This is a genomic window from Allobosea sp. NPDC003192 (genome assembly GCF_050275675.1).
Classification (GTDB): Bacteria; Pseudomonadota; Alphaproteobacteria; order Rhizobiales; family Beijerinckiaceae; genus Allobosea.
Genome location: NZ_JBNNPK010000027.1, coordinates 1 through 53014, shown reverse-complemented (window position 1 = coordinate 53014; position 53014 = coordinate 1). Strand labels below are relative to the sequence as shown.

General features: G+C 66.7%; 61 protein-coding genes and 1 tRNA gene (1 of these 62 cut by a window edge). 31 read left to right on the top strand and 31 right to left on the bottom strand.

Features of this window, described 5'->3' with window-relative positions:
• Positions 1 to 199, bottom strand: the start of a protein-coding gene (locus tag ACQKLX_RS26965; RefSeq protein WP_427364641.1) for a TetR/AcrR family transcriptional regulator. 377 nt of this gene lie to the left of the window's left edge; 199 of the gene's 576 nt are visible here — the first part of the coding sequence; its start codon is at positions 197 to 199; its stop codon lies beyond the left edge, outside the window.
• Positions 200 to 323: 124 nt separating this feature from the next.
• On the opposite strand from ACQKLX_RS26965, the gene ACQKLX_RS26960 reads away from it, so the two are divergent.
• From ACQKLX_RS26960 to ACQKLX_RS26920, 9 genes are all read left to right on the top strand, one after another.
• Positions 324 to 1136: an SDR family NAD(P)-dependent oxidoreductase gene (locus ACQKLX_RS26960; RefSeq protein WP_427364640.1), complete on the top strand. Its 813-nt coding sequence runs from the start codon at positions 324 to 326 to the stop codon at positions 1134 to 1136.
• A 107-nt stretch (positions 1137 to 1243) separates the two neighbouring features.
• The gene (locus ACQKLX_RS26955) at positions 1244 to 1717 is read left to right on the top strand and encodes a RidA family protein (RefSeq protein WP_427364639.1); all 474 of its coding nucleotides are present in this window, start codon (positions 1244 to 1246) and stop codon (positions 1715 to 1717) included.
• The gene (locus tag ACQKLX_RS26950; RefSeq protein ID WP_427364638.1) at positions 1717 to 2466 is read left to right on the top strand and encodes a glycerophosphodiester phosphodiesterase family protein; all 750 of its coding nucleotides are present in this window, start codon (positions 1717 to 1719) and stop codon (positions 2464 to 2466) included. The genes ACQKLX_RS26955 and ACQKLX_RS26950 overlap by 1 nt, the downstream gene beginning before the upstream one ends.
• Positions 2463 to 3698, top strand: coding sequence for a GNAT family N-acetyltransferase (locus ACQKLX_RS26945; protein WP_427364637.1), 1236 nt, complete (start codon positions 2463 to 2465; stop codon positions 3696 to 3698). The genes ACQKLX_RS26950 and ACQKLX_RS26945 overlap by 4 nt, the downstream gene beginning before the upstream one ends.
• A 25-nt stretch (positions 3699 to 3723) precedes the next feature.
• Positions 3724 to 4152, top strand: a complete 429-nt coding sequence (locus ACQKLX_RS26940; RefSeq protein WP_427364636.1) for an HIT family protein — start codon at positions 3724 to 3726, stop codon at positions 4150 to 4152.
• Between the two features lie 64 nt (positions 4153 to 4216).
• A complete protein-coding gene (locus ACQKLX_RS26935) occupies positions 4217 to 4684 on the top strand; it encodes a carboxymuconolactone decarboxylase family protein (RefSeq protein ID WP_427364635.1) in 468 nt (155 codons plus the stop codon).
• A gap of 73 nt (positions 4685 to 4757) precedes the next feature.
• Positions 4758 to 5228 (top strand): carboxymuconolactone decarboxylase family protein, encoded by a 471-nt coding sequence (locus ACQKLX_RS26930; RefSeq protein WP_427364634.1) that lies wholly within the window; start codon positions 4758 to 4760, stop codon positions 5226 to 5228.
• Between the two features lie 10 nt (positions 5229 to 5238).
• On the top strand, positions 5239 to 6126 hold the full coding sequence (locus tag ACQKLX_RS26925; protein WP_427364633.1) for a sigma-70 family RNA polymerase sigma factor: 888 nt from the start codon (positions 5239 to 5241) through the stop codon (positions 6124 to 6126).
• Positions 6127 to 6284: 158 nt separating this feature from the next.
• Entirely contained in the window at positions 6285 to 7070 is a 786-nt protein-coding gene (locus ACQKLX_RS26920) for a M48 family metallopeptidase (protein WP_427364632.1), read from the top strand.
• Between the two features lie 91 nt (positions 7071 to 7161).
• Here the strand turns inward: ACQKLX_RS26920 and ACQKLX_RS26915 are convergent, their stop codons facing one another.
• From ACQKLX_RS26915 to ACQKLX_RS26885, 7 genes are all read right to left on the bottom strand, one after another.
• Positions 7162 to 7518, bottom strand: coding sequence for an AzlD domain-containing protein (locus ACQKLX_RS26915; RefSeq protein ID WP_427364631.1), 357 nt, complete (start codon positions 7516 to 7518; stop codon positions 7162 to 7164).
• The gene (locus tag ACQKLX_RS26910; protein WP_427364630.1) at positions 7515 to 8249 is read right to left on the bottom strand and encodes an AzlC family ABC transporter permease; all 735 of its coding nucleotides are present in this window, start codon (positions 8247 to 8249) and stop codon (positions 7515 to 7517) included. Before ACQKLX_RS26910 ends, ACQKLX_RS26915 begins: the two co-directional genes overlap by 4 nt.
• Before the next feature lie 397 nt (positions 8250 to 8646).
• Entirely contained in the window at positions 8647 to 8922 is a 276-nt protein-coding gene (locus ACQKLX_RS26905; RefSeq protein WP_427364629.1) for a hypothetical protein, read from the bottom strand.
• Positions 8923 to 8926: 4 nt separating this feature from the next.
• The gene (clpA, locus tag ACQKLX_RS26900) at positions 8927 to 11449 is read right to left on the bottom strand and encodes an ATP-dependent Clp protease ATP-binding subunit ClpA (protein ID WP_427364628.1); all 2523 of its coding nucleotides are present in this window, start codon (positions 11447 to 11449) and stop codon (positions 8927 to 8929) included.
• Positions 11450 to 11492: 43 nt separating this feature from the next.
• Entirely contained in the window at positions 11493 to 11870 is a 378-nt protein-coding gene (gene clpS / locus ACQKLX_RS26895; protein ID WP_427364651.1) for an ATP-dependent Clp protease adapter ClpS, read from the bottom strand.
• Between the two features lie 234 nt (positions 11871 to 12104).
• Complete coding sequence (locus ACQKLX_RS26890; RefSeq protein ID WP_427364627.1) at positions 12105 to 13190, bottom strand: Rieske 2Fe-2S domain-containing protein; 1086 nt, start codon at positions 13188 to 13190, stop codon at positions 12105 to 12107.
• Positions 13191 to 13385: 195 nt separating this feature from the next.
• Complete coding sequence (locus ACQKLX_RS26885; RefSeq protein WP_038118787.1) at positions 13386 to 13730, bottom strand: phasin family protein; 345 nt, start codon at positions 13728 to 13730, stop codon at positions 13386 to 13388.
• A 397-nt stretch (positions 13731 to 14127) separates the two neighbouring features.
• Between ACQKLX_RS26885 and ACQKLX_RS26880 the strand changes: the two genes are divergently transcribed.
• Positions 14128 to 15741 (top strand): SPOR domain-containing protein, encoded by a 1614-nt coding sequence (locus ACQKLX_RS26880; RefSeq protein ID WP_427364626.1) that lies wholly within the window; start codon positions 14128 to 14130, stop codon positions 15739 to 15741.
• Positions 15742 to 15758: 17 nt separating this feature from the next.
• On the opposite strand, the gene ACQKLX_RS26875 is transcribed toward ACQKLX_RS26880, so the two are convergent.
• Positions 15759 to 16487 (bottom strand): DnaJ domain-containing protein, encoded by a 729-nt coding sequence (locus ACQKLX_RS26875; RefSeq protein WP_427364625.1) that lies wholly within the window; start codon positions 16485 to 16487, stop codon positions 15759 to 15761.
• Positions 16484 to 17233, bottom strand: coding sequence for a VWA domain-containing protein (locus tag ACQKLX_RS26870; RefSeq protein WP_427364624.1), 750 nt, complete (start codon positions 17231 to 17233; stop codon positions 16484 to 16486). The genes ACQKLX_RS26875 and ACQKLX_RS26870 overlap by 4 nt, the downstream gene beginning before the upstream one ends.
• An 87-nt stretch (positions 17234 to 17320) precedes the next feature.
• On the opposite strand from ACQKLX_RS26870, the gene panC reads away from it, so the two are divergent.
• Both panC and ACQKLX_RS26860 read left to right on the top strand, forming a co-directional pair.
• Positions 17321 to 18169 (top strand): pantoate--beta-alanine ligase, encoded by an 849-nt coding sequence (panC, locus tag ACQKLX_RS26865; RefSeq protein ID WP_427364623.1) that lies wholly within the window; start codon positions 17321 to 17323, stop codon positions 18167 to 18169.
• Between the two features lie 17 nt (positions 18170 to 18186).
• Complete coding sequence (locus ACQKLX_RS26860; RefSeq protein WP_427364622.1) at positions 18187 to 18714, top strand: YcxB family protein; 528 nt, start codon at positions 18187 to 18189, stop codon at positions 18712 to 18714.
• A 16-nt stretch (positions 18715 to 18730) separates the two neighbouring features.
• On the opposite strand, the gene ACQKLX_RS26855 is transcribed toward ACQKLX_RS26860, so the two are convergent.
• From ACQKLX_RS26855 to ACQKLX_RS26845, 3 genes are all read right to left on the bottom strand, one after another.
• Entirely contained in the window at positions 18731 to 19027 is a 297-nt protein-coding gene (locus ACQKLX_RS26855; RefSeq protein ID WP_427364621.1) for a type II toxin-antitoxin system RelE/ParE family toxin, read from the bottom strand.
• Positions 19020 to 19262: a type II toxin-antitoxin system ParD family antitoxin gene (locus tag ACQKLX_RS26850; protein ID WP_427364620.1), complete on the bottom strand. Its 243-nt coding sequence runs from the start codon at positions 19260 to 19262 to the stop codon at positions 19020 to 19022. The genes ACQKLX_RS26855 and ACQKLX_RS26850 overlap by 8 nt, the downstream gene beginning before the upstream one ends.
• 63 nt (positions 19263 to 19325) lie before the next feature.
• Positions 19326 to 19763, bottom strand: coding sequence for a DUF1489 family protein (locus ACQKLX_RS26845; RefSeq protein WP_137881131.1), 438 nt, complete (start codon positions 19761 to 19763; stop codon positions 19326 to 19328).
• Between the two features lie 151 nt (positions 19764 to 19914).
• On the opposite strand from ACQKLX_RS26845, the gene ACQKLX_RS26840 reads away from it, so the two are divergent.
• Positions 19915 to 20694: an SDR family NAD(P)-dependent oxidoreductase gene (locus ACQKLX_RS26840; RefSeq protein ID WP_427364619.1), complete on the top strand. Its 780-nt coding sequence runs from the start codon at positions 19915 to 19917 to the stop codon at positions 20692 to 20694.
• Positions 20695 to 20789: 95 nt separating this feature from the next.
• A complete protein-coding gene (locus ACQKLX_RS26835) occupies positions 20790 to 21635 on the top strand; it encodes an aminoglycoside phosphotransferase family protein (RefSeq protein ID WP_427364618.1) in 846 nt (281 codons plus the stop codon).
• A gap of 111 nt (positions 21636 to 21746) precedes the next feature.
• Here the strand turns inward: ACQKLX_RS26835 and ACQKLX_RS26830 are convergent, their stop codons facing one another.
• From ACQKLX_RS26830 to ACQKLX_RS26815, 4 genes are all read right to left on the bottom strand, one after another.
• Positions 21747 to 23732 (bottom strand): acetyl/propionyl/methylcrotonyl-CoA carboxylase subunit alpha, encoded by a 1986-nt coding sequence (locus ACQKLX_RS26830; protein ID WP_427364617.1) that lies wholly within the window; start codon positions 23730 to 23732, stop codon positions 21747 to 21749.
• Positions 23733 to 23954: 222 nt separating this feature from the next.
• Entirely contained in the window at positions 23955 to 25205 is a 1251-nt protein-coding gene (locus ACQKLX_RS26825; RefSeq protein WP_427364616.1) for a YeeE/YedE family protein, read from the bottom strand.
• Positions 25206 to 25214: 9 nt separating this feature from the next.
• Positions 25215 to 26150 (bottom strand): sulfurtransferase, encoded by a 936-nt coding sequence (locus ACQKLX_RS26820; protein WP_427364615.1) that lies wholly within the window; start codon positions 26148 to 26150, stop codon positions 25215 to 25217.
• A 156-nt stretch (positions 26151 to 26306) separates the two neighbouring features.
• Positions 26307 to 26975, bottom strand: coding sequence for a cation efflux transmembrane domain-containing protein (locus ACQKLX_RS26815; protein ID WP_427364614.1), 669 nt, complete (start codon positions 26973 to 26975; stop codon positions 26307 to 26309).
• A gap of 220 nt (positions 26976 to 27195) precedes the next feature.
• Between ACQKLX_RS26815 and ACQKLX_RS26810 the strand changes: the two genes are divergently transcribed.
• Complete coding sequence (locus ACQKLX_RS26810; RefSeq protein WP_427364613.1) at positions 27196 to 28599, top strand: alanine/glycine:cation symporter family protein; 1404 nt, start codon at positions 27196 to 27198, stop codon at positions 28597 to 28599.
• 51 nt (positions 28600 to 28650) lie between these two features.
• Here ACQKLX_RS26810 and ACQKLX_RS26805 read toward each other — a convergent pair whose 3' ends face one another.
• Positions 28651 to 29412 (bottom strand): SDR family oxidoreductase, encoded by a 762-nt coding sequence (locus ACQKLX_RS26805; RefSeq protein WP_427364612.1) that lies wholly within the window; start codon positions 29410 to 29412, stop codon positions 28651 to 28653.
• Positions 29413 to 29566: 154 nt separating this feature from the next.
• Between ACQKLX_RS26805 and ACQKLX_RS26800 the strand changes: the two genes are divergently transcribed.
• The 4 genes from ACQKLX_RS26800 to ACQKLX_RS26785 all read left to right on the top strand — a co-directional run bounded on the left by ACQKLX_RS26800 (position 29567) and on the right by ACQKLX_RS26785 (position 32486).
• Entirely contained in the window at positions 29567 to 30127 is a 561-nt protein-coding gene (locus ACQKLX_RS26800) for a hypothetical protein (RefSeq protein WP_427364611.1), read from the top strand.
• A gap of 58 nt (positions 30128 to 30185) precedes the next feature.
• On the top strand, positions 30186 to 31271 hold the full coding sequence (locus ACQKLX_RS26795) for a Kelch repeat-containing protein (RefSeq protein ID WP_427364610.1): 1086 nt from the start codon (positions 30186 to 30188) through the stop codon (positions 31269 to 31271).
• Between the two features lie 139 nt (positions 31272 to 31410).
• The gene (locus ACQKLX_RS26790; protein ID WP_427364609.1) at positions 31411 to 32190 is read left to right on the top strand and encodes a Crp/Fnr family transcriptional regulator; all 780 of its coding nucleotides are present in this window, start codon (positions 31411 to 31413) and stop codon (positions 32188 to 32190) included.
• A gap of 53 nt (positions 32191 to 32243) precedes the next feature.
• Positions 32244 to 32486, top strand: a complete 243-nt coding sequence (locus ACQKLX_RS26785) for a DUF6894 family protein (protein ID WP_427364608.1) — start codon at positions 32244 to 32246, stop codon at positions 32484 to 32486.
• A gap of 67 nt (positions 32487 to 32553) precedes the next feature.
• Here the strand turns inward: ACQKLX_RS26785 and ACQKLX_RS26780 are convergent, their stop codons facing one another.
• Complete coding sequence (locus ACQKLX_RS26780) at positions 32554 to 33513, bottom strand: nucleoside recognition domain-containing protein (RefSeq protein ID WP_427364607.1); 960 nt, start codon at positions 33511 to 33513, stop codon at positions 32554 to 32556.
• 115 nt (positions 33514 to 33628) lie between these two features.
• On the opposite strand from ACQKLX_RS26780, the gene ACQKLX_RS26775 reads away from it, so the two are divergent.
• Both ACQKLX_RS26775 and ACQKLX_RS26770 read left to right on the top strand, forming a co-directional pair.
• Positions 33629 to 34081 carry an Lrp/AsnC family transcriptional regulator gene (locus ACQKLX_RS26775; protein WP_427364606.1) on the top strand — a complete coding sequence of 151 codons (453 nt, stop codon included), beginning with the start codon at positions 33629 to 33631 and terminating at the stop codon, positions 34079 to 34081.
• Positions 34082 to 34278: 197 nt separating this feature from the next.
• Entirely contained in the window at positions 34279 to 35244 is a 966-nt protein-coding gene (locus ACQKLX_RS26770; RefSeq protein WP_427364605.1) for a Bug family tripartite tricarboxylate transporter substrate binding protein, read from the top strand.
• Positions 35245 to 35302: 58 nt separating this feature from the next.
• On the opposite strand, the gene ACQKLX_RS26765 is transcribed toward ACQKLX_RS26770, so the two are convergent.
• From ACQKLX_RS26765 to ACQKLX_RS26750, 4 genes are all read right to left on the bottom strand, one after another.
• Positions 35303 to 35866, bottom strand: coding sequence for a methylated-DNA--[protein]-cysteine S-methyltransferase (locus tag ACQKLX_RS26765; RefSeq protein ID WP_427364604.1), 564 nt, complete (start codon positions 35864 to 35866; stop codon positions 35303 to 35305).
• A gap of 72 nt (positions 35867 to 35938) precedes the next feature.
• Positions 35939 to 36895 carry a protein-methionine-sulfoxide reductase catalytic subunit MsrP gene (gene msrP, locus ACQKLX_RS26760; RefSeq protein ID WP_427364603.1) on the bottom strand — a complete coding sequence of 319 codons (957 nt, stop codon included), beginning with the start codon at positions 36893 to 36895 and terminating at the stop codon, positions 35939 to 35941.
• Positions 36896 to 37010: 115 nt separating this feature from the next.
• On the bottom strand, positions 37011 to 37553 hold the full coding sequence (locus ACQKLX_RS26755; RefSeq protein ID WP_427364602.1) for an SRPBCC family protein: 543 nt from the start codon (positions 37551 to 37553) through the stop codon (positions 37011 to 37013).
• An 11-nt stretch (positions 37554 to 37564) separates the two neighbouring features.
• Complete coding sequence (locus tag ACQKLX_RS26750; protein ID WP_427364601.1) at positions 37565 to 37873, bottom strand: ArsR/SmtB family transcription factor; 309 nt, start codon at positions 37871 to 37873, stop codon at positions 37565 to 37567.
• 146 nt (positions 37874 to 38019) lie between these two features.
• On the opposite strand from ACQKLX_RS26750, the gene ACQKLX_RS26745 reads away from it, so the two are divergent.
• From ACQKLX_RS26745 to ACQKLX_RS26730, 4 genes are read left to right on the top strand one after another with little or no spacing between them, the layout of a single operon-like run.
• The gene (locus ACQKLX_RS26745; protein WP_427364600.1) at positions 38020 to 38928 is read left to right on the top strand and encodes a DMT family transporter; all 909 of its coding nucleotides are present in this window, start codon (positions 38020 to 38022) and stop codon (positions 38926 to 38928) included.
• A gap of 12 nt (positions 38929 to 38940) precedes the next feature.
• Positions 38941 to 39495, top strand: a complete 555-nt coding sequence (locus tag ACQKLX_RS26740) for a hypothetical protein (protein WP_427364599.1) — start codon at positions 38941 to 38943, stop codon at positions 39493 to 39495.
• The gene (locus ACQKLX_RS26735; protein WP_427364598.1) at positions 39485 to 39994 is read left to right on the top strand and encodes a hypothetical protein; all 510 of its coding nucleotides are present in this window, start codon (positions 39485 to 39487) and stop codon (positions 39992 to 39994) included. The genes ACQKLX_RS26740 and ACQKLX_RS26735 overlap by 11 nt, the downstream gene beginning before the upstream one ends.
• A 17-nt stretch (positions 39995 to 40011) precedes the next feature.
• Complete coding sequence (locus ACQKLX_RS26730; RefSeq protein WP_427364597.1) at positions 40012 to 41145, top strand: iron-containing alcohol dehydrogenase; 1134 nt, start codon at positions 40012 to 40014, stop codon at positions 41143 to 41145.
• A 223-nt stretch (positions 41146 to 41368) separates the two neighbouring features.
• On the opposite strand, the gene ACQKLX_RS26725 is transcribed toward ACQKLX_RS26730, so the two are convergent.
• The 3 genes from ACQKLX_RS26725 to lipB form a co-directional block, all read right to left on the bottom strand.
• Complete coding sequence (locus tag ACQKLX_RS26725; RefSeq protein ID WP_427364650.1) at positions 41369 to 42967, bottom strand: carboxyl transferase domain-containing protein; 1599 nt, start codon at positions 42965 to 42967, stop codon at positions 41369 to 41371.
• A gap of 115 nt (positions 42968 to 43082) precedes the next feature.
• On the bottom strand, positions 43083 to 43283 hold the full coding sequence (locus ACQKLX_RS26720; RefSeq protein WP_181430334.1) for a hypothetical protein: 201 nt from the start codon (positions 43281 to 43283) through the stop codon (positions 43083 to 43085).
• A gap of 64 nt (positions 43284 to 43347) precedes the next feature.
• On the bottom strand, positions 43348 to 44052 hold the full coding sequence (gene lipB / locus ACQKLX_RS26715) for a lipoyl(octanoyl) transferase LipB (RefSeq protein WP_427364596.1): 705 nt from the start codon (positions 44050 to 44052) through the stop codon (positions 43348 to 43350).
• A 135-nt stretch (positions 44053 to 44187) separates the two neighbouring features.
• Here lipB and ACQKLX_RS26710 point away from each other — a divergent pair, with 135 nt between their 5' ends.
• The 4 genes from ACQKLX_RS26710 to ACQKLX_RS26695 all read left to right on the top strand — a co-directional run bounded on the left by ACQKLX_RS26710 (position 44188) and on the right by ACQKLX_RS26695 (position 47381).
• Positions 44188 to 44457 (top strand): FliM/FliN family flagellar motor switch protein, encoded by a 270-nt coding sequence (locus ACQKLX_RS26710; RefSeq protein ID WP_126110608.1) that lies wholly within the window; start codon positions 44188 to 44190, stop codon positions 44455 to 44457.
• 124 nt (positions 44458 to 44581) lie between these two features.
• A tRNA-Leu gene (locus tag ACQKLX_RS26705) sits at positions 44582 to 44666 on the top strand.
• Between the two features lie 181 nt (positions 44667 to 44847).
• Entirely contained in the window at positions 44848 to 46254 is a 1407-nt protein-coding gene (gene mgtE / locus ACQKLX_RS26700) for a magnesium transporter (RefSeq protein WP_427364595.1), read from the top strand.
• Between the two features lie 191 nt (positions 46255 to 46445).
• Positions 46446 to 47381 carry a glycoside hydrolase family 25 protein gene (locus ACQKLX_RS26695; protein WP_427364594.1) on the top strand — a complete coding sequence of 312 codons (936 nt, stop codon included), beginning with the start codon at positions 46446 to 46448 and terminating at the stop codon, positions 47379 to 47381.
• A gap of 5 nt (positions 47382 to 47386) precedes the next feature.
• Here ACQKLX_RS26695 and ACQKLX_RS26690 read toward each other — a convergent pair whose 3' ends face one another.
• Positions 47387 to 48106, bottom strand: a complete 720-nt coding sequence (locus ACQKLX_RS26690) for a CDP-alcohol phosphatidyltransferase family protein (RefSeq protein ID WP_427364593.1) — start codon at positions 48104 to 48106, stop codon at positions 47387 to 47389.
• A gap of 105 nt (positions 48107 to 48211) precedes the next feature.
• Between ACQKLX_RS26690 and ACQKLX_RS26685 the strand changes: the two genes are divergently transcribed.
• Positions 48212 to 49204, top strand: a complete 993-nt coding sequence (locus ACQKLX_RS26685) for a glycoside hydrolase family 25 protein (RefSeq protein WP_427364592.1) — start codon at positions 48212 to 48214, stop codon at positions 49202 to 49204.
• Positions 49205 to 49211: 7 nt separating this feature from the next.
• Here the strand turns inward: ACQKLX_RS26685 and ACQKLX_RS26680 are convergent, their stop codons facing one another.
• The gene (locus ACQKLX_RS26680; RefSeq protein WP_427364591.1) at positions 49212 to 49463 is read right to left on the bottom strand and encodes a hypothetical protein; all 252 of its coding nucleotides are present in this window, start codon (positions 49461 to 49463) and stop codon (positions 49212 to 49214) included.
• Positions 49464 to 49721: 258 nt separating this feature from the next.
• On the opposite strand from ACQKLX_RS26680, the gene ACQKLX_RS26675 reads away from it, so the two are divergent.
• Positions 49722 to 50714 (top strand): CorA family divalent cation transporter, encoded by a 993-nt coding sequence (locus tag ACQKLX_RS26675; protein ID WP_427364590.1) that lies wholly within the window; start codon positions 49722 to 49724, stop codon positions 50712 to 50714.
• Between the two features lie 16 nt (positions 50715 to 50730).
• Here ACQKLX_RS26675 and ACQKLX_RS26670 read toward each other — a convergent pair whose 3' ends face one another.
• From ACQKLX_RS26670 to ACQKLX_RS26660, 3 genes are all read right to left on the bottom strand, one after another.
• Positions 50731 to 51384, bottom strand: a complete 654-nt coding sequence (locus ACQKLX_RS26670; protein WP_427364589.1) for an alpha/beta fold hydrolase — start codon at positions 51382 to 51384, stop codon at positions 50731 to 50733.
• A 91-nt stretch (positions 51385 to 51475) separates the two neighbouring features.
• Positions 51476 to 51967 (bottom strand): ABZJ_00895 family protein, encoded by a 492-nt coding sequence (locus ACQKLX_RS26665; RefSeq protein WP_427364588.1) that lies wholly within the window; start codon positions 51965 to 51967, stop codon positions 51476 to 51478.
• 187 nt (positions 51968 to 52154) lie between these two features.
• Positions 52155 to 53014: autotransporter outer membrane beta-barrel domain-containing protein (locus ACQKLX_RS26660; protein ID WP_427364587.1), on the bottom strand; the 860-nt coding region annotated here is incomplete at its 5' end.

Here is a 53014-nt window from a genome sequence, read left to right as displayed (position 1 = left end):
CGAAGGCACGCCCGAGTGCCTGGGCGGCGAGGTCGTCTTTCGAGGCGAAATGCCCGTAGAAGCCGCCATGGGTCAGGCCGACTGCCTTCATCACATCGGCGACGCCGACCCCGTCGAAGCCGCGCTCGCGGAACAACGTCGCCGCCGTTTCGAGAATGCGCTCGCGATTTTCGGCCATCTGTTCGCGGCTGACCCGCATCGATCCGCTCCTTCGAAAATCGGCAATCCAGCCTCTTGACTCTTTATATGATACTTATCATCTAAATTCAATCATGATAATCATCATGAAAAAAAACGACACCCAAATCGAACAGGAGTTGGACATGGCTACGCAGCAGCTCGGCACTGCCCTCATCACCGGCGCATCCACCGGAATCGGCGCCGTCTACGCCGACAGGCTGGCCCGTCGTGGCTATGACCTCGTCCTCGTCGCCCGCGACGCGGCACGGCTCGAAGCGCTTGCCGAGCGCCTCCGCCGCGAGACTGGCCGCAAGGTGGAATGGCTCAAGGCCGACCTGACCGCGAAGGCTGACCTCGCTGCGGTCGAGCTGCGCCTGCGCGAAGACAAGAGCCTGACCGTGCTGGTCAACAATGCCGGCATGTCGGTCGCGGGCACCCTGCTCGACGGCGAGATCGACCACTTCCAGACCATGATCGAGCTCAACGTCGTCGCCCCGACCCGTCTCGCCGCCGCCGCGGCTCGCAACTTCGTGACCCGCAAGCAGGGCGCGATCATCAACATCGCCTCGGTGCTGGCCCTGGCACCGGAGCTCTACAATGGCAGCTACAGCGGCACGAAGGCCTACCTCCTGAACCTCAGCATCTCCTTGCAGAAGGATCTCGCGCCGGCCGGCGTCTATGTCCAGGCGGTGCTGCCTGGCGCGACCCGCACCGAGATCTGGCAGCGCGCCGGCGTCGATGTCGACGGTTTCCCGCCTGAAATGATCATGGAGGTCGACGCCATGGTCGATGCGGCGCTGGCCGGCTTCGACCAGGGCGAACTCGTCACCATTCCCTCGCTGCCGGATACGGCGGACTTCGAGCGCTATACGGCGGCGCGGCTGACGCTCGGCCCCAATCTCTCGCGAAACGCGCCGGCAGAGCGCTATCTGGCGACGCGCTCCGACGCCGCCTGACTTGCCCTGCCCCGCAGGCGCATCGGCCACGCCGCGCTGCGCTTGCGGGCTTGCCTGCCATCGGCGATGAAAGGCTCCTGTCCAGCGCAGGCCGGGAGCCTCTCATCATGAACGCCATCGACACCAAGCTCGCCGCCCTCGGCATCACCCTGCCCGCTCCGGCCGCGCCGGTCGCGAACTACGTGCCCTATGTCATCACCGGCAATCTGCTGATCATTTCCGGCCAGCTCTGTTTCGGCCTCGACGGCAAGCTTTCCGATGCGCACAAGGGCAAGCTCGGCGGCGAGATCTTCAACGAGGCCGGGCTCGAAGCGGCAAGGCTCTGCGCCATCAACGTGCTCGCGCAGGCCAAGGCTGCGCTCGGCGGCGATCTCGGCCGGATCAAGCGCTGCGTGCGGCTTGGCGGCTTCATCAACGCAACCCCGCATTTCGCCGCTCTGCCGGCGATCATGAACGGCGCTTCCGACTTCATGGTCGAGGTGCTCGGCGATGCCGGCCGCCATGCCCGCTCGACCATCGGCGTCGCCAACCTCCCGGCCGATGCCGCCGTCGAGGTCGAAGCCATGTTCGAGATCGCCTGATGGCCGCTGAAGCCTGGCTCACCGCCCGCCCGATCGCGCATCGCGGCCTGCACGATGCCGCCGGCGGCGTGATCGAGAACTCGCTCTCGGCGGCAGCCGGAGCGATCGCCGGCAACTTCGCCATCGAATGCGACGTCCAGCTCAGCGCCGACGAGGACGCCGTCGTCTTTCACGACTTCGTCCTCGATCGCCTCACTGCGCAGAGCGGCCGCGTCGACGCCCGCATGGCTGCCGAACTGGCACAGATCGGGCTGAAGGGCGCCAGCGACCGCATCCCGACGCTGACCGGATTCCTCGAGGCCATTGGCGGCAGGACGCCGCTGGTGATCGAGATCAAGAGCCGCTTCGACGGCGATCTGCGGCTAGCCAAGCGTACCGCGCAGATCCTCGCCGGCCACAAGGACCAGCCGATCGTGCTGAAATCCTTCGATCCGGTGATTGTCGCGGCCCTGCGCGAGCTCGCGCCCGGCTTCGCCCGCGGCATCGTCGCCATGAACGAATATAACTATGGCGACTACGACCGGCTTTCTCCCGGCGAGAAGCACGCCCTCGCCAACCTCCTGCATTTCGAGACGAGTCGGCCGGACTTCGTCTCCTGGAAGGTCGCCGACCTGCCGAGCGCCGCGCCCTTCCTCTGCCGCAAGGCGCTGGGACTGCCGCTGATGAGTTGGACGGTGCGCACGCCGGAAGACCGCGCCCGTGCGACCGAGCATGCCGACCAGATGGTCTTCGAGGGCTTCTTGCCTTGAGCGAAACCGGCACGCGCGAAACTCTCAGGGTCCGCGTCGCCACCTCGCTGAAAGGCGTCCCGGCCGCGGACTGGGACGCCTGCGCCAATCCCCGCGCCGGAAGGCCGCTTGAATCGGCCTCCGAGCAAGCGGATTCAATCTCTCAAGCAGACCCGGATAACCCCTTCGTATCGCACGCTTTTCTGCTTGCTCTGGAAGAGAGCGGCTGCGTCGGCGGCCGCACCGGCTGGTCGCCGGCCTATCTCCTGGTCGAGGATGCGGACGACCGCCTGATCGCCGCCGCGCCCTCCTTCGTGAAGGGCCATAGCCAGGGCGAATATGTCTTCGACCATAGCTGGGCCGAAGCCTATATGCGCGCCGGCGGCCGCTATTATCCGAAGATCCAGGTCGCAGCTCCCTTCACCCCCGCGACCGGCCCGCGCCTGCTCGTCGCCGACGGGCCACAGATCATCGAAGCGCGCGAGGCCCTGATCGCCGGTCTCGACGCTTTGCGCGAGCAGGTTCGTGGTTCCTCGATCCACGTCACTTTCGCGCAGGAGCCGGACATGGCGGCTCTGCTCGAAGCCGGTTTCCTCGAACGCCACGACATCCAGTTCCATTGGCAAAACGAGGGCTTTGGCAGCTATGACGACTTCCTCGCCACGCTGGCTTCGCGCAAGCGCAAGGCGCTGAAGCGCGAGCGGCGCGAGGCGCTCTCGGCCGGCATCGAGGTCGCGGTCCTCTCGGGCTCTGACCTCACCGAGAGCGTCTGGGACGACTTTTTTAGCTTCTATGAGGACACCGGCTCGCGCAAATGGGGCCGCCCCTATCTCAACCGCCGCTTCTTCTCGGAGATCGGCCAGCGCATGGGCGAGCGCGTCGTGCTGGTGCTCGCCCGCCGCGCCGGCCACAACATCGCCGGGGCGATCAATTTCCGCGGCGGCAACACGCTCTATGGCCGCAACTGGGGCTGCATCGAGGACCATCCCTTCCTGCATTTCGAGCTCTGCTATCACCAGGCCATCGACTACGCGATCGCGCACAGGCTGATCCGCGTCGAGGCTGGCGCCCAGGGCGAGCACAAGCTCGCCCGCGGCTATCGCCCGGTGACCACCCGCTCGGCCCATCTCCTCGCCGATCCCGGCCTTGCCCGCGCCGTCGCCGCCTACCTGCCCGGCGAACGGCGTGAGATCGGCTCTGCAGTGGCTGCGCTTGCGCAGGAGAGCCCCTTCCGCAAGGCTGGCGACATCTGACCCACGAACCACCGGAACCTGCGCGATGACCGCCTATGATCCCAGCAACATCTTCGCCAAGATCCTGCGCGGCGAACTGCCGGCCCACCGCGTCTACGAGGACGACCGGGCCCTCGCCTTTCTCGACATCATGCCGCGCGCGCCCGGCCACACGCTGGTGATCCCGAAGAACCCGGCCCGCAACATCCTCGACATCGACGCCGGCGACCTCGGCTATGTCGCGACGATCGCCCAGCGTATCGCCCGGGCGCAGATGCAGGCCTTCGCCGCCGACGGCATCACCGTGCAACAGTTCAACGAGAGCGCCGGCGGCCAGGTCGTCTTCCATTTGCACGTTCACGTCATCCCGCGCCATGACGGCGTCGCGATGAAGCCGCCGGCCAGCGAAATGGCCAAGCCCGAGGATCTGGCGGCCGCTGCAGAAAAAATTCGGGCCGCGCTGAAAAATCTTTGAGGGGCATGTCACGCGGGCGCTAGCTGGCTCGTCCTGTCTTCATCGCCACCCGATGGAGAGACCGATGAGCCAGCGCCTCAATGCCTTCCAGACCGCTCCCGAGGCCTACAAGGCCATGCTCGTGCTGCAGGAGTACGTGAACCAGACCCAGCTCGAGCACAGCCTGCAGGAGCTGGTGAAGATCCGGGCATCGCAGATCAACCGCTGCGCCTATTGCCTGCACATGCACATCGCCGACGCCCGCAAGGCCGGCGAGAGCGAGGCCCGCCTCAACCTGCTCAGCGCCTGGGAGGAGTCCGAGCTTTTCACCCCGCGCGAGCGCGCCGCCCTGCGCTGGACCGAGGAACTGACGCATGTCGCCGACCGCAGCCCAAGCGACGCGGCCTTCGCCGAACTGCGCGAGCATTTCAGCGAGAAGGATTGCGTCGACCTCTCGGTCGCAATCGGCATGATCAATCTCTGGAACCGGCTCAACTGCGGCTTCCGCACCCGGCACCCGAACGATCGCCGCCGCGAGCCGGCCGCCGCCTGAGCCTCAGCCTCGTCGTCAATGGCCCGGCGCGAACGCACTGGGCCGGAATGCCCCCCGCACGAAAGCCCCCGCCATGAGCAAGCGCCTCAATCCCTACACCACCGCCCCCGACACCATGAAGCCGATGATCGCGCTCGAAGCCTCGATCAAGGAGAGCGGCCTCGAACACAGCCTGATCCACCTGGTGAAGATGCGGGCCTCGCAGATCAATGGCTGCGCCTACTGCCTGCACATGCACTCCTCCGATGCGATCAAGGAGGGCGAGAGCCCGGCCCGCCTGTTCCTGCTCGACGCCTGGCACGAGTCGGCGCTCTATACGCCGCGCGAGCGGGCCGCCCTCGCCTGGACCGATGCGCTGACACTGATCTCGCAGACCCATGCGCCGGACCAGGCCTATGACGAGGTCGTCAGCCATTTCAGCCCGGAGGAAACCGTGAAACTCACGCTGCTGATCGGCGCGATCAACACCTGGAACCGGATCGCCATCGGCTTCCGCTCTGCGCATCCGCATGACCGTCCGGCCAAGTCCGACGCGGCCGCCTGAGACGCTTGCCATGAGCACCCCGGACGATCTCTTCGAGACGCATCGCCGCTTCCTGACCCGGCTCGCCTATCGCATGCTCGGCTCGGTCAGCGATGCCGAGGACATCGTCCAGGAGGCATGGCTACGCTGGCGCGATGTCCCGCAAGGCGAGGTCGAGGCGCCGCGCGCCTATCTCGCCCGCACCGTCACGCGCCTCTGCCTCGACCAGATGAAATCAGCCCGCAGCAAGCGCGAATTCTATGTCGGCGCCTGGCTGCCGGAACCGCTGATCGAGGAGATCGGCGCGGCCGAAGCCGATGTCGACACCCAGCTCGACGCCCCGATCGCGCTCATGCTCGCGCTCGAGCGACTCTCGCCGCTGGAGCGCGCCGCCTTCCTGCTGCACGACGTCTTCGACCTCGACTTCGCCGAGATCGCCCGCACAATCGACCGCAGCGAGAGCGCCTGCCGCCAGCTCGCCAAGCGCGCCCGCGAGCATGTCCGCATCGACATGCCGCCACGCAACAAGGTCGACCCCGCCGAGGCCAGGCGTTTCGTCGAAGCCTTCTTCAAGGCCGCCCACAAGGCCGACACCAGCGACCTGCAGACCCTGCTGGCGGAGGACGTCGCCTTCCACAGCGACGGCGGCGGCAAGGTGCTGGCGGTCGCGAACGTGCTCCACGGCATCGACCGCGTCCAGCGCTTCTTCGCCGGCATCGCCCGCAAGGTGATCAGCCAGCAGAAATCGACCACTGTCTACAAGCCGGTGCTGATCAACGGCCTACCCGGCTATCTCAGCCTCGAACGCGGCGAGACCTTGCAGGCGACCGCGCTCGACATCCGCGATGGCCTTGTCCACGCGATCTATGTCGTGCGCAATCCGGACAAGCTCCGGCACATCACGCTGGCGGCGGAATAGTCCCTCGAGATCGCCTTCGTCGCGTCACAGTCGCGATTATGGCTCAAATATGGGCAAGGCAACTTGGCTAGCTGATTTCATCCAGTCTGGAGCCTTGCGCTATGAATTTTGACATTTCCCAAGTTAAGCACCCGAAAGAAAAGCTCTACGGCAGCATCATGCTCGTCGTTGGAATCGCAATCTGGGCAGTGGTGCTCGGCGCCATTGCCGTTGCTCTGCTGAGCGGCTCGATCTGGCATGGTCTGGTCCTGCTCTTCTATTTCGGCATCTTCTGGCTGGTCTCCTATTGGGCGCGCGCCCTCACCCGCGCCTATATGATCGGCCATTTCGTCATGGTCGGCCCCGACCAGTTCCCGCATATCCACCGCATGGTCGAGGACGGCGCCCGCGCGCTCGGCCTGCGCGAGATCCCGCAGACCTTCGTCTACAATTCCAGCGGCGTGCTGAACGCGATGGCGCTGCGCCTTGTCGGCCGCCAGCGCTATATTTGGCTGACCTCGGCCCTGCTCGACGCCGACAATGACGAGCAGGTCCGCTTCGTCATCGGCCATGAGCTCGGCCACCATGTCGCCGGCCATCTCGACGAGCCCTGGAGCTATCTGCGCTTCCCCGGCCACATCGTCCCATTCCTCGGCGCCGCCTATTCCCGCGGCCGCGAACTGACCTGCGATCGCATCGGCGCCTTCGTCGCCCGCGACCTGCAGGCCGCCCGCACCGGCCTGCAGATGCTCGCCTGCGGTAGCGCCAAGCTGAATGCCCAGATGAACCCGGACGCCTTCCAGAAGCAGGAGCAGATGGTGCCGGGCATCGCCGGCTTCTTCCTCAAGATCGTCTCGCACTATCCGCGCCACACCCGCCGTGTCGAGGCGGTGACGCAATGGTACAAGACACAGCCGGCAGTCGGTCAGTCCATCCGTCCGAGCTTCGCGCCGCGCACGGCCTGAGAGCTGTCGCGGACGACATCTCGACGCATCATCGAGCCGGCGCCTTCTCGGCGTCGGTTTTCGTTTGAAGGCCTGAAGCGGAACCCGGCCTTCAGCCGAGCCAGAGCGCGCCGCCGATCAGTACCGCCTCGCCGGCGAGAACCGCCAGCATCACCTTGCTCCTTGAGAGCAGCACGATCACGACGGCGACGGCGAGCGCCGCCAGCCTGACCGCGAGCGGCACGCCGGCGAGCGCGCCGGGCGCCGTCAGCACGAGCTTGGCCACCACCCCGGCCAGCAGCGAGGTCGCGACCAGCCTGACCCATTCGAGCCAGGGCGATTGCTCGTCGAGCCGCCGGGCGAAGGCGACGGCGAGCCAGCGCCAGATCTCGGTCGGCAGCACCGCGAACAGGATGAGCGCGAGATAGGGCCACCACGGCCCGTCGAGGAAGGCGATCGGCTGGGTCATGCGCCCGCCTTCCGCGCCTTGCGCCAGCGCTGGACCAGGAAGGCGATGCTGCCGCCGGCGATGCCGCTGGCGATCAGATCGAAGCCGCCGCCGATCGCCCAGCTCGCCACCGGCGCCAGCGCGAGGCCGAGCCCGATCGCAACGGTGTCGCCCAGGCCGCGGATGCCGGCCACCATCGAGCTGAGGAAGAAGATCGGCGTCAGACAGAGCAGCCCGGCCGCGACCGGCGCCGGCACCACGCCGGCGAGATGGAAGCCGGCGAAAGTGGTGAACGAGCTGACGACGATCAGCGCATTGGCGAAGCCGAGGAAATAGGGCACCCGCTCTTCGGGCGGCATCGTCGGCAGGCGCCGGAAGCTCTCGACCCAGGCCGTCACCGCGACATAGTGGGCGAGCAGCAACTGAGTGCCGATCCCCTGCCCCGGACGGCGCAGCAGCGGCAGCAGCGCCACCGTCATCGGCAGGAAGCGCAGCGAGGCGAAGCCGATCGCCAGGGCGATGGCGCTCCAGGCGGCGCCGGCAGCGACCGAGGCGAAGAACAGCACCTGCGAAGGTCCGGCCCAGACCAGGATGGTCGAGAGCACGGCGGCCTCGACGGGATAGCCGACATCGCGCGCCAGCGTGCCGACACCCATCAGCGAAAGTCCGACCACCCAGGCCGGCAGCATCACGGCATCGCAAAAGCCCCTGAAGGCCAGCCGCAGCCAGGCGTTGCGAGTCGGCGCGCTCACGGCAGCGCCATCGGCTTGCGCCATGCAGCCTGAGCCAACGCAATCTGTTGTCGGAAGGCTCTGCCGTCACGGCCGAGCTCAAGCCCTTCCCTCGCTTGCGGTGGGGAGGGTTGGGCGGGGGGCTGTGCCGCCCGATGAGAGCTGGAAGAAGTCCCGAGCCCCGCCTTTCCGCCCCCCATCCCCAACCCTTCCCCACCGCAGGCGGGGGGAAGGGAACGCGCTTGAAGCTCAAGCGGCTCCTCTGAACTCTGCCTATGGCGGGAGGATCGGATCATCGGGCCGGCTGAAACGAAACGCGGCCCGCAACTGCTGCGGGCCGTTTCGCTTAAAGCGCATCGCACCGGGAGCATGACAGCCCCTACACAGCGGGCCAGCCCTGCATCCGGCGCAAGCCGGATCAGACGCTCTTCATCGCGAGCCCGATCAGCTCCTGGAAGAAGTCCATTGCTTCCTTCGGTATGCCGCCGACGGCGCGATAGCCGAGATAGAGCAGATAGAGGAAGGCCGGGACCAGGATCCAGCCCAGCACCTCCTCGAAGACGATGCGCCGGCGCCGCCGGCGCGCCCGCTTCTCGAACCAGCCGAGCTTTTCCTTGGGCGCGGGAGCGGCCGCTTCTGCGGCGACCTCCCCCTCTTGCGCCCAGACGCTTTCCGATTTGCGCTTGAAGAACACCGGATCAGGCCTTGGTCAACGGAACCTTCGGGACGGTACGGACGCTGCGCGCCTTGGGCGGCTCGACCGGGGCATCCGGCTTCGGGCCGCGCTTCGACCCGCCGCCGGACGAAGCAGCCTTGGCCTTGCCCGGTGTTCTGGCTGCCCCCTTAGCCCGCGGCTTGCGCGTGCGCTTCTCGGCCGCGGCGGCGACGTCCTTCTCCGGCTTGGGCTTCACCGGCCCATCGGGGAATTCGAGGCCGAGCACCTTGATGCCGGTCTCGGACTGGATCACCACCACCTTGACCGCGCCGCCGTTCTTGAGCCGGCCGAACAGCACCTCGTCGGCCAGCGGCGTCTTGATCGTCTGCTGGATCAGGCGGGCCATCGGCCGCGCACCCATCGCTTCGTCATAGCCGTTGTCGACCAGCCATTCGCGCGCCTCGTCCGAGAGCTCGATGGTGACGTTGCGGTCGGCGAGCTGGGCCTCGAGCTGCAGCACGAACTTGTCGACGACGCGCGCCACGACCGTCTTCGGCAGGTGGCCGAAGGAGATCGTCGCGTCGAGCCGGTTGCGGAACTCCGGCGCGAACAGCTTGTTGATCGCCTCGGTATCGTCGCCCTCGCGCTTCTGGCGGGTGAAGCCATAGGCGTTCCTGGCCATGTCGGCTGCGCCGGCATTGGTGGTCATGATCAGGATGACGTTCCTGAAATCGACCTGCTTGCCGTTGTTGTCGGTCAGCTTGCCGTGGTCCATCACCTGCAGGAGGATGTTGAACAGGTCGGGATGGGCCTTCTCGATCTCGTCGAGCAGCAGCACGCAATGCGGATGCTGGTCGATCTGGTCCGTCAGCAGGCCGCCCTGGTCGAATCCGACATAGCCGGGAGGCGCGCCGATCAGCCGGGAGACGGTGTGCCGCTCCATGTATTCCGACATGTCGAAGCGCACGAGCTCGACGCCGAGCGAGGAGGAGAGCTGGCGCGCCACCTCGGTCTTGCCGACACCGGTCGGGCCGGCGAAGAGATAGCAACCGATCGGCTTCTCGCCGTCGCGCAGACCGGCACGGGCGAGCTTGATCGAGGAGGACAGCGCCTCGATCGCCTTCTCCTGGCCGTAGACGGTGCGCTTCAGCGTGGTCTCGAGATTGCGCAGCACCTCGGCATCGTCCTTGGAGACGGTCTTGGCCGGGATGCGCGCCATCGTCGCGATCGCCGCCTCGATCTCCTTGACGCCGATCGTCTTCTTGCGCTTGGCCTCGGTCACCAGCATCTGCGAGGCGCCCGTCTCGTCGATCACGTCGATCGCCTTGTCGGGCAGCTTGCGGTCATGGATGTAGCGTGCCGAGAGCTCCACCGCCGCCTTGATGGCGTCGTTGGTGTAGCGCAGTTTGTGGAACTCCTCGAAATAGGGCTTCAGCCCCTTCAGGATCTCGATCGTGTCCGGGACCGACGGCTCGTTGACGTCGATCTTCTGGAAGCGGCGCACAAGCGCCCGGTCCTTCTCGAAATACTGGCGGTATTCCTTGTAGGTGGTCGAGCCGATGCAGCGCAGCGAGCCCGAGGCCAGCGCCGGCTTGAGCAGGTTCGAGGCGTCCATCGCACCGCCCGAGGTCGCACCGGCGCCGATCACCGTGTGAATCTCGTCGATGAACATGATCGCCTTCGGGTGCTGCTCGATCTCCTTCATCACCTGCTTGAGGCGTTCCTCGAAATCGCCGCGATAGCGCGTGCCGGCGAGCAGCGTGCCCATGTCGAGCGAGAAGACGGTCGCGTCCTCCAGTACCTCCGGCACCTCGCCACGCACGATCTTGAGCGCCAGGCCCTCGGCGATCGCGGTCTTGCCGACGCCGGGGTCGCCGACCAGCAGCGGATTGTTCTTCTGCCGGCGGCAGAGGATCTGGATCGTGCGCTGCACCTCGGCCTCACGGCCGATCAGCGGATCGATGCGCCCGTCGCGCGCCTTGCGGTTGAGATTGACGCAGTAAGCGTCGAGCGCGCTTTCCTTTTTCTTCTTGTCCTTGTCGCCCTCATTGGCCTGCTCGCTGCGCTGCTCGCGCTGTTCCGGCTCCTCTTCGGCGCCGCGCACGGGCCGGCTTTCGCTGGCGCCGGGGCGCTTGGCGATGCCGTGGCTGATGTAGTTGACCGCGTCGTAGCGGGTCATGTCCTGCTCCTGCAGGAAGTAGGCGGCGTGGCTTTCGCGCTCGGCGAACATCGCCACGAGCACGTTGGCCCCGGTCACCTCCTCGCGGCCGGACGACTGGACATGGATCACCGCGCGTTGGATCACGCGCTGGAAGCCGGCGGTCGGCTTCGAATCGTCACGTCCGTCGGTGACGAGGTTGGTCAGTTCCGCATCGATATAGTCGACGAGGTTGCGGCGCAGCGTGTCGAGATCGACGCTGCAGGCGCGCATCACCGCGGCTGCGTCCTGATCGTCGACCAGCGCCAGCAGCAGATGTTCCAGCGTCGCGTATTCATGGTGACGCTCATTGGCGAGCGCGAGGGCCCGGTGAAGCGCCTGTTCGAGGCTGCGCGAGAAGCTCGGCAAGGTCAGCGCTCCCAGTCCAGTTTCGAAAGGATGATGTTCAAAGCTACTTCTTCTCCATCACGCATTGCAGCGGATGCATGTGCTTGCGGGCGAGGTCCATGACCAAGGTGACCTTGGTCTCCGCGACCTCGTAGGTGAAGACGCCGCATTCGCCGACCCCATTCTGGTGGACATGCATCATGATGCGCGTCGCCTCCTCCCGGTCCTTGTTGAAGAACCGTTCGAGCACGTGCACCACGAACTCCATCGGGGTGTAATCGTCGTTGAGGATCAGCACGCGATAGAGATTGGGCTTGCGCGTCCTTGTGCGGGTCAGAACCGCAGTACCGGTTCCGCTGCGGTCGCTGTCGGTCGGGCCGGACGGCGCTCGCGGCTTTGACGCCAGACGCGGCACAAAAGAGGACGCGTTCCCGCGCGGCATATGGCCGGCTGGCAGGTCCTGATCGATCGGCGTCGTGGCTGCTTGGCTCAAGGTGTCCGTCCCGAAGGCTGACCTCAAGATAGTGCTTCGCTCACGAATTTACAGGCGTCTCCCCTGCTTCGCCAGCCCGTTGCGGTGGCAGGCCACAGCGAACCGCCATTTTTGAATGGGATGAACCAAAACCCGGCCAGGAATAGCCGGGCTTCCCAAAGGCTTGCGGTGCTGCAGCCGGTCTCAGGTGCGCCAGCGCAGCCGTTCGGGAGTGAGCACATTGGTGAAAGTCTCGCCCTCGCGGCGGGCCATGGCGTAGTCGCGCTTCAGGCGGAAATACCATTGCGCCAGCCGGTCGGCCTGCCCGAGCAACAGCATGGTCGGCTTGCGCTCCAGGCCCTGCTGGGCGAGTTCGAGAATCCTCTGGTCCTGGCGCAGGAAGGCACGCGCCGCCCAGCCGATCACCGGCGCGAGCGGCATGAGCTGCGGCAGGTCCGAAAGCAGCACATTGGTGAGCAGCGTCCAGCGTGCATCGATCGGCGTGGCGAAGGTCGCGTTGATGATGGAACGCTCGCCCATGCGGATGCGCTCGATCCGCTGGCCCGGCAGCAGGAAGTCGACCTCGGTCTGCGGCCGCCCGAGCAGCCGGTAGCCGCGCGAATTCGCCGCCGCCTTGTGCGCCTTCATCCGGAAACCGAAGGGCAGCGGCTCGAAATCCTTGACCTTTTCCTGCGCCGTCGCCGTCGGCCGCCACCACCAGGAATTATGGACATAGCCGACATGGCCGGGATCGATCAGGCTGAGCACGCTGAGATCATATGACGCCTCGACCAGCACCGAGACCGCGACGCGGCAGCGCGAAGGGCCGGTCAGCGCCAGCGCCGGCACCGGCGGCGCATGCTCCGGTCGCGCTCCCGGATAGAGCCAGATGATCCCGTCGCTCTCGCGGATCGGGAACTCGCCGACCTTGACCTGCCCGGGATCGGTGATGTCGCCCTCGACCAGCGTCGGCATCGCCTTGCAGCGCCCATCGGCTCCGAAGCGCCAGCCATGGAAGGGGCAGGTGATGGCGACGCCGTCGAACCGGCCCTCGGACAGGGGAGCACCGCGATGGGGACAACGATCGCGCAAGGCGAAGAGCTCGCCAAGCTTGGTGCGGCCGATCACGATCTGCTCGCCAAGAACGGTCACGCTCGCAATCGCGCCCGTCGCCAGGTTGCTGGTGCTCCTGACGCAGTACCAGGCCTCCCGCGGCGGCTCGTGGAATTCGCTCGCCGGCGGCGCCTGCGCGCTGGTCGCTGCATCCATGGCGATCGTCGAACGGCTCATTGCGGCTCCTGGTTCACCTCACCGCCATCCGGTGAATGGCGATGGGCGCAGGCAGCCGCTCGCTGGTTGCAACAGCATTGCCGCGACGCCGGTCCGGAAGCACGGCGCCCAAACGCAAAGAAGCCCGGCCGAGGCCGGGCTTCTTGAAATTCTCAGGTGATCAGCTGCGGCCGGGCACAGCCGGCCGCGCCGAAATCACTTGGCCGGGGTCGGGACGGCCTTGGCGACGATGCCCTCGAACGGCTTGTAGGCGTCCTTGGCGATCGCGGCATAGAGCTCGCCGATCTTGGTGACCTGGGCGACATAGCCCTCGAAAGCGGTCTTGACGTAGTCCGACTGGATCTCGATCGCCTTGTCGAGCGTCTTGACGCCGGCCAGCTTCTCGATCGCGGCCGTGCCGGCCTCGAACGACTTCTTGGCGTAGTCGGTGGTCTCGACGGCGAGAGCCTGCACACCCTTCGAGGTGGCGCCGAAAGCCTTCAGGGCAGCGTCGACGTTCTCTTTGGAGGCCTTCTGGATGGTCTCGAACTGCTGGATCATGGTGTCCCTTTCGGCGCTCATGCGCCGCCTCTGCTGACGAGCCGGAATGGCCCGGGTTCCGTGCCCCCAAGGTCAGATGAAAAGGTCCATCACCGGGGCGCTCACTCATATTGTGCACCGCAACATAAAAGTCAAGCTCGCGCTGCAATGCACCAAACGCAGAGCCCCCCGGCGTGCACCGGCAACGGTTTGCAACCTGACCGCCATATGTGACGGTCATGCGAAAGCCTTTCGGCGCTTAACCGCTCCGTAACCGCATCCGCCTAACCTCTGCATCTGTGTCCTTCGCGCCACGCTGCAAAGCCTGCGACGGACGGGTGGGTTAGTTGAGGCGAGTTGCATGGCTTTTGGTTGCGTTGGTTCCCGACGCGGACGCTGGCTTGCGTTCATCGGGCTGGTGAGTGCTGCTGCCGTCGTGCTGACCGCGACGGTTTCGCCTGCCGAGGCGGCGCGCAAGAAGCGGCGCCATGTCACCGGTGGCTACGCCCCGCCCTATGCGGCGATGGTCGTCGACGCCAAGACCGGCCGCACATTGCACGCCGTCAACGAGGATGCCCCCCGCATCCCGGCCTCGCTCACCAAGGTGATGACGCTCTACATGCTCTTCGAGCAGATGGAGCGCGGCCGCTTCAACATGAATTCCGAACTCAGGGTCTCGTCCTATGCGGCCTCGCAGCCGCCGACCAAGCTCGGCCTGCGCGCCGGCTCGACCATCGAGGTCGAGGACGCGATCAAGAGCATGATCACCCTCTCGGCCAACGACTCCTCCGTCGTGGTCGCCGAAGCCATCGCCGGCTCGGAAGAGGCCTTCGCCGAGCAGATGACGCGCAAGGCGCGCGCGCTCGGCATGGACTCGACCCGCTTCTACAACCCGCACGGCCTGCCGAACTCGCCGCCGAACATCACCACGGCGCGCGATCTCACCATCCTGGCGCGGGCGATCCAGGAGCGCTTCCCGAAATATTTCCCGCTCTTCCAGATGCGTTCCTTCCAGTACGGTTCGCGCACCATCCGCGGGCACAACCGTCTTCTCGGCCGCATCGAGGGCGTCGACGGCATCAAGACCGGCTACACCCGCGCCTCCGGCTTCAACCTGATGACCTCGGCCAAGACGGAAGGCCGCCAGATCGTCTCGATCGTGCTCGGCGGCCGCTCCGGCGCCTCGCGCGACAAGATCATGGCCGATCTCGTCCTCGCCAGCCTGCCGCGCGCCAGCGCCGGCGGCCGCAGCGCCCCGATGATCGCCGAGGCCTCCGAGCCGCAGCAGGAGCGCTTCCGGGCTCCGGCCCCGGTTCCCGAGCCGCCGGCTCGCCCGGCCGTGGTCGCCCAGGCGCCCGAGCCCGCCCCGGCGCCCACGCCGATCCCGGTGCCGCGCCCGCGCGCCGAGCCTGAAGTGCCGGCCGCCGCCCGCGCCTATGCCGCGACCACGACGACCGCCCAGATCACGCCGCCGCGCGCCTTGAGCGGCAGCGCCCAGGCGCTCGCCCTCTCCAATATGCGCCCGGTCGCCGCGACGACGACGCCGTCGGCAATGCGCTGGTCGATCGGCGCCGCGCCGGCCGAAGGCAAGGTCCTGCGTCCGCCGGCGAATGTCGACACCACCTCCTCGATCGCCAAGCTCGCAGAGCCGACCGCGAAGGACGAGGCGCAACCCATGCCGAAGAAGATCGAGGCCCGCCTGCCCGAGCCGGCGCCGCTGCCGGTCAAGGTGGCGCATGCCGCCAAGGCTCCCGAAGCCAAGCCGGCCGAGAAAACCGCGATCGCCTCGAAATGGGTGATCCAGCTCGGCGCCACTGACGACGAGGCCAAGGCCAAGGACATCCTGGCCCGGGCCCGCGCCAAGGCCTCCGGCTCGCTCGCTGACGCTTCGCCCTTCACCGAGAAGGTCGAGAAGGGCGGCGCCACCCTGTTCCGTGCCCGCTTCGCCGGCTTCGAGGAGTCCAAGGACGCCGAGAAGGCCTGCGCCCAGCTCAAGCGCGGCGGCTTCTCCTGCTTCGCCACCCGCAGCTGACCGATTGGGAAAGGAGATCAACCATGCTTTTTCAGCAAGGTATCCTTGGCCTGGTTGACCCGAGCGGCAAGCCCGCTGGTGCCGCCGGCATCCGGATGGATGCGCTTCATCAGGCCCCGATGGGCCTCGCGGATCGCCTCCTGGCCCGCCCCCGGCTGAAGCCCCAGGATCTCGTAGGCCTCCTCGTCCGTCATCGCGCCCGTGCGCGCCGGGCCGCGCTGCCCCGCGTCGCGGTGACGATCAGCGTCTTCACGCCATCCGGGCGCCCGGCGGTCGAGATAAGCCTCTAGCAGGCGCGCCCCGTCGGGATCACCGGCGAGGCATTCGCGCAGCAGCGCGCTGAGTTCGACAGGCGTGAGATCGTCGAGATCGCGCCCGGTAAAGGCGCCGGCCAGCACCTTGCCCCTGATGCCGCCGCTGTCGTGGTCGAGCTCCATCTCCAGCAGGCTCGATGCGACCTTGGAACGCCCGGCCGAGCCGGTCCCACCCCAGTCCCGCGCCCATTCCGGCATCTTCAGGCCGCCGGGACCATAGGCGCTCCAGCCGAGCAGCCAGGCCCCGAGTCCGCCGAGAAAAATCGCCATGTCGGCCCGGCCACGCAGCATCAGCAGTGCTGCGACGCCGAGCGAGAGCGTGCCGCCGACGATCTTGCCGAACCTGACGAGTTTCTTCGGATCGGCTCCCGCGAAGAACTTGGCGATCCACCAGAGCAGGATCAGCGTGGCGATACCGTAGAGCAGGGTCACGGCTTGCGGCCCTCCATCGCCGTGAGCAGCCTCTGCGCCGCGGCGCTCTGCCCGGCAAGCTTCAGTAGCGCCTCGCGCCCGCCGCTGGCATAGGCCGCGGCACCGCGCAGCAGATCGAGCAGGGAGTTCGGCGCACTGACGTCGAAGCGCGCATGGGCGCCGCCGGTCAGGCGCGCGATCTCGCCGAAGGCTGCGCTGGCATCCGGATCGTCGCCCTCCTGGAACATGAACCCCTTGATGCCGCGCAGGCCGAGTTCGCCGGCGAGCGCGCAGAGCCGGTCGATATCCTCCTCCATCGCATCGCCGACATAGACGAAGGCGCGGATCGGCACGCGCCGCTCCTCGTCGCGGATATGCTTGAGCACGCGGCCGATCTGCGTCTGGCCGCCGCGGCAGTCGATCTTGTTCATCAACCCGGTCAGACGCTGCGGCTCGCCGAGCCAGCCCGAGGCGCGGCATTCGTCGAAGCCGCGGAAATAGACGAGCTGGACCGCAAGGCCGCCGGTCCTGGCCGCGACCTCGAACATCTGACCCTGCAGCGAGCAGGCGAGATCCCATGTCGGCTGCCGGCTCATCGTCGCATCGAGCGCGAAGACGAGCCGCCCGGCCCGCCCGGTCGCCAGCGGCGCGAGCTGCTTGGCCGAAGCGAGGAAACGGTCGATCTCGCCGGGCCTGGAGCGCGCAGCGCTCTCGGCCGGGCACGTTTCGCCCGCCTTGCCCACTGGCTTGCCGTTGTCGCGCGTCATGCTCTTCGCCGGGATTCGCTCATGCCGAAGATATTGGCCGCGCCGCCGGCATTTGCTACCCGTCGCGCAGCCTCAGGGAGAAGCGCTATGTCGCAGGTCGCGGTGTTCGAGACGGTCAAGGCGATGCGCGAGGCTGTCGCGGCCTGGCATGCAGCCGGCGAGAAGGTCGCGCTGGTGCCGACCATGGGCGCGCTGCACGAAGGCCATATCGCGCTCGTCACCGAGGCGCAGAAGCATGCCCGCCGAGTCATCGTCTCGATCTTCGTCAACCCGACGCAGTTCGCGCCGCACGAGGACTTCAAGAAGTACCCGCGCACCTTCGACAGCGACCGCGCCCAGCTCGAGGCGGCCAACGCCGATGCGATCTATTTCCCGGCCGTCGAGGAGATGTACCCGCCGGGCTTCGCCAGCCGCGTGCTGCTGCTCGGTCCGGCTGCGGTCGGCCTGGAGGATCGCTTCCGCCCGACGCATTTCGAAGGCGTCGCAACGGTTTGCTGCAAGCTGTTCACGCAGTCGCAGGCCGATTTCGCCGTCTTCGGCGAGAAGGACTACCAGCAGCTCAAGGTGGTGACGCGCATGGCGGGGGATCTCGACCTCGGCATAAAGATCGTGCCGCTGGCAACCTTCCGCGAGCCCGACGGCCTCGCCATGTCCTCGCGCAACCGCTATCTCTCCGCGGACGAGCGCGCTTTGGCGCCGACGCTCCATCGGGTGATGCAGGCCCTCGCCGCCCGCATCCGCAACGACGACCCGCTCTTCCAGGCCGTCGCCGATGCGCAGAACGAGATCATCACCGCCGGCTTCGAGCTCGACTATCTCGAAGCCCGCCATGCCGACACGCTGGCGCCGGTGACCTCGCGCGCCGACGGCCCGATCCGCCTGCTGATCGCGGCGCGGATCGGCGGGACCAGGCTGATCGACAACATTGGGGTGTGAGGAGCGAGACCAACCGGATGACTTCTGCGGACCGCAAAGCGACCTTCACGCTCGACGAACTCGACCTTCGCCGTGCCGTGCGTCTGCACGCCTTCAGCGGAATCCGTGAGAAGCAGACCATCATCCGGCTGATCGTGCTCTGGTTCATCGGGATGGCGGCCTTCGTCGGCTTCTTCTCTGCCGCCGGGATGCCGTGGCCGGAATTGCGCGGGAATCTCCTGCCGATCGCGCTCGTCATGGTCGCGACCATCCTCGTCTTCAGCCTCGGCATACCGCTCGCGCTCGGCCCGCTCGTCATCCGCCGGCGCTTCAAGCAGGACAAGCTTGTCCGCAAGCCCGTCTCGGCCAGCTGGGACGAAGAAGCCTATGAGGCCGAGCAGCCCGGCGCGCGCAACCACATTCCGTGGCGCGACTACATGAAGATCCGCGAGGACAAGCACCTCTTCCTGTTCTTCATCTCGGACTACAGCTACCAGATCCTGCCGAAACGGGCGTTGACCACTGAGCAGATCACGGATTTGCAGCGGGTGCTTGCAGCGCTTTGAGCGGAGAGCGAGTTCCTCACAAATGGCGCGTCACGTCCATGCGCTGGTGCAGGATTCGGACGATGTCGATGCCACTCTCGAAGTGTCGGGAGAACACAAGATGAGAGCCGACGGCGTATTTGAAGTAGCCGTCCCGGACATCGCTGAGGCGTCCCTGCTTGCTCCCGGCAGCGAGGCCTTCGAAGGCGGCAATGATGGCAGCGTGGTAACTCTCAGCCTGCTCCAGCGACCAGCGCGAAGCGGTGTATGACCAGATATCTTCGAGGTCCGCCTGCGCGAGCGGATAGAGCCGGTAGCCGCGGCTCTCAGCCATGCTTGGCCCGCATCTTCGCCAGGAACGCCTCGTTGTCGAAAGGCTGAGGCTCGCCGGACGTCTCCCCGGCGATCAGCGCGTCCCGCAGGGCCTTCACTTTCGCCTCATGCTCTTCGAGAAGCCGCAAACCAGCCCGCACCACATCGCTGGCCGAACCATAGCGACCGCTCTGGACCTGAGCGCCGACGAAATCGGTGAAATGCTCGCCGAGTGAGATCGAGGTGTTCTTTGACATGCCGCTTCCCTGCATCGATACCAAAGAATACCAAACTCTGGTAACAACGGCCAGCCGGCTGGCCTACAGCAGCCCCAGCTCCGCCAGCTCGCGCCGCATCTGCTCCGGCATGACGCCGAGATCACCGCTGCGGCCATCGATGTCGCGCGGCGCATCCTTGTCCTGGAGATAGCGCCAGCCCTGGAACGGCCGGAACGGCCTGGGCTCGACCGGCACCACCACCGGCTCCATCACCAGATGGCAACGACCGATGCCCTCGCCATCGGTGAAGGGGCGGATGTCGATCAGGCGCTGGCGCGCCGAGACCTGGCCCTTGATCACCCAGTAGAGCGAGCCGCCATTGACGATCTCCTCGATCCGCTTCGGCACCATGCGGGTGGTGTGCAACTGCTCCGCCGGCTCGCCGCGAGCGCGACGCTGCGCCTGCCGCTCGGCGATCCATTCTTCGAGATCGCTGATCGATTCGGCGCCGACGCAAAGCTTGAGGATATGGAGCGGCATGGCGGGCAACCTAATCCTCACTGAGGCGCCTCGCCAGAGCCCACAGCCTTTCTCCACAACCGCGCCAAGCCGGGGTGGCCGGCGCCAGCGCGGCCATGACGGCGCCGTTCGTGCAGGTTACTAAGGCCACCGACCCGAACGGAGACACGACATGCGCGGACTGCAAGGCAAGGCCATTCTCGTCACCGGCTCCTCGACCGGCATCGGCTATGCGATGGCCGAACGCCTGATCGCCGAGGGCGCCAAGGTGTTGATCCATGGCCGCGAGCAGAACGAGGTCGACACCGCCTGCCGCAAGCTCGGTCCCGCGACGGCCGGTTCGATCGGCGACCTTGCCGAGCCGGCAACCGCACAGGCGCTGGTCGATGCGACGCGAAAAGCCTTCGGCCGCATCGACGGCCTCGTCAACAATGCCGGCATCTATCCGCGCGGCGTGCTGGGCGAGACCTCCGCCGCCTTCTTCGACCATATGTTCGCGATCAACACGCGCGCGCCCTTGCTCTGCGCCGAGGCGGCGATCCGCGCCTTTCGCCTGCAGAAATCGGGCGGCTCGATCCTCACCGTCGGCTCGATCAACGCCTGGTGCGGCAATTCCAACCTGACCGTCTATTCGATGTCGAAGGGCGCGCTGATGACGATGACGCGCAACCTCGCCAACACGCTCGGGCGGGAGCATATCCGGGTCAACCAGCTCAATGTCGGCTGGACCTTCACCGCCAACGAAGATGCGACGCAGCAGCGCGAGGGCAAGAAGCCGGGCTGGGAGAAGGAGGTCCCGCTCGAATTCGCCCCCTTCGGCCAGATCATGCAACCGGCCGAGATCGCCGCCCACACCGCCTTCTGGCTGTCGGAAGAAAGCGGCCACGTCTCCGGCCAGATCTACGAGGTCGAACAGTTCCCGCTGATCGGTCGTGGCCGGGCTGCCGACTAACTCGCAACGCAATTGCGCGGCACCTCAGCAACGACGCATCCGGGATGGCAGGGCGAACTCTCCCGGAGCGCACCGCGGACCAACCGAGATTGACGATGCCGATGCCTACGGATGTCTTTTCGCCCTGGCTGATCCGCTGGAATCTTGAAGCCGCCGGCCAGCCGATCAGGACGCATGCCAGCCAGCTGCAGCCTGTCCTGCTCGATGGCCGGCCGGCCATGCTGAAACTGCCCGAGGTCGAGGACGAGCGACGCGGCTACCTGCCGCTGGAATACTGGAACGGCGACGGGGCCGCCCGCCTCCTCGCTCGCAGCGAGCATGGCGAGGCGATGCTGATCGAGCGCGCCACCGGCACGCGCTCGCTCGCGGCCATGGCCCGCAGCGGCGCAGCCGGCGATGATGAGGCGACCGCAATCCTCTGCGACGCCATCGCCGCCCTGCAAAAGCCGCGCGGCCCGGCGCCCTCCGGCCTGATCCCGCTTGAGATCTGGTTCAAGGACCTGTTCCCGATGGCGCAGGAGCGCGGCGGCATCCTCGCCCGCGCGGCCGCGGCGGCGAACGAGCTCCTGCCGGCTCAGCGCGAGGTCGTCCCGCTGCATGCCGACCTGCACCATGACAATGTGCTCGATTTCGAAGCCAAGGGCTGGCTCGCCATCGACCCGAAATCGGTGATCGGCGACCGCGCCTTCGAATACACCATCCTGTTCTGCGATCCCGACCTCGCCGATCCCGAGCCACCGGTCGCGACAGTCCCGGGTCGGTTCGAGCGCAGGCTGGAGATCGCACTGGCGAAATCGGGGCTGGAGCGCGAGCGCCTGCTGAAATGGATCCTGGCCTGGTGCGGGCTCTCCGCCGCCTGGTTCCTCGAAGACGATGACCCGCTGGCGAAGATCAACCTCGCCGTGGCGGAACGGGCGATTGCAGCGTTGGACTGCCTGTAGCCCGTCATTCTCGGGCGAAGCGCAGCGCAGACCCGAGAATCTCAGGACGAGAAGGCGCGGTCACAGCCTCCTCCGGCCTGAGATTCTCGGGTCTAGCCCGAGCATGACGCGCTATTCCCCCAGCACGACCACCTTCGCGCCTTCCGCTACCTGCGCGCCCGGCTCGGCCCCGAGCTCGGTGACGGTGCCGTCGCGCGGGGCGGTCAGCACATGCTCCATCTTCATCGCTTCGACGATGGCGAGGCGCTGGCCCTTCACCACCGCCTCGCCGGCCGTGACGAAGAGCGCGATCAGCTTGCCGTGCATCGGCGCCTTGATCACACCGCCCGCCCCTGCCGCAGCATTGAGATCGACGCTGAACGGGTCGAACAGCGCGACGGAAGTCTGCCGGCCGCGATGCAAAGCGAGATAGGTGCCCGCTTCAGCTCGGGCCAGCGTCACCTCATGCTCGCCCTCGGGAAGCGGATGGCCCGGCAGCGAGACGCGGGCGTCCTCGCCGTTCCACTCGATCCTGGCCTCGATCCGCTCGCCATCGACCAGCAGCGGCAGGCCGAGCGCCGGGCGCGGCATGATCGAGAAGGCGTCGGCATCGAGCCAGGGCGACTTGGCCTCATCGCCGGTGCGCTCGACGGCGAGGTCGAGCAGCGCCACCTGGCGCTCCTCTTCGAGCTGCAGCGCCGCCGCCGCGACGGCGGCCGCATCGAGCGGCTGCGGCTCGGCCCCGAGCGCTGTGATGTTGCGCTCGATGAAGCCGGTGTCGAACGGCCCCTGCCGGAAGCCCTCCGCCTCGGCGAGCTTCTTCAGGAAGGCGAGATTGGTGCGGGGGCCGGCGACGATGGTCTCGCCGAGCGCGAAGGCGAGATGGTCGAGCGCCTCGTCGCGGGTGCGGCCATGGGCGATCACCTTGGCGATCATCGGGTCGTAGAACGGCGTCACCGAATCGCCGGCCTCGACGCCGGTGTCGATGCGGATGTCCTCGCTCTGCGGGAACTGCAGCGCCCAGAGCTTGCCGGTCGAGGGCAGGAAGCCCTTTTCCGGGTCCTCGGCATAGAGCCGCGCCTCGACGGCATGGCCTTCGGCGCGAACGTCGTCCTGCGTGAAGCCGAGCGGCTCGCCGGCCGCGACCTTGAGCTGGAGCTCGACCAGGTCGAGCCCGGTGATCGCCTCGGTGACGGGATGCTCGACCTGGAGGCGGGTATTCATCTCCATGAAGTAGAAGCGGTCGGCCCTGAGGCCATCGCGCCCGTCGGCGATGAACTCGACCGTGCCGGCCCCGACATAGCCGACCGCCTTGGCGGCCTCCGTCGCCGCCTTACCCATGGCGGCGCGCACCTCCGGCGTCATGCCCGGCGCCGGCGCCTCCTCGATCACCTTCTGATGGCGGCGCTGCAGCGAGCAGTCGCGCTCATAGAGGTGGACGACATTGCCATGGCTGTCGCCGAACACCTGGATTTCGACATGGCGCGGCGAGAGCACGTATTTCTCGACCAGCACGCGCGCATCGCCGAAGGCGTTCTTGCCCTCGCGCTGGGCGCTGGCGAGCGCGTCGGCGAAATCCTCGGGCCGGTCGACCTTCTTCATGCCCTTGCCGCCGCCGCCGGCGACCGCCTTGATCAGCACGGGATAGCCGATGCGCTCGGCCTCATTGGCGAGGAAATCGACGCCCTGCTCGGCACCGTGATAGCCCGGCACGACCGGGACATTGGCCTTCTCGACCAGCGCCTTGGCGGCGTCCTTCAGGCCCATGGCGCTGATGGCGGAGGCCGGCGGGCCAACGAAGACGATGCCGGCCGCAGCGCAGGCCTCGGCGAATTCGACATTCTCGGAGAGGAAGCCGTAACCCGGGTGGATGCAGGCCGCGCCCGCTTCCTTCGCCACGGCGAGAATCTTCTGCGCGTCGAGATAGCTCTCGCGCGCCGGCGCCGGGCCAATCCGATAGGCCTCGTCAGCCATCTCGACGAACAGCGCCTCGGCATCGGCGTCGGAATAGACCGCGATGGTGCGCAGGCCGAGCCGCTTGGCGGTGCGGATCACCCGGCAGGCGATCTCGCCGCGATTGGCGATCAGGATGGAGGGCAGTTTGGCGGCAATCGACATGGGGCATCCTCGAACCGATGCCCCGTTATAGCCCAGCCGAAGCCCTTGTCTGCGCCTTGTTGCGCAAGTGGCGGATGGGCACAGCGTCTCGAAAGACGCGTCATGCTCGGGCTTGACCCGAGCATCTCAGGCCGGATGAGGTTCCGACCAGCGTCCTCCTGTCCAGAGATTCTCGGGTCTGCGCTTCGCTTCGCCCGAGAATGACGGCTGGCTTTCGCCGCCTCAGTCCAGCACTCGCAGCCGCCGCCCGAGCTTCAGCGCCACCGTCGTGCCGACGATCAGCCCGACTGCGAACACCCAGCCCGAGACCGCCCCGGCCGAGATGCCCGAGAGGAGCGTGCCGACCGTGCAGCCGAGGCCAAACACCGTGCCCCAGCCGAGCAGCGCGCCACCGATCAGCCCGCGCAGGACGTGCCCGCCGGTTGGTCGCCGCGGCTTGAACTCGCCCGCCGCCAGCGCCGCGGCAAAGGCAGCCGCGACCAGCCCGGCAACGAAGAGACCGTTCGGCGTCAGCAGCGTCTCGCGGATCAGGGTGGCGCAGCCGCGGAAGCTGTCGAGCCCTTCCAGCCGCACCGGCAGCCAATCGAGCTGCGTCGCCACCTGGCGCGAGCGCGAGCCGAGTTCGGCGGTGACGCCAAGCGGCGAGAGGCGCAGATAGGCGGCGACGCCGATCAGCCCGACGAAGAGGCCACCAAGCCAAGCAGGCCAGCGCCGCAGGAAGATCGTGGCAACGGGATCGGCCGACGATTTGTCCAAAGCTCCCTGCTCGCTCGGCCGTCCGGTCCGCAGCAGCCACCAGGCCAACGCGCCGAGCACGGCAAATCCCGCCAGCAGCGCGCCGCCATAGCCGAGCTGGCGCGGCAGCCACAGCACCGGCGACTCGGAGATCGTCAGGAGATAGAGCTCGTTCCAGCTCAGGAAGCCGAGAATGAAGCCGAGGCCCGCACCGATCAGCGCGAAGGGCGAAGTCGGCGAGCCCTCGCCCAGCCGATAGAGATGGGCGCTGATGCAGGAGCCGGAGATCGCCATGCCGGCGCCGAAGGCGAGCCCCGCCAGCAGCAGCGCTGGGCCGACCGGGCCGATATGCGCCGTCGGTGGCAGGCGCGTGCCCGTGGGATCAGGCAGCCAGGCGCCATAGATCAGGGTGTAGCCGGCAAGTCCGACGGCCAGCGCCGTGAGGATGCCGAGCAGGCCGCGCGGATCGCGCCGGTCGAGCCAGTCCTTCCAGATGCAGAAGAAGCAGAAACGCGCGCGCTGCAGCACGAAGCCGAAGGCGGCGCCCAAAATCAGCGAGAGCTGGAGCTGCGGCGCCGGATCGCCATGGCGTCCGACGAGGTAGATCGAGACCGCGATCGCAACTGCGACCACAGCTGCCGCGATGAAGCGCAGGGGCGGCAGCCTGATCGGCTCCGCCCCCGCCTGCCGGCGCGCCAGCTCATAGTCCAGCGCGCCGCTATCGTCGGAAATGCTCATCGGGAGGGCTTACTTGCCACCCCAGACCGTGCCGGCCGGATTGCTGATCGGCAGGCCGACGACGTTGCCATACTCGGTCCAGGAGCCGTCATAATTGGCGGCCTGATAGCCGAGCACGCGCGAGAGGATGAACCAGGTGTGGCTCGAGCGTTCGCCGATCCGGCAGGAGGTGATCACCGGCTTGGAGCCGTCGATGCCGACCTCGGCATAGAGCTTCTTCAGCTCCTCCGGCGACTTCAGCGTCCCGTCGGCCTGGTTGACGGCGCGCGCCCAGGGCACGTTGACCGAACCGGGGATATGGCCGGCTCGCAGCGCCAGCTCCTGGAAGCCCGCCGGCGCGATGATCTTGCCGGAGAACTCGTCCGGCGAACGGATGTCGAGCACGCGCGCCTCGGATTTCTTCTCGACCGTGGCGACGACGTCGGTCAGGCGGGCGCGCAGTTTCTTGTTGGGTTCGCCGACGGTGAAGCTGGACGCCTTCACCGGCACCGGATTGGTTGCGACCGGGCGCTTCTCCAGCTCCCATTTCTTGCGGCCGCCATCGAGCAGTTTCACATTGTCGCGCAAACCGTAGATGTCGAACACCCAGGCGCCCCAGGCGGCGAACCAGTTGTTGTTGTCGCCGTAGAGGACGAGGGTCACGTCCTTGTCGACGCCGAGCTTGCGGGCGAGCGCCTGGAACTTCTCGGGACCGGCGATGTCGCGCGAGACGGTCTCGACCAGGTCGGTATGCCAGGCGATGTTCTGGGCGCCGGGGATATGGCCGCGCTCATAGATGCCGGGCTCGACGCTGACCTCGACGACCCGGACCTTGGGATCGTTGAGGTTCTTCTCCAGCCACTCGGTCGAGACCAGCGGACCGGTCTGGGCCAGCGCTACGCCGCCGAGCGCAAGGCTCGCAGCCAGCACGACCGCACCGCGGCGGATGAGGGAGAGGACGGACATTCTGGCGCTCCTTGGCGCCGAAGGGCCGAAACATCGGCACCCTTCGGCATGAATTGCAGGGGCTGCCATGATTTCGCCACGCGACCTGCCGGAGAAGCCGGACAGGATTTTTTTGTTTGCCATCAAGGCGGAAGAACTGGGTCGTACGACCTTGGTCTAGGGAGAATGTTCTCCTTTTGCTTCGACTTTGGTTCGATCCTGCGACTGACTGGTCGCGCGCCAGATCGCCCAGGTCGCCTGGAAGCAGAGGAAGGCGACGAAGACGTCGAACAGGTATTCCGGCCAGCGCACGGGCAGCAGCCTCGCGGCGAGGCCAAGCAGCGCAAAGCCGGTGGTCGAGATCGCGTCGTTCCGGCTCGACAGCCAGGTCGCCTTGATTACCGGATTGGACTCGGCCCGGAAGCGCCAGAGCACGCCGATGATGAGATAGGCGATCAGGATCGCGCTCGCGGCCGAGAAGCCGAGCGTGAACAGCTCGATCGGCCGCGGCCGCAGGATCTTGTCCCAGAGGTCGTAGAGCGTATGGAAGCCCGCGACCGCCATGACAGCGCCGATGCCGAGCGCCGCCAGCTTCTCGGCCCGCTCGTCGCGGCCGAAGACCAGCGCCGCGATGCCATAGAGCGCAACGTCGTAGACCCAGTCGACGCCGTCCTTGAACAATTGGTTGTTGCCGACGGCAATCGCCCAGAGCACGACATTGCCGGCGAAGATCAGGATGCCGAGCGCGATGCCCCAGATCGTCAGCCGATAGGCAGGCCCGACCTTTGGATCGACCGGGGCGGCATGGCCGGGCTCGCTCTGCACTGAACTCTCAAGGCCCGCCACTGGAAGCTCCGCGCCGCGCAGCGCCAGTCTCGCGCAATCGGCCTGCACGGCAAGCCAAACTTCCTTCCCAACGCGCGGAGCGCATGTTTAGCTGGCGCGACGCAACCGCAGGGAGAGATGAGCAGGCCGAGCATCGCGATCCGCGCGAGACGCCACAGGCGGCCGCGACGCGCGAGCAGATCGAAATTTCAGAGCATTCTTTGACGGGGAGAAGATTGGCATGACTGCGATCATTGGTTTCCTCAATACCGTCTTCTGGGGCTATGTCCTGATCTATGGCCTGCTGGCGGTCGGCATCTACTTCACGCTGCGGCTGAAATTCGTTCAGATCCTGCATTTTCCCGAGCTTTTCCGCTCGGTGCTCAACGCCCCTGTCGAAGACAAGAGCGGCATCACCCCGTTCCAGGCGCTCTGCACCAGCCTCGCCTCGCGCGTCGGCACCGGCAATCTCGCCGGCGTCGCGGTCGCGCTCTATCTCGGCGGCCCTGGCGCGATCTTCTGGATGTGGATGGTCGCCCTCGTCGGCATGGCCACCGCCTATTCGGAAAGCACGCTCGCCCAGCTCTACAAGGTCCGCGACGAGAACGGGCAATATCGCGGCGGCCCGGCCTTCTACATCGCCAAGGGCCTGAACGCGCCCTGGGCCGCGGTGCTGTTCTCGCTCTGCCTGATCCTGGTCTTCGGCCTGGTCTTCAACGCCGTGCAGGCCAACTCGATCGCCGACGCGATGCAGGGCGCCTTCGGCTTCAACAAGATCTATGTCGGCGTCGCCCTGGCGATCCTTTCGGCGGTCGTCATCTTCGGCGGCATCAGCACGATCGCCCGCGTCGCCGAATATGTCGTGCCGTTCATGGCGATCGCCTATCTCCTGGTCGCGATCTACGTGCTGGTCGTGAACATCGCCGAGGTGCCGGCGATGTTCGCCCTCATCGTCAAGAGCGCCTTCGGGCTGGAGGCCGCTGGCGGCGGCATCGCCGCGGCGATGCTGAACGGCGTCAAGCGCGGCCTGTTCTCCAACGAGGCCGGGATGGGCTCGGCCCCCAACATCGCCGCCGTGGCGACGCCGAACCCTCATCACCCGTCGTCGCAGGGCTTCGTCCAGGCGCTCGGCGTCTTCATCGACACCATCCTGATCTGCACGGCGACGGCGATCATGATCCTGCTCTCGCACAAGCTGGTGCCGGGCTCAGGGATCACCGGTACGCCGCTGACACAGGAGGCGATGACGGTGCATATCGGCGCCGCCGGGCGCTATTTCATCGCGGTGGCGATCTTCTTCTTCGCCTTCACCTCGATCATCGGCAATTACGCCTATGCCGAGAACGCGATGACCTATCTCGGCGCCAACGGCACGACCGGATTGACCATCCTGCGGCTTGCGTCGCTGGCGATGGTGATCTGGGGCGCCTATGAGAGCGTCGCGACCGTGTTCGACGCCGCCGATGCGGTGATGGGGCTGATGGCGACGATCAATCTGATCGCGATCGTGCTTTTGTCGGGAACGGTGGCCAAGCTCACCGCCGACTTCCTCGTCCAGCGCAAGACCGGAGTGCCACGCTTCGAAGCCACGCAATATCCCGAACTCGCCGGCAAGATCGACCGCGAGATCTGGGACGAGAAATAGCCGCGAAACCGGCCGGCGTCGCCCTGGCGGCGCCGGTTGGCGATGAGCTTCTCAGCCGCGGCCGACGAGCGGGGCCTTGGTCGCCATCACCGTGACAAAGAGGATGTTGGCCTCGAGCGGCAGGCCTGCCATGTGCAGCACGGTGGTGGCGACATGGTCGACATCCATCACCGGCTCGACCTTGATCGAGCCGTCCGGCTGCGGCACGCCGGTGGTCATCTTCTTGGCCATCTCGGTCAGCGCGTTGCCGATGTCGACCTGGCCGACGGCGATGTCGTATTTGCGCCCGTCGAGCGAGGCGGTCTTGGTCAGGCCGGAGATGGCGTGCTTGGTCGCCGTGTAGGCGGCTGAGTTCGGCCGCGGCACCTGTGCCGAGATCGAGCCATTGTTGATGATGCGCCCGCCACGCGGCTCCTGCGACTTCATCGCCTTGAAGGCTTCCTGCGTGCACAGGAACGGGCCGGTCAGGTTGGTGTCGACCACCTTCTGCCAGTCCTCCAGCGAGAGGTCCTCGAGCAGCACGCCGCCCGGCGCATTGACACCGGCATTGTTGAACAGCACGTCGACGCGGCCGAACTTGGCCTTGGTGGCAGCGAACAGCGCCTCGACCGACTTCTTGTCGGTCACGTCGGTCGAGACCGCCAGTGCCTGCTCGGCCGGCGCGCCCGAAAGCTTGATCGTCTCTTCCAGCGCATCGGTGCGGCGCCCGGCCAGCACGGTGCGGTAGCCGTCCTTCAGGAAGGCGATGGCGACTGACCTGCCGACGCCCGAACCGGCACCGGTGATGATCGCGACCTTGTTATGCCCAGACATGCGCTTCCTCGCCTTACCGTGATTTAAACCGTTTCAGGTGCCGCACCTTAGCAGCGTATGCAGTATACGGAACCAGCATTCCTGCAAACCAGTCCCGCTCCTGCGCTTGCCTGACGCAGGCTCTGGCTTACTGTGACGGCGAGAGAGGTTCCACATGGCTGGTCTCGATCGTCGCGACGTCATCATCGGTGCAGCCGGCCTCGCCGCAGCTCCTGCGCTCGCCCAGCAGCGTGGAGACCTCATGTTTCAAATTCTGTACGAGGGCAACCTCTTCGCCGATTACTTCCAAATCTATCTCTGCGACGAAAACCATTCTGATCTGCCCGAAGCCTTCACAGACGAGGATATCGCCCGCCGCCTTGTAGCTGGCCCCCAGGAAGTCGTTGTCTTCACCGCGCGCAATATGCACGTGCCGGTTCGCGTTGAATGGCATCCTCAACGCCCTGCCCCGAACCTCGATGGCTATCAGCATGTCGTCGAAGCCGGATTTGCCTGCCCTTCGGGCCGGCTCGTGCTGGCCGGCTTGACCGACTACATCCCTAGCTCTCCCCGGCTTGCGGTGAAAACCGGCGTGCTCGGAGTGCGGGCAAACATGTCCGGTCTCGATACCCTTAGGGAAAACGGGCTGGACGGGGACGACCGCTATTTGGTCCAGCTATGGCCAGGGACGCAACCGGACGCCGCGCGCGTGTTGAAGGCCTGGCCACAGGAATAGATTTTCGCACGATCGCCGGGGTTTGCGAGTACATGTGCCGAGCGAGGGAGGACGCGTCATGACCAGCCTGAACCGTCGCGGTTTCATCGCAGCCGGAGCCGCAGGCCTTGCTGGTCCCGCCTTCGCCCAACAGCCCGGCCACGAGCAGCATGGTGGCCATTACGAGCGATTGAACCAGCCCGGCCGCATCGGCAAGCCTGAGCTCGCCACCTCGCAGAACGTGTTCGATTCACCGGCGCCCAAGGCCGCCAATCCGGGCCGCTGGAGCGCAAAGGCGCTGCTGCCGCTGCCGCGCTCGGAAATGGCATGGGCCGCGGCCCATGACGACCGCATGCACATCGTCGGCGGCTATGGCGAGCAGCGCACCGACCGGCCCTATCACCATGTCTACGACCCCAAGGCCGACAAATGGGTCGACGGCGCGCCGCTGCCGCAGGGCGCCAACCATGTCGGCGTCGCCTTCCTCGACGGCAAACTCTACGCCATCGGCGGCTTCCTCGAGCAGAACCGCAAGCCGCATCCGCAATGCTTCGTCTATGATCCGAAGGCGGACAAGTGGGCGCAGATCGCGCCCCTGCCCCGCCCGATCGGCTCGGCCGCGATCGTCGGCCTGAACGGCCTGCTGTATTCGATCGGCGGCGCGATCGGCGACACCACCGAGAGCAAGACCTCGGTCAACTGGCACCGCGTCTACGATCCCAAGGCCGATGCCTGGAGCGAGCGCACGCCGTTGCCGACGGCGCGCGACCACACCGGAACGCTGGCGATCGGCAACCTCATTCATGTCATCGGCGGCCGCGTCGATAGCTTCCACACCAATTCGAACCTGCACCACGCCTATGACCCGTCGACAGACAAATGGGCGCCGCGCAACCCGCTGCCGACCGCCCGCTCCGGCCATGGCGCCGTGCTCTATCGCGGCAAGGTCTTCATCATGGGCGGCGAAGGCACCAACCGCGTCTTCGGCCAGATGGAAGCTTACGACCCCGCCAGCGACGGCTGGGAGCAATATGCCCCGATGCTGACGCCCCGCCACGGCCTCGGCGCTGCGCTTGTCGGTGACGCCATCCACGTCGCCGGCGGCGGCCCGATCATGGGTGGGGGCGTGCAGAGCGCGATCCACGAAGCATTCAGTCTCGGATAGGCGAGCGAACGCCCGAGCGCTCGCAGCGCTACGACTGCGAGCCGGCATACTTGTCAAATGACATCCCGTAGGGAAATCGCCCCGACTACCAAGGGCGAATGACTGCGCCGAGAATCGTTTTCCGCACTACCGGCATCGCGTGCCGACTGGCGCTTCGCGCCCCTGGGCCGCACAGCGGGATGCATTGATGCGGTCTCAGGTTCTGGAGGTCCTGACCAGGAAGCTGGAGGCACGGTCGGCGCTGTCCATCGCCGACCGCGGCATCCTGCTTGGACTGCCCATCACGGTGAGACGTTACGAGGCCCGCAAAGACATCATCCCTGAGGGCCGGCATAACGATCAGTGCTGCATCGTCATCGAGGGATTGCTCTGCCGCTACAAGGTCATCAAGGACGGTGGCCGGCAAATCCTGTCGCTGCACATGCCTGGCGATATCCCCGACCTGCAGTCGATCCATATCGACGTCATGGACCACACCGTCGGAACGATCTCGGCCGCGACGGTCGGCTTCATACCGCACTCGGCGATCAAGCAGGCGCTGCAGCACTCCCGCGAGCTTTCACGGGCATTCTGGCTGGAGGTCCTGATCGAGACCTCGATCCTGCGCGGATGGACCGCCAGCATCGGCAAGCGCAGCGCCCCGGCAAGGATCGCCCACTTCCTTTGCGAATACATCACGCGCATGAGGTCGATCGGTCTCTCGGACGGAATGACCTGCGTCATGCCACTGACCCAGACCGAGATCGGCGACGCGCTGGGTCTGTCGACTGTTCACATAAACAAGAAGCTGCGCGAGCTGCGCCGGGCCAAGCTCGTCGAACTTCGCGCCGGCCAGCTACGCGTGCTAAATTGGCGGGAGTTGAGCGATCGGGCCGATTTCGATCCGAACTATCTGCACCTGCCTCTTTTGAAGAAGTAGATGTTTTTCCCGCCGAGCGCGGAACACAGGGCAAGGAGCGGCATTCTGCGAATATGGCACGCTTCTATTTCGACACCGATGACGGCATGGTTGCCGACGCCGACGACGAAGGCGTCGACTTTCCCGACCGCGAAAGCGCGAAGCATGCCGCTCATGCCATCCTGGCGGTGATGATCGGCGAGAAGCTGCCGATCGCCGACCACATTGGCCTGCGCGTCGTGGTGCGCGACGAATATGGCCGGCCCTTCTATCGCGCCGGATTGAACCTGGAAGGCGCAGAGATTCCGCAGAACTAGATGCCGGAAGTTCCGAGTTTACGCTGGCGCACTGCCGGGCGAGAGACGCCCAGCTTAGCTGGCTCAACTAGGGCCGGCTCACAGAATCGCTCGGCACTGAAGAAGGCGTTGCGAACCGCTCAAGCACGAAAGCGGCCGCCGCCGTCGCGGCAATGGCGAACACCAGCCGTCCGAACAGCACGCTGGTCAAATCGGCGCCGAGCGCGACCACGATCAGCGTGTCCTCGATCAGGCTGTGGGCGAAGCCCATGAAGACGCTGGCGAGGAAGACCTGGCGTGGCTCGATCGGCTGCCGGCGCACCTCGGCCAGCATCAGCCCGCTGCCATAGGAGATGCCGAGCAGCAGGCCGACGGTGGTGAACGGCAGCGCCTCCCGGCGCAGGCCAGCCAAACGGAACAGCGGAGCGAGCGCCTTGTAGAGCGCATCGAGAACGCCCGCTGCCCTCAGCACCTCCATCACCCAGGTCAGAGTGAGCAGGACCGCGAGCATGACCACGAGCGTCTTCGCCAGCCCTTGGAAGAAGCCGATCCAGCCGCCCTCGCCTGCTGCGGGGATCCAGACCGGGGCCATCGGCTGCGACAGCCAGCCGGTCGCGGCAAAGAGCTGGTGCAGCAGCGCGGCGAAGGCCATCGCCCCGGCGATGCGGATGATCGACGTCGCCCAGAAGTTCGGTCCGGCCTTGGCGACGATGCGCTGCTCGACCGGGATGGCATGCGCCATCAGCAGCAGGGTCGAGAACACCGTCATGTCGGCACTGCTGAGCGCCAGCGTCGGCACCAGGGTGAACAGCACGATCACCCCGCCCCACATCCCGACCAGCAGCCCGGTCAGCCAGGCCAGCGCCAGCTCCGGCGGCAGACCGAAGAGCTGCATCGCCGGCGCTAGCCAGGGCGACACGGCCTTGATGACCCCGAACTCCGCCAGAGCCTGCGTCGCGATCGCGATCGGCACCATGACCACGACGAGCTCGCGATAGACGGTGAAGGTCTCGATCGTCTTGCGGCGGAACTGGGTCTGAAGCGGCATCGGCGGCAATCCTCGGTCAACACCGGGACGCTAGCGCCGATGCGTGCGCGGCGGTGGTCAAAATCGTCGGCTTCGTGCAATTTTATTGCACGAAGCTTGGCTGGGAATGGCCGCAATGGACCACATCGACAAAAAGCTGCTCAACCTGCTGCAGACCGACGCCTCGCGCACCAATGCGCAGCTCGCCGACGAGGTCGGCCTTGCGCCGTCGAGCTGCCTGCGCCGAATCAGGCGGCTGGAGGCAGCCGGGCTGATCCTGCGCACCGTCGCGATCCTCGATCCCGCCAGGAGCGGCAAGGGCCTCAAGGTCATCATCGCCGTCGAGCTCGCCCGCCATGACGAGCCGAGCCGGCGGCGGTTCCTGGAACTGGCGGCGCGCCAGCCGGCGGTCGTCCAGGCCTATGGCGTCACCGGCCAGACCGATGTGATGCTGATGCTGCGGGTGGCCGACATGGATGAGGTGACGGCGCTGTGCGAGCTGCTCTTCGACGGGCACAGCAATGTCACGCGCTATTACACCATGGTCGTGAACAAGACCGCCAAGGAGACGACGGCGGTTCCGCTGTGAACACCCGTCACAACCCGCTGATCTCGCTGGGAAAGTTCCTGTCGCGAGCAAAGCAGCGACACCATGCAGGGGAAGCTTGGCGATATCCTGCATACAAAATTCCGCATACACTCTTGCCGCCTGTCGCCAAGCACTCTACTCCTTGCATGCAAGAAGCCAGGACTAGCTTGGCAATGACAAAGCATGGGAGGAGTATGATGAAGGGTTTCCGCAAGCTCGCTTTGGCTGTCGCCACGCTCGCGATCGGCGCAGCGCCGGCCTTCGCCTTCCCGGATCGGCCGGTGCAGTTGATCGTGCCCTGGGCGGCCGGCGGCGGCATGGACGCGGTGATGCGCATCTTCGCCAACGGGCTCGAGGCCGAGCTGAAGCAGCCGGTCAACGTCATCAACCGCACCGGCGGCGGCGGCGTTACCGGCCATACCGCGATCGCGACCGGCGCGGCCGACGGCTACACGATCGGCGGCGTCAGCCCGGAGCTCTCGTTCTTCAAGACGCTCGGCCTCGGTGACCTGACGGTCGACAGCGTCGACATGTTCTCGCGCGTCTCTCTGATTCCTGCGGGCGTCACGGTCAAGGCGGACGCGCCCTACAAGACCGTCGCCGACTTTCTCAAGGCGGTGAAAGAGAGCCCGAAGGGCACCTTTACCTCGTCCGGCACCGGCACCGGCGGCTCCTGGCACATCGCCTCGGGCGGACTGATGAAGGCGGCCGGCCTGCCAGCCGACCAGATCCGCTGGGTGCCGAGCAATGGCGGCGCCCCGGCTCTGCAGGATCTCGCAGCCGGCGGCATCACCGCCTTCACCGGCTCGCCGATCGAGGCCAAGGCGATGCTCGATGGCGGGCGCGTGCGCACCATCCTGATGATGACCGAGGAGCGTCACCCGAACTTCCCCGACGTGCCCAGCGCCAAGGAAGCCGGCCTCGACTGGACCTATCAGAATTGGTTCGCCATCGCCGCCCCCAAGGGCGTGCCGGCCGATCGCCGCAAGATCCTCTACGAGGCGGCAGAACGCACGATGAAGCGCGAAGATGTCCGCAAGGGCATGGCCGATCGTGGCATCACCCCGGTCTGGGACACGCCGGCGCAATTGCAGGACTATGTGAAGACCTTCAGCGAGCGCGGCAACGGCGTGCTGAAGGAACTCGGCCTGGCGAAGAACTGACGCCGACACCAAGCGGGCTCGCTGCCTGGCAGCGAGCCCGTCCTTACGAAACCCGCCTTTACCGCAACCTCGCCTGCAAAGGCAGGTCGCCGAACAGCGACGGTTCCGCGCTGGTGCGCGCCTTCTCGATCGTCAGAATCCTGAGCTTGGTCTCGACGCCGCCATCGGCCGAGAAGCCACCGGTCTTGCCGCCGGCAGCGAGCACACGATGGCAGGGCACGATGATTGGAATCGGGTTCTGGCCGAGCGCGACGCCGACGGCCCGCGCCGCGCCGGGCTCGCCGATCCGCGCCGCGACCTCGCCATAGGTCAACGTCTCGCCAGGCGGGATCGCCAGCGCCACCGCATAGACGCGCCGGTTGAATTCCGGCGTCGCCGAAAGATCGATCGGCAGATGTGCAAGGTCGCGCTGCTCGCCCGCCAGCAAGGCGACGACGTCGGAGATCGCCTGCCGGACGAAGGCGGGTGGCTCGGTCTCGAGGCTGTCCGGGAAACGCTTTGCCAGCCGCCGCCGCGCCGCGTCCTCGTCACGCTCGGGCAATTGCGCCGCGATGATGCGCTCACCTTGCCAGACCAGGGCGCAGGAGCCGATCGCGGTGGTGAAGAGACAGAAGTTTTGCATGCCTTCCACGCTAGCGCAGCGGCGCGTCGTAGGGCACCCGATTCCTGCCACCCAATGTCAGCGGTCGTCCGGTCACGCCCAGAGCCGTTCCTTCTCCAGCCCCTTGTAGAGATCGGCCACCTGCTCGGCATAGCCGTTGAACAGCAGCGTCGGCTTGCGGTCGCGCGAACCCAGCACCTGCTCGCTCGCCTGGCTCCAGCGCGGATGCGAGACCTCCGGGTTCACATTGGCCCAGAAGCCGTATTCGGAGGCCTGCAGCCCTTCCCAGAAGGTCTTCGGACGCTCGGCGACGAAGCTGATCTTGCTGATCGATTTGACCGACTTGAAGCCGTATTTCCACGGCGTGATCAGCCGCAGCGGCGCGCCATGCTGGGTCGGGATCGGCTTGCCGTAGATGCCGGTCACCATCAGCGTCATGTCATGCGTCGCCTCGGCGATGGTCAGCCCCTCGGTATAGGGCCAGGGATACCAGCGCTGCGACTGTCCGGGCGCCATCCTTGGATTCATGAAGGTCTGCATCTGCACGTATTTCGCGCCGGAAAGCGGCTTGGCCAGCGCGACGAGCTCCTTCAGCGGGAAGCCGGTCCATGGCACCGCCATCGACCAGGCCTCGACGCAGCGGAAACGGTAGAGCCGCTCCTGCAGCGTGACCTTGCGGATCAGGTCGTCGAAGCCGATCTCGAACGGCTTTTCGACCAGCCCATCGATCGCGATCGTCCAGGGCCGCGTGACCAGCCGCTTCGATGCGGCAGCGACCTCCTTCGAGGTGCCGAACTCGTAGAAATTATTGTAGTTCGCCGCCAGCTCCTCGTCGGTCACCGGCCGGTCGAGCGTATAGGCCTCGTTGCGCTTGGCCGGGTAGAGGTCCAGCGTCGGGTCGGGGCCCTGCGCTCCGGCGGCCCGCGGCAGCGCGGCGCCGGCGATCAGGCCGGCACCGCCAGCGAGCCATTGCCGGCGATTGAGAAAGGCAGCTTCCGGGGTCGCCTGGCTTTCGGGCATTTCCCAGCCGGCACGACGCTTGATCAACATGACGGACATACTCCGTTGTAACGGAGCAAGTTTAGTCGATCCGGTGCCGACCCACCAAGTCACGAGCGGGAGAGCAGCTCTCCCGCCCCGTCAGGGTGACAGTTAGGTGGCGCCCTCAGGCCGGCAGTTCGGCGTAGCGCTTGGTGTAGTCGGCCTCGAGCCCTTCGATCGCCGACCAGAACCCACGCGGCGGTTTGCCGGTGAGCCGATCCTCCAGGACGCCGAGATGGGCGTGCCAGCCGCCGGAAACGCTGATCATCTCCGCCTTGTCGGCGAGCTTGCGATGCGTCACCACCAATCTGACCTTGTCACCCTCGGGGACAAGCTCGAAGGTCACTTCGGAACTTGCATCGTCCTCGCCCGGCCAGGTCATCGCCAGCGCCGTCATCGGCTCGTAGCGCGTCACGGTGCCCTTGGACGGCCAGCCATTGTCATTCATATCGCGATAGCGCTCGGGGGGCGGCTCGCTTGTGATCTGCGAATGCTTGAACAGGAGGTCTGCCTTGCCGCCGACGCGCGGCTCGATCTCGCCCGAAGCCAGCCAGGTCCCGCGCTTGTCGGACTCGGTGAGGTAGGACCAGACCCGTTCGACCGGACCGGGCAAGAGGCGCTCGAAGCGGACCGCGCCGCTCTCCAGAACCACGCCGTATTCGTTCATGACATCACTCCTTACTCGTCTTCGGGTTTGGTGAGCTCTCGTTCCAGGCGGTCGAGCCCCGCATTCCAGAAGCCGCGCACCTGCCGCACCCAGGCATCGAAAGCATCGAGCCCGGCGGGATCGAGCCGATAGATCCGGCGCTGGCCGCTGACCTCGACGCTCACCAGCCCCGCCTCCTTCAGCACCTTGAGATGCTGCGAGATCGCCGGCGCGCTCATGCCGAACTGCGCGGTGATCTCGCCCGCCGCCATGGCGCGCTGGCCCAGCATCTCGACGATGCGGCGGCGGGTCGGGTCAGCAAGGGCGGTGAAGCGGTCCATGCGCTTTATTTAAAACATAACTTAATTAAGTCAATGCATAAATACAAGCCACGTCGATGGCGCGCCCTCCCCTTGCATGCATGTCGCTTGTGGTCGCGGCGGTTGCAGGTCATGAAAGGCTCCCCATACGCCTCCCATCCGAGATCATGCCCTCCCGAAACGCCACCCTCGCCGGCATCCTGATGATGCTGCTCGGCATCCTGCTGTTCTCGATCAACGACGTGATGGGGAAGTGGCTGGTAGCGACCTATACGGTCGGCCAGGTCCTGCTGCTGCGCTCGGCCGCGGCGCTGCTGGTGATCGTGCCTTTCGTCGTCAAGCAGGGCGTTCAGCGCACGCTGCGGCCGGAGCGGCCGGGCCTGCAGTTGCTGCGCGTCACGCTGGGCTCCTGCGAGGTCGCGCTATTCTACTGGGCAGTGTCCTATCTGCCGCTCGCCGACACGATGACGCTCTGGCTGGCGGCGCCGGTCTGGGCGGTTGTGCTGGCGGCGGTCCTGCTCGGCGAACGCGTCGATGCCGGGCGCTGGCTCGCCGTGGTCGCCGGCTTCGTCGGCGTCGCGATCGCACTCAACCCGTCGGGGCAGAGCCTGTCCTTGCCGGCGATCATCGCGCTCGTCGGCAGCTTCTCCTTCGCGGCGATGATGATCACCGGTCGGCAACTGCGCGGCACGCCCGACGTCACGCTGGTCTTCTGGCAGACGCTCGGCGCGCTGGTGATGGGCATCGTGCTTCTACCCTTCGGCTGGGTGACGCCGACACTCGCGGACCTCGGACTACTCGGCCTCCTCGGCGTCGTCGCCATGGTCGCGCATATCTGCGTGACGCGCTCGCTCAAGCTGGCCGAGGCTTCGGTCGTGGTGCCCTACCAGTACACGCTGATCGTCTGGGCGCTGGTCTTCGGCTGGTTCGTCTTCGGCGACTGGCCGACGCCGGCCATGCTGTTCGGCTCCGCGCTGATCATCGCCGCCGGCCTTGCTCTGCTCGTCCTGGAGCGGCGTGCCGGCAATGCTGCCTCTGAAACCGCCAAGGAGCGTGTTACGATCGAGCAGAACTGATCCGGAGATGCGATGGCCGAGGCTGCGAAACCGCCGGATTTCTGGGCCTGGCTCGGCGCCGCGATCTCCCTTGTCCTCGGCCTCTGGCTGCTGATCGCCGGCTGGCGGACCCTGCCGCTGGCGCGAGGCGACCTCCTCGTCGCCGACCATGTCGGCCCGATGAGCTACAGCACACCCCTGATACGCGTCAGCTCCGGACGCCGCGGGACGGCGACCTATCGTACGCAGGATCTATGGCTGGTCGTGATCAGCGACAATCCGCGGATCAACTACCAGCAGCTCTATCGGCCGGCCCGTGGCCTCTGGGTCGACGGCATCGACCGGCTCGACCGTGGCCAGCAGGTCCGCTTCCTCGTCGATCCCAGTGATCGGCTCGTCTACGAGGCGACCTCGCGCGGCAAGACCTTCCTTGCCTATGACGATACCGCCGAGAAACTGACCAGCGGAGCGCATCGCTCGTTCCTGTTCGGTTTTGCGTTGCTTGCCGGCGCCGTCTGGCACCTCTGGCCGCTGGCCTCACGTTACTGGCGCGAGCGGCAAGGCGCCGGCGAAGCCCATGGCGGCTGAGAAGGCGGAGACCGGACCGCTCTGGTGGGCGGGGGTTGCAACCCTTGGCCTCGTCTTCCTCGCCTATGGCTACGGCATCCTGCCGATCGCGCGCGAACGGCTCGTCACGGTCGAGCTGGAAGCTCCCCTGTCGATCCGACAGGTGCTGATCGAGCTCAGCGGACGCAACCCCGATAGTTACTACACCCAGTATGTCGACGCGTCGCTGCCCGATCGCGGCAAAGTCGTGATCAGGCCGGTCGCCAAGATCCTCATCCCCGAGATCGAGACTTTGAAACGCGGCCAGGTCCGCTTTCTGGTCGATCCGTCCAGCCTGAGGATCTACGAAGCCGCCATCGATGGCCGCATCGTCCAATCCTATGTGAGCTCGGCCGGCCGGCAGCGCAGTCATGCCTTCATCGCGCTGGGTGCCGGGGTGTTCTGCGTCGGGGTCGGGGTTCTGGGGCTGGCGCCGCTGCTCCGGGCGCGCGACAAAAAGCAGGCCCGCCCGAACGAGTGAGCGGGCTGGAGGACTTCATGGCGACGATCACCTATCTGACCACCGTCCAGTTCGGCTTCGGCGAGCTCAAGACCCTCGCGCCCGGGCTGGCCGATCTGAAGATCGCGCGCCCACTGATCGTCGCCGACCGCGGGCTCGCGGCGACCGACCTGATCGACCGGCTACGCGCCGCCTCGCCCCTGCTCGGCAATGCGCCGCTCTTCGTCGATACCCCGACCAATCCGACCGAGGAAGCCGTCGAGGCTGCGGTGGCGCTCTATCGCGAGCATAATTGCGACGGCCTGGTCGCCATCGGCGGCGGCTCGCCGATCGATCTCGCCAAGGGCGTCGCCTTGCTCGCCAGCCATGACGGTCCGCTCGAGACCTATGCCGCGATCCTCGGCGGCATCCCGAAGGTGACGAGCAAGGTCGCGCCGGTGATCGCCATCCCGACCACCGCCGGCACCGGCAGCGAGGTCGGCCGCGCCGCGCTGATCACGCTGAAGGACGGCCGCAAGCTCGGCTTCATCTCGCCCCACCTGATCCCGAAGCTCGCCATCTGCGACCCCGATCTGACGCTCGGCCTGCCCGGCTGGCTCACCGCCGCCACCGGCATGGACGCGCTGACCCATTGCATCGAGACCTATCTGAGCCCGCGCGACAATCCGCCGGCCGAGGCGATCGCGCTCGACGGGCTGAAGCGCGCCGCAAGCCATATCGAACGCGCCACCGCCGACAGCTCCAACCGCGAGGCCCGCAAGGAGATGCTGATGGCGGCGCTGCAGGGCGGCCTGACCTTCCAGAAAGGCCTCGGCGCCGTCCACGCCCTCTCGCACCCGCTCGGCGGCCTGAAGCAGGTCTCGCTGCATCACGGCACGCTCAACGCCGTGCTACTGCCGGCGGTGCTGCGCTTCAACGAGCAGGCGGCCGCGGCCAAGTACGCGGAGATCCGTCGCGTGCTCGGCCTCTCCGCCGATGCCGATCTCGCCGGTTGGATCGCCGGGCTGACGCAGCGCCTCGGCCTGCCGGGTTCGCTGTCGCAGATGGGCGTGCCGCGCGAGGTGCTGCCCGGTATTTCGGAAGCGGCGACGCAGGACCATTCGAGCGCGACCAATCCGCGGCAGGCGAGCGCCGCGGATTACCTCGCGATGCTGGAAGCGTCGTTCGGGTAACGGATTGGCGCGGGATCCCCTCTCCTGGAAGGAGAGGGGTAGGGGTGAGGTGTTCGGACTGCAAAAATTGGCCTGAACCCGACCGCGCGGTCAGCGCTCGCTGGTCACAGGGGCTACACCTCACCCTGCCCTCTCCTTCCAGGAGAGGGTTCCTCGCGCCTCTATCGTCTCTGACCGGGGGAACCGGGCAGACATTGGTCAAGCCGAAGCATGACGCACTTCATCACATCCTGAACACACCGAAGCGCGTCTCCGGCACCTCGGCGTTGAGGCAGGCGGAGAAGGCGAGGGCCAGCACCCGGCGCGTCTCGGAGGGCAGGATGATGCCGTCGTCCCAGAGCCGAGCGGTGGCGTAATAGGGCGAGCCCTCCGATTCGATCTTGTCGCGGATCGGCGCCTTGAAGGCTTCGGCGTCTTCGGCGCTCCAGGGCTTGCCCTCGGCTTCGAGATTGTCGCCGCGCACTGTGGCAAGCACGCTCGCCGCCTGCTCGGCGCCCATCACCGAGACCTTCGAATTCGGCCAGGCGAACAGGAAGCGCGGCGAGTAGGCACGCCCGCACATGCCGTAGTTGCCGGCGCCGAACGAACCGCCGACCAGTACGGTGATCTTCGGCACCCGCGCCGAGGCAACCGCCGTCACCAGCTTGGCGCCGTCCTTGGCGATGCCGCGCGTCTCGGCCTCGCGCCCGACCATGAAGCCGGTGATGTTCTGCAGGAACAGCAGCGGGATGCGGCGCTGGCAGCACAGCTCTATGAAATGCGCGCCCTTGAGCGCGCTCTCCGAGAACAGGATGCCGTTATTGCCGATGATGCCGACCGGGATGCCGTGGATGCGGGCAAAGCCCGTCACGAGGGTCGAGCCGTAGAGCGGTTTGAACTCGTCGAGCTGCGAACCATCGACCAGCCGGGCGATGACCTCGCGGATGTCGTACTGTTTCTTGAGGTCGGTCGGCACGACGGCGTCGAGCTCGTCGGCGCCGTAGAGCGGCTCGACCGTCTCGGCGAGATCGATGTCCGGCCGCTTGACGCTGTTGAAATTGCTGGCGATCCGCCGCGCGATCGCCAGCGCATGGGTGTCGTCGCCGGCGTAATGGTCGGCAACGCCCGAGAGCCTGGCATGGACGTCGGCACCGCCGAGATCCTCGGCCGAGACGACTTCGCCGGTCGCGGCCTTCACCAGCGGCGGGCCGCCGAGGAAGATCGTGCCCTGGTTCCTGACGATGACGGTCTCGTCCGACATCGCCGGGACATAAGCGCCGCCGGCGGTGCAGGAGCCCATCACCACCGCGATCTGGGGAATGCCGAGGCCCGACAGCGTCGCCTGATTGTAGAAGATGCGGCCGAAATGCTCGCGGTCGGGAAAGACCTCGGTCTGGTGCGGCAGGTTCGCACCGCCCGAATCGACCAGATAGATGCACGGGAGCTTGTTCTCGCGTGCGATCTCCTGGGCGCGCAGATGCTTCTTCACCGTCATCGGGTAGTAGGTGCCGCCCTTGATGGTGGCATCGTTGCAGACGACCATCACCTCGCGCCCGGCGACGCGGCCGATGCCGGCGATCATGCCAGCGCCGTGGACGTCCTTGTCGTACATTTCGAAGGCGGCGAGCGAACCGATCTCGAGGAAGGCAGAGCCGGGATCGAGCAGTCGCAGCACGCGCTCGCGCGGCAGCAGTTTTCCACGCGCCGTATGGCGCTCGCGCGAGCGCGCACTGCCGCCGAGCGCGGCCGTGGCGCGTCGCTCCAGCAATTGATCGCGCAGCGTGGTCCAGGCGGCGACATTGGTGCGCGCCTCGGCCGAATTGAGATCGACCTTGCTCTCGATGACCGCCACGGCGCGCTCCCTCACGACAATTCTTCAGTGCGGGTTATGGCGCGCCGCGGCCAAAAGGCAAACAGGCGACGGCGCACAGATGCGCCGTGCGCGATTCTATCGAGCGTTACTCCCGCATGCGCTTGACCGAACCGGTCACGGTCGGCGCCGCGAACGCGCCGATCGCCCCGCCCGCAACGGCGCCGATCGGCCCGCCGACGATCGCGCCCGTTCCCGCGCCGGCGGCTGCGCCGGCGATGCGCTCTTCGGTGGTCGAGCAGGCTGAAAGCAGGGCCGCCAGGCAGCCCGCGAAGATGAACCTCGTCATCGTCGTCCCCATGATTGATGTCACGGGGCAAGCATCCCGCCGGATGGTCAACGCAAGGTAAACGTTAGGAAACGGCGATCGTTTGGCCGAAAATCTGCTCGAACTCGGCCCGCAACGCGCTGTCGACCTCGGGCATCGTCACCGGCAGGCCGAGATCGACCAGCGAGGTCACGCCCTGGTCGGAAACGCCGCAGGGCACGATGCCGCCGAAATGGGCCAGCTCCGGCTCGACATTGAGCGAGATACCATGGAACGAGACCCAGCGCCGGACGCGGATGCCGAGCGCGGCGATCTTGTCCTCAGCATTCATCCCCTTCTCCGGCCTGCGCACCCAGACGCCGACGCGCTCCTCGCGCCGCTCGCCGCGGATATTGAAGGCGCCGAGCGTAGCGATCAGCCAGGCCTCCAGCGCCGAGACGAAGCGACGCAGATCGGGCTCGCGCCGCTTCAGGTCGAGCATGACATAGGCCACGCGCTGGCCGGGGCCGTGATAGGTGAACTGCCCGCCCCGCCCGGTCTTGTGCACTGGGAAGCGCTCCGGCGTCAGCAGGTCCTCGTCCTTGGCCGAGGTGCCGGCGGTGTAGAGCGCGGGATGCTCGACCAGCCAGACGCGCTCGCGCGCGACGCCGTCCGCGATCAGCGCGGCGCGCGCCTCCATCTCGGCCACAGCCGCCTCATAGCCGACTGGCTCGTCGGCGATCACCCATTCGACCGGCTCGGAACCTGCCTCCGGCAGGAACGAGACCGCAAGCGCCTCGCGCGTCTTCACTTTGGCTTAACCTAGTTTGTTCAACTCTTGGCAACCGGTGCCGCGCCCATTCGCTTCGCCGCTGCTCATGCGCCGGTTTCCGCGTCGCTGGCAAGTTCGTGGAATTGTTTTCAGTTAAGTCTGCGGAGGCAGGTTTTGAAGGCCGATCTCGATCACGTCGCGGTAGAGCTCACAGTGGTGCTCGGCTCGGCCCAGATGCCGATCTACAAGCTGCTGCGCATGGGCCGCGGTGCGATCATCGAGCTCAACGCGACCGAGAACGACGAGGTCCAGATTCTCGCCAACAACCACCCCTTCGCCAAGGGCCACGTCGTCGTCGCCGGAACCCGAATCTCGGTCGAGATCACCGAGATGCTGAAGCGCCCGACCGTCTACTCGCTCGAAACCGTCGCCGACGCCGCCTGAGGCGCCCTTCCCCACAGCCCTGATGATTTTCCTGATTGCGGCTCTTGTAGCCGGGAACTTGATTTGCTAGACCCGCGCCGCTCCGGAGTTCACCGCCACAGCGCGGCGGCCTCCAAGAGCCGCTGCGGTCATGGCGGAATTGGTAGACGCACTACCTTGAGGTGGTAGCGGGGAGACCCGTGGAGGTTCGAGTCCTCTTGACCGCACCAGTTTAGAGCGAAGGCTCGTGAAACGGCGATCCCCCCGGGGATCGCCGTTTTTCGTTGCGAATGCATCGAATCCGCTCCCGGCGCGTTGCCATGGAGCAGCAGCGCTGACACAAGGGCGCATCCGCGTTCCGGCGCGAATCCCCTGCCCCGAAGCCCCAGCCCTCGAATCGCGGAGCGACCCATGGTGGAAGCCGAGCACGCTCCGGACGAAACGCCGGAGCGCAAGGTCCGCGACGAGGACGGCGCAATCGACGCGGGCTTCGTCGAACAGGTCTCGCAGGCCGTCCTGCTCTCCGACGTCACCGCTTTGCGGAAGCTCGTCGCCGAGCTGCATGAGGCGGATCTCGGCGACCTGCTCGAGGCGCTCGACGCCGAGGAGCGGCCGAAGCTGATCTCGCTGCTCGGCGGCGATTTCGACTTCACCGCCCTGACCGAAGTCGACGATGCAGTCCGCGAGGAGATTCTCGAGGAGCTCTCGCCGGAGACCGTCGCCGAGGGCGTGCGCGAGCTCGATACCGACGACGCGGTCTACATCCTCGAGGACCTCGACGAGGCCGACAAGCGCGAGATTCTCGACAAGCTCACGCCGGCCGAGCGCACTGTGCTGCAGCAGGGCCTCGACTATCCCGAGGACTCCGCCGGCCGGCGCATGCAGCCCGAGGTGATCGCGGTGCCGCCGTTCTGGACGGTCGGCCACACCATCGACTTCCTGCGCGACACCGCAGAATTGCCCGAACGCTTCTTCGAGATCTTCGTCGCCGACCCGAGCCATCATTTCGTCGGCACGGTCAGGCTCGACCGGTTGCTGCGCACCAAGCGCCCGGTCAGCGTCGTCGACCTCGTCGAGGATGATCGCCGCGTCGTCCAGGCGACCGACGACATTGAGGACGTCGCACGGATGTTCCAGCGTTACAATCTCGTCGCCGCGCCAGTGGTCGATTCGGCCGGCCGGCTGGTCGGCGTGATGACGATCGACGATATCGTCGACGTGATCGAGGAAGCCGGCGACGACGACGTCAAGCAGCTCGCCGGCGTCGACGCGGAAGAGGAGATTTCGGATTCGGTGCGCCAGGTCGCGCTCGGCCGCTTCCGTTGGCGCTTCATCAGCCTGATCGCGGCCTTCGTCAGCGCCTCGGTGATGGCGCTGTTCGAGGAACAGCTCGGCAAGCTCGTCGCACTCGCCGTGCTGGCGCCGATCGTCGCCAGCCAGGGCGGCAATGCCGCGACGCAGACGATGACGGTGGCGGTGCGCGCGCTCGGCACCGGCGAGCTCGGCGGCTGGAACATGGGCCGTTTCTTCCGGCGCGAGATGATCGTCGGCGTGCTCAACGGCGTCGCCTTCGCGCTGATCACCGCGCTGGTCGCCGGCTTTTGGTTCGGCAACCCCATGCTCGGCGTCGTCATCGGCCTCGCCATGGTCGCGACCCTGATCATCGCCGCGCTCGCCGGCGTTGCCGTGCCGCTGGTCCTCGACAAGGCCGGCATCGATCCGGCGATCTCGTCCGGCACCTTCGTCACCACCATCACCGACGTGGTCGGCTTCTTCTCCTTCCTGGGCATCGCGACAATGCTGCTGCGCCTCGCCTAGATCATTGTTACCGCATCGGTTTCTTCCGAAACATGGATTCCACCTTCCGGTCCGACGCTATAGAGACGGCTTTGCGAACAGATCACGCGAACGATGATCCCAATTTCGAAGCGACAGCCACCGAAAAACCGGTAACGTAAACCGGGCGTCAAGCTTTCTCCTTAATTGTCCGGGAAATGACCGCCCGCCGCATGAAACCCTTTTCCCTGGCCCCCTTCGCTCTGCTCGCCGCCCTGACGGCTCTGGGCGGCTGCGTCGGCTTGGACAACTATCCGGCCAAGGGCGATGCGCGCCCGCATCCCGGCGTCGAGGCTGCCAGGCGCTATCCGATCCAAGGCATCGACATCTCGCGCTGGCAGGGCGAGATCGACTGGGCTTCGGTCAAGGCGGCCGGCACCCGCTTCGTCTACATCAAGGCGACCGAGGGCGGCGATCATATCGACCCCGCCTTCCAGCGGAACTGGGAAGGCGCGCGCCGCGCCGGCATTCCGCGCGGCGCCTATCACTTCGTCTACTGGTGCCGCCCGGCGCATGAGCAGGCGGTCTGGTTCAAGCAGCAGATCCCGAACGATCCCGACGCGCTGCCGCCGGTGCTCGATCTCGAATGGAACGGCCACTCCAAGACCTGCCCGAAGAAGGTCGAGCGCTCGCTGGCGCTGGAGAAGATCCGGCTGATGCTGACGGAGCTCGAGCAGCTCACCGGCAAAAAGCCTGTGATCTACACCGACATCACCTTCCACAAGGACATCCTGGAGGGCGAGTTCAACGACTACCCCTACTGGATCCGCTCGACCGCGGCGAAGCCGGAGGTCCGCTACGAGAACCGGCCTTGGGCCTTCTGGCAGTTCACGACCACCGGCCGCATCCCCGGCATCAAGGGCGATGTCGACCGCAACGCCTTCTACGGCAATGAGGGCGAGTTCACCGGTTGGCGCGAAGGCCGCTTCGACATCGGCACCCGCACCTGGACGCGCCAGCGCCCGGTTCCGGCCAATCCGAGCCCCGGGCCGGAACACACGCCCGTCGCGACGATGCCGGGGGCAAACAGGACGGTGGCCGCCGCCTCCTTCCAGCCGGCGCCGCTCGGTCAGGTGGTCGACGACGAGGCCTCGCCGGAATCCGAGTAAGCCGCCTATCCGCGAGGCACCCTGGCGCGCGCCAGACCGAGCCCGACGAAGTAGCAGGCCGCGAGCGCTAAGCCGGCCCTGCTCCAGATATCCGGCAGCATGGCCTGCCACAGCGTCGCCGCCGCGGCGAGCGCCCATATCCCGAGCATCGCCGTCGTCAGCCCGCGCCAGCGCCGCACGCGCACCGGATGTACGAACACCACCGGCAGGAACATCAGCGCCGTCGCGATCAGGATGGTCGCCAGCGCAAGCCAAGCCGGCGGCGCGAAGGCGACGATGTAGAACACGACAATGTTCCAGACCGCCGGGAAGCCGCGGAACCACCAATCGTCGGTCTTCATCCCGGTGTCGGCGAAATAGAGCGCGCTCGCCAGCGTCACGGCGAGACCCGCGACCAGCCCATAGGGCTGCGCCATCACCTCCGCCCGCAGCAGCATCGCCGCCGGCACGAAGACATAGGTGACGAAGTCGACGACGAGATCGAGCTGCGCCCCGTCATAGCGCTTGGCCCGCTCCTTCACCGCAAAGCGTCGCGCCAGCGGCCCGTCGACCGCATCGACCACCAGAGCGACGCCGAGCCAGACGAAGGCCTGCGTGAGATCGCCGGTGAACACCGCCTGCAGCGCCAGCAACCCGAGCGCGGCGCCGAGGGCCGTCAGCACATGGACGCCATAGGCGAGAACCCGGCTGCCTTTGCCTTCCCCCTCACCGCCCGGATCATCCATTGCCAGCCTCCCGCCGGTTAACCAAGCCTGAAGCCAGCCGCTCGAATGCTAACCACCTCTTAACCCGGTGGCCGCCTATCCTTTTCTCGCAAACAGGAGACAAGCATGGCGCCCCGCGCTGAGACCAGTCCAGAAGCGCGGCCGGCCCACAAGCTTCGCTTACGTCTTGCCGCGCTATCGGTGCTTGGCATGTTTTGCGCCGAGCCGGCGCTGGCGCTCTATCCCAAGAAGGGCGATTCCGATCCCCATGGCGGCGTGCGCGACGCGCGTCGCCGCGTCATCCAGGGCATCGACGTCTCGCGCTGGCAGGACAATATCGACTGGCAGAAGGTCAAGGACGCCGGCACCCGCTTCGCCTTCATCAAGGCGACCGAGGGCGGCGACCATCTCGATCCGATGTTCCGCAAGAACTGGGCCGGCGCAAAGGCGGCCGGTGTGCCGCGTGGCGCCTATCATTTCGTCTACTGGTGCCGCCCGGCCAAGGACCAGATCCGCTGGTTCAAGCGCCATATCCCGCGTGATCCGGACGCCCTGCCGCCTGTGCTCGACGTCGAATGGAACGGCGAATCCGCCAAATGCGGGAAGAAGATTCCGCGCGAGAAGGCGCTCGCCAAGATCCGCGAGATGCTCAGGGGGTTGCAGGAACACACCGGCAAGAAGCCGATCATCTACACCGACATAACCTTCCACGAAGACGTGCTGGAAGGCGAGTTCAACGACCACCCCTACTGGCTGCGCTCGACCGCAGCCCCGCTGCACCATCGCTATGAACGCAAGCAGTGGGAGTTCTGGCAGTTCACCACCACCGGCCGCGTACCCGGCATCACCGGCGACGTCGACCGCAACGCCTTCTTCGGCAGCGAGCACGAATTCGCCGCCTGGCGCGACGGACGCTACGACATCGGCGCGCGCAAATGGCGCGGCGGCGAGCCCAGGGTCGCGACCACGCCAAAGCCGCCCGCTTCCCCGGCCGGGCTCAGGACGCCCAAGGCGGCCGGCGGCACGCCGCTGAAATTCCTGCCGCCGGGCAGGATTCCGCGCTCGGCGTCCCGCGACGTCTCGACCACGGGCTCGCTGGCCAATCGCGGCGACGACTGAGCTTGCGTTAGAGCCAGCCCTTTTTCGTCATGCAGTCGCTGTAAGTTCGTGAATTGAAGTACTGCCAGCGCCCGTTCGCGAGCGTGCCACCGGTTTCCAGCGCGCAGGTGCATCCGCGCTTGTTGTTCACTTGCGCGCATTGTGGATTGATGCCCGCCTCCGCCGTCGATGCCGTTTTCTTCTGTTGGGCGGCAGCCATCCCGATGGACAATACCAACATGAATGCGGCTGCGAGCGGTACACCAAGCCCGACCTTCATCGACGTCTCCCCCTGGATGCAAAGCTGGCACGATGATGAAGCGGCCAGATTTGCATTGGCTCACATCCCGGCGTCCGACACGTCCCCCATTTGGGGGTAAACAGCAGGTTTGGCTGCTTATCCCGATACTTGGTCCGGTTGCGCCAGGTCTCCTGACCCGGTAATCGGCCCGCGCCACTTCCCGCACTGGGCCGATCCCGCCGTCGGGCCACAAGCAGTCCGACGAGGCCGCAGCTCATGGACAGGCGCATAGTCACAATGAACGACCTGCAGTCGCAGACGGGCATCGTCTGGGCCTATCGCTTCGCCGCGGACGGCACGCCCGCGCTGATGCCGCGCGACCAGTTGCCGACTCTGACGCCCGAAGACGGCTTCGTCTGGCTGCATCTCGACCTCGTCCACACCAGGGCCCAGGCCTGGATCGACGAGCGCAAGGAGCTGCCGTCGGCGGCGCGCGAGCTTCTGCTCTCGCGCGAGACGCATCAGCGGCTCGACCATACCGGCAGCCTGGTCTGGGGCATCGCCCATGACCTGACCCGCGACATCGTCGACCGCACCGACACGATCGGCACGCTGGCCTGGGCAGTCGGCGAACGCTTCCTGCTCACCGGCCGGCGCGAGGCGCTGCAATCGGTCCGCAAGGCGGTGGAAGCCCTCAATGCCGGCGAGCGGATCGCCTCCCCGGCCGAACTCTTCGAGCACCTCATCGAATACCTGATCGACGACGTCACCGATGCGGTCGTGCGGCTTTCCGACGAGACCGACAGCGTCGAGGACCAGATCCTGCTCGACAAACTGGAGGACGGCCCGCAGCGCGTCGGCGCCGTCCGCCGCTCCGCCGTGCAGTTGCATCGCCAGCTTGCCGGCCTGCACCTTTTGTTCCGGCGCTTCGCCGAGACGCCCTCGGGACGCTCCGCTCCGGAGACGGTGCGGGCGGCGGCGCTGCGGCTGCTGCTGCGGGTCGATACGCTGCGCCAGGACATCCAGTCGGTGCAGGACCGCGCCCGCCTGCTCCAGGACGAGATCGCCGTGCGCTCGGCCAACCAGACCAACCGCCAGCTCTATGTGCTCTCGATCCTGACCGCGCTGTTCCTGCCGGCGACCTTCATCACCGGCCTGTTCGGCATCAATGTGAAGGGATTGCCCTGGGTGGAATCGGATCTCGGCGCCGAGATGGTCACCGTCGCCTGCCTCGCCGCTTCCATGCTGACCCTGTTCCTGCTGCGCCGGCGCGGAGTGATCGGGCGGTAGCAGCGGTCGCGGACCTTCAAAGCTGCGCCAGCAGGACCTCGACCAGCGCCTCCGGATTGAGGCGCGCGACGTTGTGCCCGCAATCGAAGGCGAAGGTCGACCACTCCGGATCGTTGCTCAGGCGTTCATGGAGATCGCGGAACGGGCTGCCCTCCCATCCGAAGGCCCCGATATAGGTCTTGCGCCGCGCCTCGCGCCAGCGCCCGCTGAGGTTGATCGCCTGGAGGAATGTCCCGATCGGATGCGGCCGGCAGCGCGGGTCCAGATGGGCGGGCGGTGCACAGTTGAGACCGTCGCCCTTCGCGCCTGCGATGAAGACATCCCGAAAACGCGGCGTCGTCAGCGACCAGACCGAATCGCCGTCATCTGGCACATAGGCATCGACATAGACCAATCCCCGGATTCGCGACGGCACGACATCGGCAGCGCCGCTCACGACCATCCCGCCATAGGACTGCCCGACAAGGACGACATCGTCGCGCTGCACCGTCACGACCTCGACGACCTCGCCGATGTGAGTACCGAGACTGGCCGTCGGAGCAGCCTCATCGCCGAGGCCGGACAGCGTGATCGGCAAGGCTGTATGCCCACCCGCCGTAAGCAGATCGGCTACCTTCTGGTAGACCCACCCGCCCTGCCAACCACCGGGTATCAGCACAAAAATGGCCATCGCGATCGCCTCCGGCTCTGACGCCTGCGAAACTTCCGCACCTTTTCGTCAGCAATACGTCGGCTGATAGCGCTGGGTTGACGGTATCCGTTCAAGCCCCGGCCTTGGCGGCCTGACGCTGAGCCCGCTTCTCCGCTCCTTTCGCGCCGATGCCGATGGCGAGGCGGATGACGAGCAGTTCCAGCACGGCGACAGCCGCGAACACGCCGAGAATGATCATCCGGTCGCTGCCCCTGCCCAGCCCCAGGGTTCCGAACTCGCTCAGCAACGCCGCAGCGGCGAGGAACACGAAAGCCGCCTGGACCGCATAGGTCACGAGCGCACACAGCGCCGCGACGGTCCAGGCCCGGCCGGAGGCCGGGCGCGCCTGCTCGCGCAGGAACCAGAGCTGGCCAACCCACGAGGCTGCGCCCCAGATCAGGAACAGGCCCATCGCAGCCATGTTGCCGGTGCTGAACGTGAAATACCTCTCCAGGAGCAGGAAGACGACGTTCAGCAGGACCACGCCGACGATCAGGAATCCGGCATAGCGCAGGACAAGGGCGCCCGTGGACATGGGCGAAGCGGTCGGCTGCTGAGGCATGGCAAATCTCCGGCGGTACTCGGCTCGCCGGCTACGGCAGTCGCAAGTACCGGTAAAGCACCGCCGCCGCATGCGGGGCCGGCTCGAAAAGCGGGCCAGGTCACGCGAAAGCGTCTCTCCTGCTCCCAGCGTTTCGCTGAGACGACGCGCAGTGGCCGGTGCTCCCCGAGCCCTGCAGACCCCTCTTTCAGAACCGCATCTCGACCCTTCCCTTGAGGGCGTGGTCGCGGGAGCGTTCGCCGATGGCGGCGGAGTAGGTCAGGCCGAGCGCGGTGGCCTGCGAAATGCGCCAGTCGAGCCCGGCTTCCGCCACCAGCGCTTCGCGGTCGATCGGGGCGGCGAAGACGGCGGCCGCGGTGGTGCCGGCGACGAAGGCGGTGCGGGCCTGCGGGGTGAGCTCGCCGAAGCCGTGGCGCCAGCCGAGCATCGCCCGGGCGAACAGCGGCATCGCCCCGAGCTGCGCCTCGGCCCTTAAGCCGAGCGTGGTGAAGCCGAGCGTCTGTTCGGAGGAGAGCACGCGCAGCGCCGCCGCGCCGCCGCGCTCCATGCCGGCATCGGTGCTGACCCGGATCAGCGCGAGCTGGGCGAAGGGTTCGAGTGCGAAGCCCTGGAAAGCGAAGGCATAGCCGAGCTCGGCAAAGCCCTGCGCCACCGAACCCGGACGCTGCAGGCGCAAGGCGTCGCCGAAGCCGCGGATCTGGACCTGGCGGCGGATGTCGCTCTCCGACCAGGTATAAGCGGCGCCGGCATCGAGCCTGAGCTGGCCGAAGCGCGCGCCGGCATAGAGGCCGGCATGGCCGCTCTCGAGCCGGCCCGAGGAGAGCCTTGCATCGAGATCGAAGCGCGACTGGCTGTAGCCGCCGGCGACGCCGACTTTCAGCGAGGAGCCCGGCGCCTCGTAGAGCATGACGTCGGCGCCGAGCAGCGCCCCACCGCTGCGGCGGCTCATGCCCGCGGCATTGCCGTCGGCGTTGGTGTTGCCGGCGCCGCCAAAGGCCTCGCCCCAGACGGCGTAGCGCGGCTGCGGCAGCGGAGCGGGCATTGTGA

What these genes read in the sequence shown, in the direction of transcription:
- ACQKLX_RS26775 (WP_427364606.1), top strand. Translation starts at nt 33,629, where the DNA reads ATGGACCACATCGACAAAAAGCTGCTCAACCTGCTGCAGACCGACGCC.
- ACQKLX_RS26940 (WP_427364636.1), top strand. Translation starts at nt 3,724, where the DNA reads ATGACCGCCTATGATCCCAGCAACATCTTCGCCAAGATCCTGCGCGGC.
- ACQKLX_RS26830 (WP_427364617.1), bottom strand. Translation starts at nt 23,732, where the DNA reads ATGTCGATTGCCGCCAAACTGCCCTCCATCCTGATCGCCAATCGCGGC.
- ACQKLX_RS26955 (WP_427364639.1), top strand. Translation starts at nt 1,244, where the DNA reads ATGAACGCCATCGACACCAAGCTCGCCGCCCTCGGCATCACCCTGCCC.
- ACQKLX_RS26685 (WP_427364592.1), top strand. Translation starts at nt 48,212, where the DNA reads ATGGCGCCCCGCGCTGAGACCAGTCCAGAAGCGCGGCCGGCCCACAAG.
- ACQKLX_RS26745 (WP_427364600.1), top strand. Translation starts at nt 38,020, where the DNA reads ATGCCCTCCCGAAACGCCACCCTCGCCGGCATCCTGATGATGCTGCTC.
- ACQKLX_RS26795 (WP_427364610.1), top strand. Translation starts at nt 30,186, where the DNA reads ATGACCAGCCTGAACCGTCGCGGTTTCATCGCAGCCGGAGCCGCAGGC.
- ACQKLX_RS26810 (WP_427364613.1), top strand. Translation starts at nt 27,196, where the DNA reads ATGACTGCGATCATTGGTTTCCTCAATACCGTCTTCTGGGGCTATGTC.
- ACQKLX_RS26675 (WP_427364590.1), top strand. Translation starts at nt 49,722, where the DNA reads ATGAACGACCTGCAGTCGCAGACGGGCATCGTCTGGGCCTATCGCTTC.
- ACQKLX_RS26780 (WP_427364607.1), bottom strand. Translation starts at nt 33,513, where the DNA reads ATGCCGCTTCAGACCCAGTTCCGCCGCAAGACGATCGAGACCTTCACC.
- panC (WP_427364623.1), top strand. Translation starts at nt 17,321, where the DNA reads ATGTCGCAGGTCGCGGTGTTCGAGACGGTCAAGGCGATGCGCGAGGCT.
- ACQKLX_RS26785 (WP_427364608.1), top strand. Translation starts at nt 32,244, where the DNA reads ATGGCACGCTTCTATTTCGACACCGATGACGGCATGGTTGCCGACGCC.
- ACQKLX_RS26890 (WP_427364627.1), bottom strand. Translation starts at nt 13,190, where the DNA reads ATGAGCCGTTCGACGATCGCCATGGATGCAGCGACCAGCGCGCAGGCG.
- ACQKLX_RS26665 (WP_427364588.1), bottom strand. Translation starts at nt 51,967, where the DNA reads ATGCCTCAGCAGCCGACCGCTTCGCCCATGTCCACGGGCGCCCTTGTC.
- ACQKLX_RS26720 (WP_181430334.1), bottom strand. Translation starts at nt 43,283, where the DNA reads ATGACGAGGTTCATCTTCGCGGGCTGCCTGGCGGCCCTGCTTTCAGCC.
- ACQKLX_RS26680 (WP_427364591.1), bottom strand. Translation starts at nt 49,463, where the DNA reads ATGAAGGTCGGGCTTGGTGTACCGCTCGCAGCCGCATTCATGTTGGTA.
- ACQKLX_RS26825 (WP_427364616.1), bottom strand. Translation starts at nt 25,205, where the DNA reads ATGAGCATTTCCGACGATAGCGGCGCGCTGGACTATGAGCTGGCGCGC.
- ACQKLX_RS26750 (WP_427364601.1), bottom strand. Translation starts at nt 37,873, where the DNA reads ATGGACCGCTTCACCGCCCTTGCTGACCCGACCCGCCGCCGCATCGTC.
- ACQKLX_RS26770 (WP_427364605.1), top strand. Translation starts at nt 34,279, where the DNA reads ATGAAGGGTTTCCGCAAGCTCGCTTTGGCTGTCGCCACGCTCGCGATC.
- ACQKLX_RS26835 (WP_427364618.1), top strand. Translation starts at nt 20,790, where the DNA reads ATGCCGATGCCTACGGATGTCTTTTCGCCCTGGCTGATCCGCTGGAAT.
- ACQKLX_RS26690 (WP_427364593.1), bottom strand. Translation starts at nt 48,106, where the DNA reads ATGGATGATCCGGGCGGTGAGGGGGAAGGCAAAGGCAGCCGGGTTCTC.
- ACQKLX_RS26765 (WP_427364604.1), bottom strand. Translation starts at nt 35,866, where the DNA reads ATGCAAAACTTCTGTCTCTTCACCACCGCGATCGGCTCCTGCGCCCTG.
- ACQKLX_RS26915 (WP_427364631.1), bottom strand. Translation starts at nt 7,518, where the DNA reads ATGACCCAGCCGATCGCCTTCCTCGACGGGCCGTGGTGGCCCTATCTC.
- ACQKLX_RS26840 (WP_427364619.1), top strand. Translation starts at nt 19,915, where the DNA reads ATGCGCGGACTGCAAGGCAAGGCCATTCTCGTCACCGGCTCCTCGACC.
- ACQKLX_RS26855 (WP_427364621.1), bottom strand. Translation starts at nt 19,027, where the DNA reads ATGGCTGAGAGCCGCGGCTACCGGCTCTATCCGCTCGCGCAGGCGGAC.
- ACQKLX_RS26845 (WP_137881131.1), bottom strand. Translation starts at nt 19,763, where the DNA reads ATGCCGCTCCATATCCTCAAGCTTTGCGTCGGCGCCGAATCGATCAGC.
- ACQKLX_RS26935 (WP_427364635.1), top strand. Translation starts at nt 4,217, where the DNA reads ATGAGCCAGCGCCTCAATGCCTTCCAGACCGCTCCCGAGGCCTACAAG.
- ACQKLX_RS26960 (WP_427364640.1), top strand. Translation starts at nt 324, where the DNA reads ATGGCTACGCAGCAGCTCGGCACTGCCCTCATCACCGGCGCATCCACC.
- ACQKLX_RS26670 (WP_427364589.1), bottom strand. Translation starts at nt 51,384, where the DNA reads ATGGCCATTTTTGTGCTGATACCCGGTGGTTGGCAGGGCGGGTGGGTC.
- ACQKLX_RS26860 (WP_427364622.1), top strand. Translation starts at nt 18,187, where the DNA reads ATGACTTCTGCGGACCGCAAAGCGACCTTCACGCTCGACGAACTCGAC.
- ACQKLX_RS26805 (WP_427364612.1), bottom strand. Translation starts at nt 29,412, where the DNA reads ATGTCTGGGCATAACAAGGTCGCGATCATCACCGGTGCCGGTTCGGGC.
- ACQKLX_RS26820 (WP_427364615.1), bottom strand. Translation starts at nt 26,150, where the DNA reads ATGTCCGTCCTCTCCCTCATCCGCCGCGGTGCGGTCGTGCTGGCTGCG.
- clpS (WP_427364651.1), bottom strand. Translation starts at nt 11,870, where the DNA reads ATGCCGCGCGGGAACGCGTCCTCTTTTGTGCCGCGTCTGGCGTCAAAG.
- ACQKLX_RS26755 (WP_427364602.1), bottom strand. Translation starts at nt 37,553, where the DNA reads ATGAACGAATACGGCGTGGTTCTGGAGAGCGGCGCGGTCCGCTTCGAG.
- ACQKLX_RS26870 (WP_427364624.1), bottom strand. Translation starts at nt 17,233, where the DNA reads ATGACGCGCGACAACGGCAAGCCAGTGGGCAAGGCGGGCGAAACGTGC.
- ACQKLX_RS26735 (WP_427364598.1), top strand. Translation starts at nt 39,485, where the DNA reads ATGGCGGCTGAGAAGGCGGAGACCGGACCGCTCTGGTGGGCGGGGGTT.
- ACQKLX_RS26800 (WP_427364611.1), top strand. Translation starts at nt 29,567, where the DNA reads ATGGCTGGTCTCGATCGTCGCGACGTCATCATCGGTGCAGCCGGCCTC.
- ACQKLX_RS26920 (WP_427364632.1), top strand. Translation starts at nt 6,285, where the DNA reads ATGCTCGTCGTTGGAATCGCAATCTGGGCAGTGGTGCTCGGCGCCATT.
- ACQKLX_RS26930 (WP_427364634.1), top strand. Translation starts at nt 4,758, where the DNA reads ATGAGCAAGCGCCTCAATCCCTACACCACCGCCCCCGACACCATGAAG.
- ACQKLX_RS26740 (WP_427364599.1), top strand. Translation starts at nt 38,941, where the DNA reads ATGGCCGAGGCTGCGAAACCGCCGGATTTCTGGGCCTGGCTCGGCGCC.
- msrP (WP_427364603.1), bottom strand. Translation starts at nt 36,895, where the DNA reads ATGTTGATCAAGCGTCGTGCCGGCTGGGAAATGCCCGAAAGCCAGGCG.
- ACQKLX_RS26925 (WP_427364633.1), top strand. Translation starts at nt 5,239, where the DNA reads ATGAGCACCCCGGACGATCTCTTCGAGACGCATCGCCGCTTCCTGACC.
- ACQKLX_RS26950 (WP_427364638.1), top strand. Translation starts at nt 1,717, where the DNA reads ATGGCCGCTGAAGCCTGGCTCACCGCCCGCCCGATCGCGCATCGCGGC.
- ACQKLX_RS26695 (WP_427364594.1), top strand. Translation starts at nt 46,446, where the DNA reads ATGAAACCCTTTTCCCTGGCCCCCTTCGCTCTGCTCGCCGCCCTGACG.
- ACQKLX_RS26730 (WP_427364597.1), top strand. Translation starts at nt 40,012, where the DNA reads ATGGCGACGATCACCTATCTGACCACCGTCCAGTTCGGCTTCGGCGAG.
- ACQKLX_RS26885 (WP_038118787.1), bottom strand. Translation starts at nt 13,730, where the DNA reads ATGATCCAGCAGTTCGAGACCATCCAGAAGGCCTCCAAAGAGAACGTC.
- ACQKLX_RS26850 (WP_427364620.1), bottom strand. Translation starts at nt 19,262, where the DNA reads ATGTCAAAGAACACCTCGATCTCACTCGGCGAGCATTTCACCGATTTC.
- mgtE (WP_427364595.1), top strand. Translation starts at nt 44,848, where the DNA reads ATGGTGGAAGCCGAGCACGCTCCGGACGAAACGCCGGAGCGCAAGGTC.